This window comes from Streptomyces atratus (assembly GCF_014648655.1).
In the GTDB taxonomy this organism is placed as follows: Bacteria; Actinomycetota; Actinomycetes; order Streptomycetales; family Streptomycetaceae; genus Streptomyces; species Streptomyces atratus.
Map to the genome: position 1 here is coordinate 1 of NZ_BMRN01000010.1, position 57671 is coordinate 57671.

Here is a 57671-nt window from a genome sequence, read left to right on the forward strand (position 1 = left end):
GACCGCGGCGATGCCCGGTGTACAGCGTCGAGGCGTACGGGAAGCCCTTGGTCGTGGAGTACACGTCGTCGTAACGGGCGTACCAGAGAATCTCCGGCAGGTCCGTACGGTTCGTGGCGTTGGCCACGACGGCGGCGCTGGAGTTGCTGAAACCGTAGAAGCCGGACCAGTACCCCTTGGCCTTGACCGTCTTGTCGAACGACCGGATGTAGGCGAGCACCGTGTTCACACAGGAGGTGTTCTTCGGGTCGAAGTACTCCATGTCGAGGTAGACCGGGCTGCCCGGCTTCATGCCGAGGGCGGCCTCCTTCGCCACGGCGTCGTTGGCGTCGGTGACGGCCAGCGAGGTGGCATTGGCGGCGGTCATCTTCTCGGGGTTGGCGCTCGTCTGGCACGGCGGCTGCGCACCGACGTACAGCGGGACCAGCTTCCATCCGGTGGCGCTGACGGACTTCACCCAGGAAGCGGTGAGGTTGGGCTGGGCGCAGCCGCGGTTCTTCCCGCCGACGTACACGGCGGCACCGTGGTAGACGGAGGAGCTGTACCAGCCCTTCATGGTGGTCAGCGACGGTGCGGTGCAGGTGTCGAAGACATGCCCGGTGTAGATCTTCGGCGCGGGCCTGGAGACCGTGGTGGCGGTGGCGGCCTCGGCGGCGAACGCGCCACCGGCGAGAACGGCCACGCCTGCCACGGCCATGGAAACGCGGCGACGCTTCTTGGATATGCGGTGAGAAGGCACAGAGACCTCAACAGTGCTCGAAAGAAGTGAGAGGCCGACGGGGCAGGCGAGTCGTCAGCCGCCCCGGCGGCAGATCACGGTCTCATGCCGGAGTCGGCCTTCGCCCCTGGCTGCGGTCTCCGCGACAATCCATTGCGGAAGCTTGGCGTGTCCATTACCCGGCCTCGTCGCGACCGTCGCCGGCTCCGCCGTCCCGTCAGCCGCCGTGCACCTCCGCCTGGCGGTCGAGGCGGCGGCGCAGCTCCACCGGCAGCGGATGGTGCGGCCCGTACGCCCGCTCCGTGTCGTACAGCAGCCCCTGCAGCTGTACGCGCGCCGCCACATGGTCGCCGACCGCGAGCAGCAGGTGCCCGATGCGGTTGCGGATCTCGAAGGAGCGGGCCGGGTCGTTGCCCATGGCGTGGTGGTTCTCGTAGTACGGGAGAACGGCGCGGTACTCCGCGAGCGCGGCGGCCGGTTCGCCGAGCTGCTCCAGGCACTGGGCCGCGTCGTAGCGGAACTGGAGGGTCTGGACGTCGGACGGGCCGGCCTCCGCCGCGCGGTCGTCGGCGAGGCGGCGCAGTTCGGGCAGGGCGCGGCGGTACTGGCCGTCGTCCATCAGCGTCGCCGCGTACTGCTTGCGCAGGATGCGGACCACGGCGGAGTCCTCACCGTGCTGTTCGGCCGCGACCGGGAGGATGGAGCCGAGGATGTCCACGGCCTGGGTGATGCGGCCCTCGCCGAGCAGCTTCTTGACGTCGTCGACGGCGGCGGCGACATCGGGCCGGGCTGCGGCAGGGGCGGGCGGGGCCGGAGGCGGCGGGGTGGTCGTGCGGTCGGGCCACGGGGCGTGCGGGCGCAGGAAGGGGCGGGTCGGGTCGAGCGGTCCTGTCGGGAGCCCGGTGCCCCGGGTGGGGAGCAGCGGGGCGAGGTGTTCGTACACCTCCTGGGCGCCGGACGGGCGGTGCTGCGGGTCCTTGGCCAGCAGCCGCAGCACCAGCGCTTCGAGCGGTTCGGGGATGTCGGGCCGGATCCGGCGGACCGGGAGCGGTGGCTCGTAGAGGTGGCGGTGCAGCACACCGAGGGCGGTCGACCCCGCGAACGGCACATCGCCGCTGAGCAGTTCATGAAGGAGCACACCGAGTGCGTAAAGATCGGTGTACGGGCCGACAGCACCGCCCATCGCCTGCTCGGGAGCCATGTATGCCGGAGAGCCGATCGGCGAACCGGTGTGGGTGAGACGGGTGGTGTCGGTGTCCAGGACGGAGGCGACGCCCAGGTCGAGGACGGTGACGGTGCCGTCCGGACGCACCATCACATTGCGGGGCTTGAGGTCGCGGTGGACGATCGGCACCGCGTGCACGGCACAGAGGACGGCACAGAGCTGGGCGGCGACCGCCACGGACCACTGCCAGGGGTACGGGTCGTGCTCGGCGAGATGGTCGGCGAGGTCGGCGCCCTCCACGTACTGCATGACGAGGTACAGGTCGTCGCCGTCGCTGCCCGCGTCGTGGACGGTGACCAGGCCCGGGTGGTCGACCTGGGCGGTGACCCGGCACTCGCGGACGAAGCGGCGGCGCAGCTCGCCCGCGGCCTCGCTGCCGATGGGGCCGGTGACCCGGTCGGGGCGGAGCAGCTTCACCGCGACCCGGCGGTCCAGTCGCTGGTCGTAGGCCGTCCAGACCTGACCCATGCCGCCCTGGCCGAGGATGGTCGCCAGCTGGTACCGCCCGCCGATGAGGCGTCCGCTCACCGTCCCTCCTCCTTGCGGAGGTAGTCGCTCAACTCGTCGAGCTCGGCGCGGACCTGGTCGATGCGCTGAGGCTGGGGGTGCGGTTGGGGGTTCGGCTGGGAATGCGGCTGGGGGTGCGGTTGAGGGTGAGCCGAAGGGTGCGGCTGGGGCTGCTGGTACTGCTGCGGTGATACAACGGGCGGCTGCATCGGCTGCCTTGCCTGCATCGGCTGACGCAGCGGCGGCTGCTGTACGGGCATGGGCGTGGGGGCGGGCACACGCGTCGGCACCGTGGGCGCGTATCCGTACCCCGGCGCCGAGGGCGCGTAACCGCCCATGAGGTTGCGCTTCGTGAGCTGTTCGTAGTGACGGATGTCCCCGACCAGGTAGTAGGCGGAAGCGGCCGCCATCGCCAGCAACAGCAGCGGTATGAGGACGTTGTCGATGCCTGTGGGCTCGTCATTGCCGTCCCTGCCGAGGATCGGCAGGAGCACACAGACGAACACGAACCCGGCCCCGGTCAGCCACCAGTCGGACGTCCGGCGACGCACGATCGCGAGGCGGAGCAGCGGGCTCCACAGCAGCAGTCCGAGCGAGCACACCGAGAGCAGGACGAACAGCACACGCATCGAGACGATCCAGGCCCGGCTGGGAACCCGGCGCGGCGGCGTCGGCGGATGACCCGGGGCGTACATGGCTGCTCCTGGAGACCTGGTCGTGAACGTCCGCGCACACGCTCCGTGTACGCAGATCCGAGCGTAAAGGGCGACACCGACAACCGGCCCCGGGTTGTACGGAACCGTTGTGGTTCAGCTCACTTCGGCGCGACCGTGCCGTCCGTCAGTCCGTCGTACATCCCCTGGACCAGTTGTCCGCCGAGCCGGCCGGCCAGCCGGAGCGCGTCCTCGAACTCGGCCAGGGCACGGAACCGTTCCCCGTACCTCTGCTGCTCCGCGAGCGGTAGCCGGGGCAGTTGAAGGCGGCGGGCGTCCAGCCGGGTGGCGGTGGAGGCGTAACTGCTGGCCTGGCGGTTGTTGGCGGTGCCACGCAGGAAACCGGCGAGGAACCAGGGGTCGAGGGCGGTCGGATCAGGGCGCAGCAACTGGAGGTTGCGGCCCAGTGCGGCGCCCGCGGTGGCGTCGTCGACGACGCGGGCGACGGATCCGCCGCCGAGCACGGGAACGACGACATCGCCCGGTTCGACGAGGACCGGCTCCTCGGGGGGCCCGTCGACAGGGAGGCTCCCCGAAGGGGCGGTGGAGGCGAGGACGTCGTGTTCCGTGAGGACAGGGACCGGGCCGGTGCCGGAGCCGCCGGTGCGGAGCTGGAGTGCGCCGGCGCGGGCGAGTTCGCCGACGGTGGTGAGCGGCCAGTGGGCCGGGGCGGAGAGGGTCACGGCCGGAGGGGTGAGGGTGCCGGTGAGACCGAGCGTCTCGGTGAGCCGTTCCCGTACGCGGATCAGTTCGGCCGGTCCGCCCGCGGCCGCCGGGGGCGGCAGATGCCGGGCGGGGGCCAGGTCCACGTCGTCGTCGAGGAGTTCGATGACGGGGACGGCTCGGCTGACGCCCGGGCGGCCCCCGAGCGGGTGGCCGGGGTCGGTCCGGTCCGCCCGGCCGGACCCGCCCGTGCCTGCCCTCTCGTCCCCACCCTCGCCCCTGTCCTCGAACGACTGCCAGGCGTCGAGCACGGCGCTGTGCACCGCCTGCCAGTCGAGCCGGTCGCGTCCGCCTGACGGGGCAGCGGCCGCCGGGCCCGCCGAGGGGGATTCGGCGGGTTCGGCGGCGTCGACGAGCAGCAGTTCGGGCGAGGGATGCAGGCCACTGCCCGGCTTGCGCAGCACCCAGAGGTGGAGCGGGATGCCGTACGGGGGTGCGGCGCCGGCGGGGAGCGCGACGACGGCGCGCAGGGCGCCGCGGCGCAGCAGATCGGCGCGGATCCGGCGGCCGGAACGACGCGACGCGGCGGCCGGGGGCATCAGGAGTACGGCGGTACCGCCCTCGCGCAGATGGGCCAGGGCGTGCTGGACCCAGGCGAGTTCGGACTCGGTACGGGCCGGGAAGCCGTACTCCCAGCGCGGGTCGTAGGCGAGCTCGTCGTGACCCCAGTTGCGCTCGTTGAACGGCGGGTGGCACAGCACGGCATCGGCGGCAAGCCGCGGGAAGGCGTCGGCGCGCAGAGTGTCGCCGGTCCGTACCGCGAGGGCGCACCTGTCGTCGGGGTCGGCGAGCAGGGCGAGCCTCAGTGCGGTGAGCGCGGCAAGGTCGGGGTCGGTCTCCTGCGCGTACAGGGCGGTCGGGCGGCCGACGGCGCGCAGCAGGGCGCCGGTGCCCGCGGCGGGGTCGAGGACCGTGCGGACGGGCTGTTTCCCGGTCTCCACCAGGGCTGCCATCAGTTCGGCGAGTCCGGGCGGGGTGAGCGTGTACTGGCGCGGGTTGGCATCCAGTTGGCGGCCGAGCAGGAACTCGAAGGTCTGCCGGGCCCCGGTCTCGGCAGCGAGTTCCGCGACGCCGCGGAGCAGCGGAATGGACGGAAGCAGTTCCGCGCGGCTGGGGGTGTGAACCGCCCGTCCGGCTTCCGCGGCCGGCCCGAAGCAGGCGGCGAGCACGTCGTTGAGGGCGAGGGACAGCACACCGGCCATCCGCTCGTCCGACACGGCGGTGATCTCGGGCCAGACGGTGGGGCTCTTCCGCAGGAGCAGCAGGGCGCAGCCCGCGTGGACCAAGGCGGGGACCGCGCCGGCCGGGTGTCCTGCGAGTTGCTGCCAGACCCGTTCACGGAGTGGGACCTCGGCGAGTTTCCCCTGGTCGCGCAGCCACTGCTCAACCTCTGGCAGCGCAAAGGACGGGCTCGTCTCAGTGCCGCCGACGGGCTTGGGGAAGTCGGCATGGCGACGGCGCCAGTTGCTGACGGCGGCTCGCCCCACACCCGCGAGCCGGGCGATCCCGGCCGCGGTCACCTCTGTCGCGTTCTCCGGCACTGGCTGTCTCCCTGGTCCTGATCCTGGCGGTCCCGGCGGTCCTGGCGGCCCTGGCGCTCGTCCCCGTACTTGTTTGTCAGCGAGCATACCGAGCGCGTTCACGCGAAATCGATTCACAGCGTGCATCAACCCATTCTGCGTGAATCGTGTTGACTCGGTTCACAAGCTCTGCTCTTATTGACCCGTCGCTACACGAGAGCGACGCACGGAACCGCTCACCACCCAACTCTGCATTTGCCGGAGGGCACAGCCATGTCCCAGTTCACGCAGCCGCCGCAGTCCCCGCAGCCCCAGCAGCCGTACGCCCCCGCCCAGACGCCGGGCGTGCACCCGGCCCGAAACGGACTGGGCATCGCCGCTCTCGTCCTGGGTGTCATCGGCGCCGTCTCGGGCCTGATCCCGTTCCTGTTCTGGCTGGCGGGCATCCTCGGCATCATCGCCCTGATCCTGGGCCTGGCCGGCCGGGGCCGGGCCAAGCGCGGCGAGGCCACCAACAAGGGCATGACGACCTTCGGCGCCGTCCTCGGTCTGATCTCGCTGATCCTCGCGGTGGTGGGCGCGGTAATCACGTTCAAGGCCGTGGACGATGCGGTGAACGACCTCAACAAAACGGTGTCGGACACCGCAGCCTCCGCGAAGCCGAAGCCCGGCAGCGACTCCGCGAAGGACAGGGACGCGGCGCCGAAGAAGAAGGACACGGGCAAGGCGCTGGAGGCCGGTGACTCGGCCGTGTACGACGACGATCTGACGGTCACGGTCGGCGACGCCACCTCGTACACCCCGGACGCGTACGCCGCCGGGCACACCAAGGGCAACAAGGCCTACCGGGTCGCCGTCGCCATCGAGAACGCGGGCAAGGAGAAGTTCGACTCCGCACTCGTCAACGTCACGGCCCGCGCCGGCCAGGACGGTGTGGACGCCGAGCAGATCTTCGACGGCAAGGTCGGCGAGGGCTTCAGCGGCACGGTCCTGCCGGGCAAGAAGGTCACGGTCCAGTTCGCCTTCGACACCCCTGCGGACGCCAAGAACCTGACCGTCGAGGTCAACCCCGGGTTTACGTACGACGCCACCCAGTGGGACCTGAAGCTCTGACCTTCCCCCTCGACCGGAGCCGACCACCATGCGCCCACTCGCCCGCACCGCGGCAGCCGCTCTCTGTACCGTGACAGCGCTCGGCCCCACAGCGGCCTGTGACACGTTCTTCGACGATGCCCGAAGCGCCGCTCCCTATGCGCGGCTGACCGGCCCCGAGATCGTCAACAAGGCCCTCGCGGCGACCCGGGGCGCCAAGTCGGTACGTATGACGGTGGAGACGACCTCCCCCGAGGGCCCGGTCGAGGCGTTCGTCGCCACGGACGTCAGGGGCGAGTGCACGGTCACGCTGTCCATGGGCGTGGCGGGCACGATGGAGCTGGTGCGGACGGGCGGCACGGTCTACACCCTGTCCGACGCCGCGATGCTGCGCTCGGCCCCCGCCTCGCAGGCCAGGAAGCTCACGGGCCGCTGGGTGAAGCCGGCCACCGGCGACCGGCACGCGAAGCTGGCCGAGCGCTACTGCGACCGGAAGGAGTTCCTCGACCTCCTCGCGTCGAAGAGCGGAACGGCCCGCAAGGGGAAGCCGGCGACGCTCGACTCCGTACCCACCCTGACCGTCACCGGCAGGACGGACGACGGGACATGGACGGCGAGCATCGCCACAGAGGGCAAGCCCTACCTCCTGAGGACACGCCTGACGGACGGCGCACGCGGCAACGGCCGCCCCCTCACCGTCGAGTTCTCCGAGTTCGACAAGCCGTTCACGGCGAAGAAGCCGAAGATCTCACCCGCCTGACCCGCCCGACACCAAGGAACCCGCCCTCACCCGGGCGGGTTCCGTCTGCGCGTTCACACCCGGTGCCGCACCCACACATTGGGCTCCACGTACACCGCGTAACCCCGCTGCACCGAACAGCGCACCGGAGTCAGCGCACCCGGCACCTCCACATCGCCCGCCTCGTCGAACGGCAGCCCGGTCCACTTCCGCCACTGTTCGAGTGACCCGGTCACCCGCATCGACTCCGCCGCGATTCCCACGATCTCGCCGCCCGCCCGCACATGGACGCGCAACCAGGGGTCGTGCGGCAGCCCGTCTTCCCGGGTCCGGTACGCGTACTCCTCGATCGGTGCCCGCATCTCCAGGTGTTTGGCGTTCGGCCGTACCGGCGCGACAACCTCACCGAATCCGAGCCGCCCGGCGTTCTCCCGCATCGCGGTGAGCATCCGGCCGGAGATCCCCCGCCCCCGGCGGTCCCCGGCCACGGCGATCTCGATCGCGCTGACCGTGTCCGGCACCCGCCCGTCCCGCAGATCCGCGAAGGCCCACAGCAACACCTGGTCCCAACCGGCGTCGGGCAGCTCCCCGCGCGGAACATCCACCGCCGTCAGTGCGAACGGCACGCTGAACCCCCGTGCGACGACCGTGCCGTCCGGCTCCGTCGCCACGAGCGAGTACTCCGGCAGCTCGGCGGCGATCCGCCCGAAGTACTGCCGCCCAACAGGGTCGTGCTGTATGAACTCCGGCCAGGCATCAGGCATCAGGAGTGCCGCGTCGGCAAGCTCGGGCCGCCGGGCGAGTGTGGTTATGGTCAGGTCCATCCCGTACACACTAATGCGGTGACGGCAGGGGCGGCCGGATCCGTCCGGCACCGTCAGAGGCTGGGACGCGACCGGGGACCCTGGGCTCCACGACACACGATCACCCGCCGCACTGCTCCAGCATGGTCCGCTTGTCCGCGGTCGTCACCGGCAGTTCGTACTTCAGGGACACCTGCGCGAACCGCACCGCGTACGAGCAGCGGACCGGCTTGTACGGCGGCAGCCAGGAGGCGGGGCCCGAGTCCCGCTTGGCGTTGTTGGCCGGGCCGTCGACCGGGATGAGGTTGAGCGGGTCGTTGGCGATCTGCTGCCGCTTGGCCTCGTTCCAGCGTGCGGCGCCCATCTGCCAGTCGTACGAGAGAGGCATGACGTGGTCGATCTGCACCTTGGCGGCCTGCTGCTTGCGCCAGTCGATCGTCGAGCCGGTGTACGGGTCCTTGAGGGTCATCGACACGACCACACAGTCCGAACCGGACCGGAACTTCACGTCCTTGCCGTCCCTGGCGAGGAGGTCGTTACGGGTGTCGCAGCCGTTCCTCGCGAGCGGTATCCCGTCGACCGAGTCCTTCCACGCGTAGCCGAACTTGTCGCGCGCGTACCCGGTCTTCGGCCCCCGCCCCTTCGTCGCCACCTTCTCGATGATCTTCCGCCCGGCCGCCCTGTCCGCCTCGGAGGTGAGCGGTGCGAGCCCCGGCTTCATACCGTCGGCGTTGTCGAGCGGACTGGCACCGAATCCGGTGACGGTCTGTCCGCCACCCTCCCCCTCGGAGGACGAGGGCTCGGGGTCGCAGCCGGCCAGGGACAGCACAGCCGCCACGCTGAGGGCGGGCAGCATCACTCGGTACGCACGGGGAGATATCACTCGAAGCCGTCCTGACGGGGAGAAAGCCGAACCAGGGAATCGTACGGATGTCTTCCCCGCTGACGGACATTCATGAGCGCGCGCCCGGCCGGATGCGGCCGGAATCACACCGTCCGACCCCGCCGGCCGGTCGGCCGCATCGGCAGTCTCCCCAACAGGTCGCGGGAACGCGGCGGTCCCGGCCGGCTCCGAACCGGCGAACCGCTGGAGGTTCGCGACAGCGGGCCGGGGCAGCCGGTGTTCCGGCGCCCCGACCACGATGCCTGCTCGGGGCGCGGGTTACACCTCGTGAACGAACTCGCCGACGGCTTCGGAGTCGATGACCACATCGTCGGCAAGACCGTGTGGCTCGTGTTCAAGACGCCCGTCGCCGCCCTCACCCCGTAAAGGGGCCTGGCCCCGCCGGACATCCGACGGGGCCGATCCGCGCAACGTTCCAGGAACTACGACCCCAGGATCGTAGTGAGGAACTCCCCCGTCCACGCCAGCAGTTCGCGGCCGACGACCGGCTTGCCGCCGATCCTGCCGGTGGTGGGGCGGGGTACCAGGATCTGGTGGACGGCCGGCTTGATGATCGTCTTCGGGTAGAGGCGCTTCAGGCGGAGCTCCTGCGATTCGCGCAGCTCGACCGGGGCGAACCGGATGTTCGAGCCCTGGAGCACGATCTCGCCGACGCCGCAGGCGCGGGCCAGCATGCGCAGGCCGGCGACCAGGAGGAGGTTCTCGACCGGCTCGGGGAGCTTGCCGTAGCGGTCGGTGAGTTCCTCGCGGACCGCCCTGATGTCGTCCTCCGTGTTGGCGGAGGCGATGGCGCGGTACGCCTGGAGGCGCAGCCGCTCTCCGGGGGCGTAGTCGTGGGGAACATGTGCGTCGACCGGGAGCTCGATCTTGACCTCCAGGGGAGGCTCCTCCTCCACGCCGCCTTCGAGGGAGGCCCGGTAGTCGGCGACCGCCTCGCCCACCATGCGTACGTACAGGTCGAAGCCGACGCCCGCGATGTGGCCGGACTGCTCGCCGCCCAGGAGGTTTCCGGCGCCGCGGATCTCCAGGTCCTTCATCGCCACGTACATGCCCGCGCCCATCTCGGTGTGCTGGGCGATCGTGGCCAGGCGCTCGTGGGCCGTCTCGGTGAGCGGCTTCTCCGGGGGGTAGAGGAAGTACGCGTAGCCGCGTTCGCGGCCCCGGCCGACGCGGCCGCGCAGCTGGTGGAGCTGGGAGAGGCCGAAGTTGTCGCCGCGCTCCACGATCAGGGTGTTGGCGTTGGAGATGTCGATGCCGGACTCGACGATCGTCGTGGAGACCAGGACGTCGAACTTCTTCTCCCAGAAGTCCACCACCACCTGTTCCAGGGCCTGTTCGGACATCTGACCGTGGGCGGTCGCGATCCTCGCCTCGGGGACGATCTCGCGCAGGCGCGCGGCGGCGCGGTCGATCGACTCGACGCGGTTGTGGATGTAGAACGCCTGGCCCTCGCGGAGCAGTTCACGGCGGATCGCCGCGCCGATCTGCTTCTCCTCGTACGGGCCGACGAAGGTGAGGACCGGGTGGCGCTCCTCGGGGGGCGTGGTGATCGTCGACATCTCGCGGATGCCCGTCACGGCCATTTCGAGCGTACGGGGGATGGGTGTCGCGGACATGGTGAGGACGTCCACGTTGGCGCGGAGCTTCTTCAGCTGCTCCTTGTGCTCGACGCCGAAGCGCTGCTCCTCGTCGACGATGACCAGGCCCAGGTCCTTGAACCTCGTCTCGTTGGAGAAGAGGCGGTGGGTACCGATGACCAGGTCGACGGAGCCCTCACGGAGTCCTTCCAGGGTCGACTTGGACTCGGACTCGGACTGGAAGCGGCTCAGCGCCCGTACGCTGACCGGGAATTGGGAGTAGCGCTCGGTGAACGTTCCGTAGTGCTGCTGGACCAGGAGGGTCGTGGGCACGAGGACGGCGACCTGCTTGCCGTCCTGGACCGCCTTGAAGGCCGCCCGTACCGCGATCTCCGTCTTGCCGTAGCCGACGTCGCCGCAGATCAGCCGGTCCATCGGGACGGACTTCTCCATGTCCTCCTTGACCTCGGCGATGGTGGTGAGCTGGTCGGGCGTCTCCGCGTACGGGAAGGCGTCCTCCAGTTCGCGCTGCCACGGGGTGTCGGGGCCGAAGACATGGCCGGGGGCCGCCATCCGGGCCGAGTACAGCTTGATCAGGTCGGCGGCGATCTCCTTGACGGCCTTCTTGGCGCGCGCCTTGGTCTTCGTCCAGTCGGCGCCGCCGAGCCGGTGCAGGGTGGGCGCCTCGCCGCCGACGTACTTGGTGACCTGTTCCAGCTGGTCGGTCGGGATGTAGAGGCGGTCGCCGGGCTGGCCGCGCTTGGCGGGGGCGTACTCGACGAGGAGGTACTCGCGGGTGGCGCCCTGCACGGTGCGCTGCACCATCTCGATGTAGCGGCCCACGCCGTGCTGTTCGTGGACGATGTAGTCGCCGGTCTCCAGCGTCAGCGGGTCGATCGTCTTGCGGCGGCGGGCCGGCATCCGGCCCAGGTCCTTGGTGGCGGTGCGCTGGCCGGTCAGATCCGTCTCGGTGAGGACGGCGAGTTTGAGCGCCGGGTCGACGAAGCCCTGGTCGATCGCGCCGCAGGAGACGTGGACCAGCGACGGGGAGATCTCCGCCAGGTCGGGGTCCAGGCGGGCCGCGATGCCCTCGCCGCTCAGCACCTCGACGGTACGGGAGGCGAGCCCCTGGCCCTCGGTGACGTACACCGTGCGCCAGCCGTCGGCGATCCAGCCCTTGGTGTCGGCGAGCGCGCGGGCGGTGTCGCCGCGGTACGACTCCGGGGCGTGCATCGTGAGCTTGAGGGTGTCCTCGTCGAGCTCGTCGTCCGCGGCGAACGGGGAGACCGACCACCACATCATCTCCAGCTCGCGGGCCCGGTCACGGACGTCCGCGATGCCCCGCAGGGAGGCCGCGCCGACATCGATCGGGGCCTCGCCTCCGCCCGCGGTGGCCGCCCAGGACGCCTGGAGGAACTCCTGGCTGGTGGCGACCAGGTCCGCCGCCCTGGTGCGGACCCGCTCCGGGTCGCAGACCAGCGCCATCGAGCCCTTGGGCAGCACGTCGAGCAGCAGCTCCATGTCGTCGACGAGAACCGGGGCGAGGGACTCCATGCCCTCCACCGCGATCCCCTCGGCGATCTTGCCGAGCAGTTCGCCCAGCTCCGGGTGGAGTTCGGCGAGGGCGGCGGCCCGCTCCCGCACCTCGTCGGTGAGCAGCAACTCGCGGCAGGGCGGTGCCCACAGCCCGTGCTGGGCGATCTCCAGCGACCGCTGGTCGGCGATCTTGAAGTAGCGGATCTCCTCGACGTCGTCGCCCCAGAACTCCACTCGAAGGGGGTGCTCCTCGGTCGGCGGGAAGACGTCCAGGATGCCGCCGCGCACGGCGAACTCGCCGCGCTTCTCGACCAGTTCGACCCTGGAGTACGCGGCTGCCGCGAGCGCGTCGACCGTCTTGCCGAGGTCGGCGCTCTGTCCGATGCGCAGCGCTACGGGTTCCAGGTCGCCGAGCCCCTTGACCTGCGGCTGGAGCACGGAGCGGACCGGCGCGACGACGACCTTGACCGGGCCGGTCTCCGGGTCGTCCGCCCTCGGGTGCGCCAGGCGGCGCAGCACGGCGAGGCGGCGGCCCACGGTGTCGGAGCGGGGCGAGAGCCGCTCGTGCGGCAGGGTCTCCCAGGACGGGAACTCGGCGATCGTGTCCGGCGGCAGCAGGGTGCGCAGCGCGGCCGCCAGGTCCTCGGCCTCCCGGCCGGTCGCGGTGACGGCGAGCACGGTCCGCCCGGCCTCACGGGCCAGCGCGGCCACGGCGAAGGGGCGGGCAGCGGGCGGACCGACAAGGTCGACGTGCATCCGGTGGCCGTCGGTGGCGGCCTTCACCGCTTCGGAGAGTGCCGGGTCACGTACGACGACATCCAGCAGGCCGTGCAGGCTCATGAAGGGCTTCCGTCCGGGTAACGAGGGCGAGGTCTGACAGCCGGCTGCTGCCAGGGGGCAACGCGAAGGGCAACACGAAGGACCCGACACGTCTCACGGGCCGGGGGTTCCAGCGTACGACTCCGCTGTGACAGCCGCGCCCGCAATCCGGCTCCGCGGGTCGGATCCGGCCCGGTCCGTGCGCCGGGCACGCGCCGGGACGGCGGCCCTGCCCCGCGCGCCCACGGTCCGCGCCCCGGGCCGTACGGACACGGATCCGGCCCCGGAGTGTTTGGAGGAACACCCCGGGGCCGGATCCGTCATCCTACGTCGGTCGTCACCCTCGCTAATCCGTGGCGATCGCGTTCAGGACGTTCATCCTGCCCGCCCGGAACGCCGGGACCAGGGCCGCGAACAGGCCGACGAAGGCCGAGGCGACGAAAACCGTGAGGATCGTCGGCCACGGGATCTCCAGGACACCGAGACCCTCCAGTGCCAGCAGCTTCTGGGCCGCTGTGCCCCAGCCCATGCCGAGGCCGAGGCCGAGCAGGGCACCGAAGACCGCGATGACCACGGACTCCAGGCGGATCATCCGGCGCAGCTGGCGGCGGGAGAGGCCGATGGCACGCATCAGGCCGATCTCACGGGTCCGCTCGACCACCGACAGGGCCAGGGTGTTCACCACACCGAGCACCGCGACGATGATCGCGAGCGCCAACAGGCCGTAGACGATGTTCAGCAGCTGGCCGATCTGGTCCTTCAGCTGCTGCTTGAAGTCGGCCTGGTTCTTCACCTCGTACTGCGGGTACTTGACGAGAGCGTCCTTGAGGGCGGCGTACGCCTCCTTCTCCTTGCCGTCCTCGGCCTTCGCGAACATCATCATGTTCTCCGGCAGGCTGTCGGCGGGGACGTACTGCGCGGCGGTCGCGATGTTGATGTACATCGCGCCCTTGTCGATGTTCACGTCGTCCGAGGTGATCGCGGCAAGCCTCAGCTTCGCGGTCTCGCCGCCCTTGAACGCGACGGTGAGCCGGTCGCCGACCTTGAGGTGGTGCTTGGTGGCGTACGTGTCGCCGACGGACATGGCGTCCTTGTCGTACGCGTCGGCCAGCTTCCCGGCGACCGTCTCGCGCCGGACATCCTCCTGGTAGGTGGGATCGACTGCGGCCAGGGCCTTGTTCTCGGTGGTGCCGTCGGGGGCCGTGAGCCCGGCGCCGACGACCTTGTAGCCGGTGAGGTGTTCGATGTCCGGCACGGACTCCAGGGACTTCACCGCCTGGTCCACGAGGAGCGTCGGGTTGCCGCCGGCCGGCTCGACGATGAAGTCGGCGCCGACCGACTTGTCGAGTTCCTCGGTGGCCGAGGCGACCATGGAGGAACCGACGACGGAGAGGCAGGCCACCAGGGCCAGGCCGATCATCAGGGCGGCGCCGGTCGCTCCGGTGCGGCGCGGGTTGCGCAGGGCGTTGCGCTCCGCGAGCCGTCCGACGGGGCCGAACATCCGCAGCATGAGCGCGCTCAGCACCCGGACCACGAAGCCGGCCAGCAGCGGGCCGATCACGATGAAGCCGATCAGGGTGAGGACCACGCCCACACCGAGGAAGAGCGAACCCTCGCTCGACTTGTCGGCCCGGGTCGCGGCGAGGAGCGCGGCGCCACCGGCGAGGGTGAGGACCAGCCCGATCGCGGCCCGGACCCGGCCCGCGCGGCCGTCCGCCGGGGTTCCGGCGTCGCGCAGGGCGGCCATCGGTGAGATCTTCCCGGCCCGGCGGGCCGGGATGTACGCGGCGACGACCGTGACGACGATGCCGAGCGCGAGGCCGACCACCGGGGTCGTCCAGGCGACCGTGAGGTCCTTGGTGGACAGGTCCATGCCCATGGCACCCATGAGCTTCATCAGGCCCACGGCGAGGCCGACACCGGCGCCGACGCCGAGGACGGAGCCGACGATGCCGAGGAACAGCGCCTCGATCAGCACGGACCGGTTGACCTGCTTGCGGCTGGAGCCGATGGCCCGCATCAGGCCGATCTCGCGGGTGCGCTGGGCGACCAGCATCGAGAAGGTGTTGACGATCAGGAAGATGCCGACGAGGAAGGCGATCCCGGCGAAGCCGAGCATCGCGTACTTCATGACGTCGAGGAAGGAGCCCATCGAGTCCTTGTTGGCGTCCGCGGCCTCCTTCTGCGTCTGGAGCTTGTACGCGGAGGTGTCGCCGAGCGCCGTGGCGACGTTCCGCTTCAACTGTGCGTCGGTGACGCCGGATTCGGCGGTGACGGAGATGAGGCTGAAGACGTCGGGCCTGCCGAGCAGCTTCGTCTGCGCGGTGACGGTGTCGAAGTAGACGATCGCCGCACCGGGGTTGGTGACCTTGAAGGTGGCGATGCCGCTGATCTTCGCGTTGATGTCGCCGGTGGCGGCGATGGTGCGCAGCTCGTCACCGATCTTCAGGTCGTGCTTGTCGGCGGTGTCGGCGTCGACCATCACCTCGGTCGGGCCGCGCGGTGCGTGGCCGGAGGTGATCTCCATCGAACGCAGTTCGTTCTTCGTCCAGTTGCCCGCGATCGTCGGGGCGCCCGTCGTCGAGCCCATGTTCTTGTTGTGGCTGTCGACGACGGTGACGGACATGCTGTTGACCGCGCCCTCGGCGTCCTTCACACCGGTGGCCTTGCCGACCTGCTCGACGGCGGAGGCGGGCAGCGTCACGGGCTTGCCGTTCCCCGGGAGCCGGTCGTTGTCCTCGGGACTTCTGGGGCTGACGGTGACATCGGCCGACGTCGCGGCGAAGAGTTTGTCGAACGTGGTGTTCATGGTGTCGGTGAAGACGAGCGTGCCGCACACGAACGCCACCGACAGCAGGACCGCGACGGCGGAGAGCGCCATTCGTCCCTTGTGCGCGAAGAAGTTGCGCCTCGATGTCTTCCAGACGGTCATGACGTCCGCCCGCGCGAGTCGAAGTCCTTCATGCGGTCGAGGACCTGGTCGGCCGTCGGGCTCAGCATCTCGTCGACGATGCGTCCGTCGGCCAGGTACAGCACCCGGTCCGCGTAGGAGGCGGCGACGGGGTCGTGGGTGACCATGACGATGGTCTGGCCCAGCTCGTCGACCGACCTGCGCAGGAAGCTCAGCACCTCGGCACCGGCCCGCGAGTCCAGGTTCCCGGTGGGCTCGTCACCGAAGATGATCTCCGGCCGGGCGGCGAGCGCCCTGGCCACCGCGACGCGCTGCTGCTGGCCGCCGGAGAGCTCGGTGGGCCGGTGCTTCAGCCGCTCGGCGAGACCGACCGTCTCCACGACCTGCCGCAGCCAGGCCGCGTCGGGCTTGCGGCCCGCGATGTCCATCGGCAGCGTGATGTTCTCCAGGGCGTTCAGCGTCGGGAGCAGGTTGAACGCCTGGAAGATGAAGCCGATCCGGTCCCGGCGGAGCTGGGTGAGCTTCTTGTCCTTGAGCCCGGTGATCTCGGTCTCGTCGAGATGGATCTGACCCGAGGTCACGGTGTCCAGGCCGGCCAGGCAGTGCATCAGGGTCGACTTGCCGGAGCCGGACGGTCCCATGATCGCCGTGAACTGCCCGCGGGCGATGTCCACATCGACATGGTCGAGCGCGACGACCCGGGTCTCCCCCGCCCCGTACGCCTTGACGACCTGTCGCGCTCGCGCAGCGACGGCCGTACGCCCTCCAGTGCCCCCGTGCCTGGGAATGGTTACAGCCGTTGTCACGGTTTTTCTCCTATGTCGGTCAGCTGTTGGTCAGCATTTTTCGGTCAACGTTCGGGATGTCGCGGGTGTACCTGTGAAGTCTGGTGTTCCGAGGGGGGCCGGCGCCCTGGTGCACAGCGCAGTCTTCGGGTGGGGTTTCCCCCACCCCGCCCCCTGCGGTCAGCCGCATTCGCGGTGGGAATCAGCCGCTTTCCGCGGTGTAGGAACACGTTAAGGAACGGGCCCCCGCCGTCACGTCCTCCGCCGGGAGGAACCACCCCTGGGCAAAACTGAGGAGCGCCCCCTAGGGGTCTCGGCCCCCGGGTGGGGACCCGTCTCAGGGACTGGACCCATGGGTGCACGCGCCGGGGTCCGCAGAGGTCTTCGGACACATCCCCCGACAGCGGCACTCTCCCCGCCGGGATCCACGGGTGAGACAGTGTCCCGAGAAAATACGTGCAGAGGGAAGGAATCTTGGTGAGCAGCGCGGGCGGCAATACCGAAGCGGCGTCCGGGCCCGGGGTCGGCCCGGCCCCCTCCCCCGCGGCGCCGCGCGGACGCGGCCCGGTGGTTGCCGCCCTGATGCTCGGCATGGCCCTGGCGGCCATCGACGGCACCATCGTCTCGACCGCCGTTCCGCAGATCGTCGGCGACCTCGGCGGCTTCTCCGTCTTCTCGTGGCTGTTCTCCGGCTATCTGCTGGCCGTGACGGTATCCCTGCCGGTGTACGGGAAGCTCTCCGACACCTTCGGCCGCAAGCCGGTCCTGATCGCCGGCATCGTCCTGTTCCTGTTCGGTTCGGTGCTCTGCGCCGCCGCCTGGAACATGGCCGCGCTGATCGCCTTCCGGGTCGTCCAGGGCCTGGGCGGCGGCGCCCTGCAAGGCACCGTGCAGACCATCGCCGCGGACCTGTATCCGCTCAAGGAACGCCCGAAGATCCAGGCCAAGCTGTCGACCGTATGGGCCACGTCGGCGGTCGCGGGGCCGGTGATCGGCGGGCTGTTCGCGGTGTACGCCGACTGGCGCTGGATCTTCCTGATCAACCTGCCGGTCGGGGCCCTCGCGCTCTGGCTCGTCGTACGCCACCTCCACGAGCCGGCCCGCACCCGCCGGGCGGCCGGCGCGCCCCGCCCCCGCATCGACTGGGCGGGCGCCCTCGCCGTCTTCGCCACCGGCACCCTGCTGCTGACCGCGCTCGTCCAGGGCGGGGTCGCCTGGCCCTGGTTCTCCGCCCCGTCCCTCGGGCTGCTGGCCGGCAGCGTCGTGCTCGGCGCGCTGACCGTCGTCATCGAGCGGCGGGCCGCCGAGCCGGTCATTCCCGGCTGGGTCTGGCGACGGCGGACCATCGCCTCGGTCAATCTGGCGCTGGGGGCGATGGGGCTGCTGATGGTCGCCCCCACGGTCTTCCTGCCGACGTACGCCCAGTCGGTGCTGGGTCTCGGCCCGATCGCCGCCGGTTTCGTGCTGTCCGTGATGACCCTGAGCTGGCCGGTGTCGGCGGCCTTCTCCAACCGCGTCTACAACCGCATCGGCTTCCGCCGCACCGCGATCATCGGCATGAGCTGCGCCCTGCTGATACTGCTCGCCTTCCCGCTGCTGCCGTATCCGGGCGAGCCCTGGCAGCCCGCCCTGATCATGCTGCTGCTCGGTGCGGCGCTCGGGCTGTTCCAGCTGCCGCTGATCGTCGGGGTCCAGTCGACGGTCGGCTGGGCCGAGCGCGGCACGACGACCGCCTCCGTACTCTTCTGCCGCCAGGTCGGCCAGAGCGTCGGCGCCGCGCTCTTCGGGGCCGTCGCCAACGGGATCCTCGCCTCCCGGCTGGCCGCCGCCCCGGTCCCCGGGCTGCCGGGCGACCTGGACGCGATCTCGCACGCCCTGGACGACCCGGGCAGGCTCTCGGCCGCGGCGACGGACCATCTGCGGCGGGCCGTCGACGCCGCCGTCGACCACGTCTACCTGGGTGCCGCCGGGGCTGCGGCGCTCGCCCTGCTGGTGCTGGTCTTCGTGGCCCCGCGCCGTTTCCCGGTGCTGACCGAGGAGCCCGGGAACGACGCCCCGGCGCCGTAGACGTCCGCATCGCGCTGCGGGACAAAGGGGCCCCATTCGGCAAGACCTCATGCAACTGAGCCATTACTGTGGGTAGTTCCGGCCAACCCCTCCCCAACTGCCGTACCCGCGAGTAATGTTCGCGCTTCCGACAGCACAGCCGCACTCCTGCCTTGCCGTCCAACCCAGGACCCGAGCCACGCAAGGAGCAGCACCCAGATGTCGTACGGAAGTCCGCCCCCGTCCCCGTACTCCTCCTGGCCCGGACGGCTGCCGAAGCCGTCCCGGCGGCATCAGCCCCCGCCTCCGCATGACCCCGAACACCTGCCGCCCTGGCAGAGTTCAAAGCCCTCACCGCCCCCGGAACGGCCGAGCGCTCCCACCACCCCCGTGCCCGCCCCGGGCCGTCACGGCGATCTGCGCCGGCTGCGCACCGCGTACCGGCTGCTGCGGCGCATCACGACCCTGACCGCACTCGGCTACTTCGGCGTCTTCCTGCTGCTCTCCGGATTCGCCAAGGACCTGATGGACCGTCCCCTGTTCGGCGGTCTCAACATCGGCCTGGCGCTGGGGCTCTGTCAGCTCCCCGTGACACTGCTCGCCGTCGTCATGTACGAGCGGACCGCCCGGAGCACGGTCGATCCGCTCGCCGCACGGCTCCGAAGAACAGGAGCGGCCCAGTGAACGGATTCGAGAATTCCGCACAGTCGATGTCCCTGGTGGCCTTCCTCGCCGTGGCCACCGTGGCCCTGCTGCTCTGTGTGATGACCGGTCCGGACCGCGACGACCTCGACGAGTTCTACGCCGGCCCCCGCTCGCTCTCGCCCCTGCGCAGCGGCCTCGCACTCGCGGGCGACTATCTCTCCGCGGCCACGGTTCTCGGCACCACCGGCATCATCGCCCTCACCGGCTACGACGGGATGATCCTCGCCCTGAGCATCACCCTCTCGCTCGTCCTGCTGATGTTCCTGCTGGCCGAACCGCTGCGCAACGCGGGCGGGTTCACCATGGGCGACCTGCTCGTGCGCCGCGCCCCCGGCCGCGCGGTCCGTATCACCGCCTGCGCGGCCACCATCGCCGCGCTCGTTCCGATGATGGTCGTCCAGCTCGCGAGCAGCGGCGATCTGCTCTCCTTCATCCTGGGGTTCGACAGCTCCGGATTCCGCACCGGCGCCATCATCGGGCTCGGCATCCTGATGATCGGTTACGCGGCGATCGGTGGCATGAAGGGCACCGCGCTGATCCAGATCGTGAAGACCGTGGTCCTCTTCGTCGCCGCGTTCACCATCTCCGTACTGATCATGAACCGCTTCGACTGGGACACCAGCGCCCTGCTCTCGGCCGCCCGGGCAGGCAGCGGCGAGGGGGCCGCGTATCTGCGCTCGGGGCTCCAGTTCGACGGCAGCGGACTCGACATGGTCAGCTCCGAACTGACCGTGGTGCTCGGCGCCGCCTGTCTGCCACACGTCACCATGCACATGACGATCGCCCGCTCCACGCAGGCCGTCCGCCGCTCGCTGTCCTGGGCGGTCGCCGTGGTCGCCGGGATCTGTCTCCTGCTCGTCGTGATCGGTTTCGGTGCGGGGGCGCTCGTCGGCCACGACCGCATCACCGCCGCCGGGGCGTCCGGAAACAGTTCGATCCTCCAGATCAGCGGTGTGGTGGCGGGCGGTGGCCGGCTGGGCGCGCTGGTCGTCACGACGATGACGACGGCGATCTTCCTGACTTTGCTCGCCTCGGTCGCCGGAATGATCCTGGCCTGCGCGAACTCCCTCGCGCACGATCTCTTCGCGCACGGTCTGCACGGGGTGCGCGACCCGGACAGGAAGCCGCTGCCGGGCCTGTCCGAAATGCGTACGGCACAGGCCGCGGCAGTCGTCGTCGGGCTGCTCGCCACCACACTCGCCGTCGTGGCCAGGCACTGGAACGTACAGGCGCTGGCGACGCTCTCGTTCTGTGTCGGTGCGTCGGCGCTGGCCCCGGCGCTCGTCTACAGCATGTTCTGGCGACGCTTCACCCGTACCGGACTGCTCAGCACCCTGATCGTCGGCACCGTCACCGTCATGGTGCTGATCACCGGCACCAATCTCGTCTCGGGCTCACCGTCCTCGGTCTTCCCCGAGTACGACTTCAACTGGTTCCCGTTCACCACGACCGGGCTCGTCTCCATCCCGGCCGGTTTCCTGGCGGGATGGCTGGGAACGGTGCTCGAGCGGCGCACGGCAGCCGAAGAACGCCGACAGTACGAGGCCGAGGAACCACGAATCCTGGCGGGCGCACCGCAGAAAACGGCGGCCCGCCCCTGAAGAACCTCCGTGTCCGAGGGCGAAGGCCCCGGCGGTCGGTCTCAGTCCTCCGCCGGGGTCACCCGCCCGGTGAGCGCCGCGAGTGAGTTCCGCACGTGCGCCATGTGCGCCTGGACCTCCTCGCGGCCCTCCTCGTGCTCCCGCAGGATCCGCTCCGTCTCCCGGACCACCCGCTCCTCACGGACCCTGGCCGCCGCGATCAGCTCAGCACCCTGCGCCTCGGCGTCCTCCTGGCCGTGCCGTGCGGCCTCCTCGGTCCGAGCCAGCGCCCGCCGCGCCTCGGCCAGTCGGACCTCCGCCTGCTCGGTCAGCTCGTCGTGGTGCGCGGCCTGCGCGGCCTCGGCCTCCGCCACCTCACGTTCGGCCGTCTTCCACCGCTCGGAGTGCTCCTGTTCCTGATGCGCGAGGACGCTCGCGGTACGGCGACGCGTCTCGGCCATCGCGGACTCCGCCTGCTCCCGCACCTCCGCGGCCTCCTTGCGGGCCTCGGCGACGGCCTCCTCGGCGGTTCCCCCGGCCGCGATCAGCATGTTGTCGGCGTACTTCTCGGCCGCTGCCCGCATCGCCTCACAGTCCGCGCGCGCCGACTCGCGGAGCCTGCGGCCCGCCTCGTCCGCCGCGTCCCGCAGCGCCTGCGCCTCCTCCTGGGCGGCGCCCCGTACGTCCCGGGCCTCGCTCTCGGCGAGCGCCAGGATCTGCCGGGCGCGCTCACCGAGCGATTCGTAGGTCTGCGGGGCGAGACCGGCGACGACCTCGTTCAGCCGGACCGCCTCGGCCGAGAGCTGCTCCACCTGCACGGTCAGCCGCGACACCTGCTCCCGTGCCACGTCCCGCTCCGCCGACAACTCGGCCATGGTGCGGTCCACCTGCTCAGGACGGTAACCACGTCCGCGTACGCCGACGAAGCCGAGCGCGGACACCGGTGCAGAACTCATCCTTGAAGCCTCTTTCCGACTCTCCGAACCACCAGCAATACGTCAAGGATGCGGCAATTGACACAGAAGTCGGAATCGTTTCACTGCTTTCCGGACGGAAGCGACGGGCATCACAGGCGGTACAGAGCGCGGCGCCCGGCCCCCATCTCGGGGGAGCCGGGCGCCGTCCGCGGAAGCCTGCCGGGTCAGATCAGCCCGTCCCACATCTGTTCGAGGAGTACCGACCACCAGCTCTCCGGCGACGCCAGCGCCGCCGCGTCCAGCGCGACCAGCTGGGCCTGGAAGTCGACCGTCCAGCGGCCCGCCTGCTCCGGGTTGAGCCCGAAGCGCAGCCGCCACATCCGGCCGAGCAGCGCCATCGAGCGCTGGAACTCCGGCAGCCCGGTATTCACGAACTGCGGCGCCACGGACTGACTGTGCCCGCCCGCGGGGGAACCCGCCTCGACCGGCACCGCCACGATGTTCGCGGTGCCGTACTGGACGCAGATCGCCCGCCCGAAGTCGGACCCCATGACGAGGTACGACCCCGCGTCCGGGGCGGCCTGCACCTGCCGCTGCGCGGCCAGCTCGGCCAGCGTCGGCACCACCGGCTGGCCCGGCTGCGCCCAGAAGAACGGCCCGAAGTCGGCGGGCAGCCCCGCCCACACCAGCGTCCGTGCCACGGCCTCGGGCACTCCCTGACGGGACACCGCGCGCTGGTCGAAGCGGAGGATGCCCTGCGGACCGAAGGCCTGCACCATCTCCTGGGCGATGGCCTCCGGCGGCACCGGCGGCGCGGGCGGCATCTGCGGCAACGGAGCCCGAACCGGCGCGGGACGAGCCGGCCCGTCCGCGACCTGGTGCAGCTCACCCTGATGGGTGAGCAGATGCTGCATGCCCTGCTGGCGGCTGGCGTGATCGGTGCCGTACGGGGCGACGCTGGTGATCCGCACCTGCGGCCAGGTCTCACGGATCATCCGCGCGCAGTAGCCGCCGGGCAGCTCGCACGACTCCAGCTCGGTGTGCAGCTCGATGACCTGCTGCGGAGGCACGTTCATGGCCCGCAGCTCGTGCAGCATCTGCCACTCGGGGTGCGGAGTGCCGGGCGCCGAGCGGCGGATCAGCTGCTGTTCGCTGCCGTCGGGCGCGCGGTAGCGCAGCACGGCCTGGTAACCGGGGCCGACGGTCGGCTGACCGGTCGGCGCCTGCGGATATCCGTACGCCGGGGGCGGCGGGGTGTGCGGATTCGGCGGTACGGGACCGGGGGCGCCACCCTGCGGCATTCCCGGCGGACCGGGCGGACCGGGAGGCTGCGGCGCGGACGGCCCGACCTGGCCGGGGCCCGCGAGCATCGTCGCGGCGTGGTGCACACCGCCACCCGGCGGAGGCGTCGAACCAGGAGGAGCGGGAGGCGCCGGGGGCCCGGGCGGGCCGGGCGGCTGCGGGGCTCCAGGCACCCCGGGCGGACCCGGAGGCTGCGGCGCACCCGGACCACCCATGCTCGGGTCCGCCAGCATCGTCGCCGCATGATGCACACCGCCACCCGGCGGAGGCGTCGAACCAGGAGGAGCGGGAGGCGCCGGGGGCCCGGGCGGGCCGGGCGGCTGCGGCGCTCCAGGCACCCCGGGCGGACCCTGCTGGGGGACGAGCTGCGTCGGCAGGTACCCGCCCGCCGGAGCGCCGGGCGCACCCGGTCCCGAGGGCGGTGGCACGGGCGCACCCGGCCTGGCGCCCGGGGTGCCGGGGGCACCGGGCGGCGGCGGGGTCGTCGAACCGCCTCCGCGCGCACCGCGCGGCGGCACGACGGCCTTGCTGGTGGCCGCATCCGCGATGTCACCGGCGCCGGGGCCGGGAACGCTCGGGGCACTCGGCGCATTCGGGGCAGGTGTTCCGGGTGCGGGTGTGCCGACCCCCTGCTGGTCCAGGCCGGGGGCGATCGCCGTCGGGGGCAGCCGGCTGCCACCGGACATCAGGGCGGTCGGCGCATCGGCCGGTACGACCGGCGGCGGGGTGCCGTCGTCGTCGGAGCCCGAGAGCGGCGGTGCGAACACCGTGGCCGGCAGGGGCACCGCACCGTCGTCGGAGCCCGCGTTGGTGTCGGTCCCGGCCCAGGGGGTCGACCCGACGGGCACGTTCGGCGGGGATACCGGAACGCCGTCGTTGGCGGTGGGCTCGTACGCGACCGGCCCGCCCGGCGAACCCTGAGCAGCCGCGGGCGCGGGAGCAGCAGGGGCGATGGGGGGCGGAGGGGCCGAAGGAGCCCCGTCCCCGCCCCGGTCCGCCCGACGGTCCGGTATGCCCAGCTTGTCGGCCGCCTCCTGGAGCCACTCCGGGGGGCTCAACAGGAAGGATGTCTGGTTCAGATCGATACGCTGCGGCGGCTCCGGAGCAGCCGGTGCCGCATCCTGTGCGCCGTACTCCTCCTCGTACCGCCGGATCACCTCGCCCACCGGCAGCCCCGGCCACAGGGTGGCCTCACCACTGTCCCTGGCAATCACCAGCCGCTGCCGGCCGCCGTCCGAGACGGGACCCTCGGCACGGTCCTCGCCCCACGCCACGAAGCCCAGTTCGAACTCCCGTACCCGCACCTCGCGGTGCTGGTACGCGGGCACATCGCCGTTGATCCACTCGTCCGCGCGCTCCTGCGCCTGCGCAAAGGTCACCATCGCGCTCACCCCTCCACCGGGACGGCCCGCGCGAAGCCACCGTCCACCATCAGGTTCGCCACGGTCTCCAGCTCCGGCGGATTGCCCGCCAGACGCTGCAGGAAGGCGTCGAAGTCGCCACCGCACGGCAGCAGCAGCCGGTCCACCCGCTCCTGCACGTTCCAGCCGTCCTGGTCCCGGGCGTCGTCGTACGCGCAGAACCAGACCGAACCGACACCGTTGCCCTTCACCTTCACCGCGAGGATGCCGCCCTGGACGAAGCCGACGCCCAGGTAGTCCTTGGTGAGGTGGTCCCGCAGGCACTTGTTGACGTACACCAGGTCATTCACGGCGGCCTCCTCGCGCACCGTGAAGAACGGCTGGTCGACCAGGAGACCGAGCTCCGCGTCGAGCGCCGCACCGACCGGGGCCGAGCCGCCCGCCGCCTTGAGGAAGGAACGGTAGGCACCGGGCAGCCGGTAGCCGAGGTCCTCCTCGACGCCCAGGATCTGCTGCTCGCTCACCGCGACGGCGCCCTTGGGCAGCCGGAAGTGCGCGGGCCGGGTCTCCTGCAGCGGGCGGGTGCCGCGCTTGTTCTGGTCGACCGCGGTGGCGGCGAGGCCGCCGTGATGCCTGAGCAGCGCCTTGACCTCGACCGGGATCAGCTCCATGCGCCGACCGCCGGGTACGTGGTGCCAGGTCCAGCCGTGCGGGGTGGCGACGGCGGGAATCGTGTCCCACAGCTCATGGCCGCTCGCCGCCAGCGCCGCGTTGGCCGAGACGTAGTCGGTGAGCCGCAGTTCGTCGACGCCGAAACCCTGCGGGGGCTCGGCGATCTCGGCGGCGGCGCGCGCGTACGGCGCGAAGTCCGGGCTGCCGTTCTCGTCCATGCGCACACCTCTGGGGTGGCGGGACGCCCGGACCGGGTCCGGGAAATGCACGAGCTGCCCGGCGTAGGCCGCGTTCGGTGGCGCGGCTTGCTGCCCGAGCCGACCTGTCGTCATGGCGGTTGCCCCCTGCTGCGTCTGACTGGTGAGGACCGACCTGCCCAAGGGGGCGGTCCGGGCACAGCCTATGCGGTGGCGCAAGAGCGGGTCTCGCCCCTACGCCACCCCTCTCCTCTTCCGTCACGAACCGTCACAGCGACGTGACTGACGAGCGATGCTCCCACCACTGCCGGGTGACACGGAGACGCGTTTCCCCGCCCCAGCTTCCCCACCAGCCGGGACATTTGGCAGGCTGTCACCGAACTCGGGGGCGTGCACATCGCGCAGCTACCGCTGCGGGCACGGGAGGGAAAGCACCATGCACAGCGCACAACCAGTCACATCCGGGGATCCACGCCTCAGCTGGAGCAACACCGGAACCAGCCTCACACCCCGGCTGCACCACCGCCGCGACGGCATCCTGCCCGCGGTGGCCGCAGCACTGTCCGTACGCGGTGAGACGCTCACCTGCACGGCGGGCAAGGGCGACCAGCCGCCCGTACTGCACCCGCTGGTCCAGGACTTCCTCGACACCCTCACCAGCGGCCAGCGTGAACGCTTCACCGGCCGCTGCCCCGAGGCGATACTGCTCTCCCGCCAGCTCACCGCGGCCGAAGCCGGCCGTTCCAAGCGGGCCCAGCGCAAGCCGCTGACCAACGGCGAGGCCCGCCGCGCCCTGAAGCACTCGCGGCTCACCGCACGGCGCATCCGTGAGGACGGCGACCCGATGCACGGCAGTTACGCGCCGCCGTGCCGCTCCTGCGAGGCGATGCTCGCCCACTTCGGCGTACGACCCGTCGACCTCACGACCACCGGGGCGGCGACCACCGCCGAGAAGGGCTGACCGCGCGCCGATGCACGACCGAACCGACCTACCCGAACAGACGGGCCCAGCGGACCGCGACCGCCACTCCTCGACCCGCTTTCCCGTCGCCGTCGACGCCGCCCTGCGCGCCGCGGGCTGGCAGCCCGGCCGCTGGGACATCCGGCAGGCCGAGGAGTGGGCCGACGCGCTGCGCTCGCACGCGTCGCCCGCCGGTCATCAGCACGCGGTCTTCCCGGCAGCCGTGGAGGCATGGGCGGAGTTCGGCGGACTGCGCATCACGGCTTCCGCGCCGGGCCGACAGATCGCGCCGGCCTCGGTGCGCATCGATCCGCTGAGCGGACTGCATCTCGCCCGCACTCTCGGCGACCTCGGCCGGGCACTGGAGACCGAGGTCAGCCCGCTGGGCGAGGAGGGGGACGGGCAGGCCGTCCTCGCGATCGACACACAGGGGCGGGTGTACAGCATCGATCACACCGGGGACTGGTACCTCGGCCCGGACATCGACCAGGCGCTGGCAACGCTGGTCGGCGGCATCCAGCCGGAGCGCCTCGTCTCGGGCTGAGCGGCCTGATGCCGACGCAGCCCGCCTGGCGATCCAGGACGGAGCGAGGCCGCAGGGCGGATCAGGCCGCCCCTTGTCCGGCAACCCACCCTCCCGGTTCCGTCCTCGAACGCCGGACGGGCCAAAATCGCCCGCCTGGCGATCCAGGACGAAGCGAGGCCGCAGGAGGCGGATCAGGCCGCCCCCCGGTCCGGCAGTACCGCCGACACCCGGAAGCCGCCCGCATCCGTCGGGCCGGAGACGAAGACGCCGCCGAGGCCCAGCACCCGCTCCCGCATGCCGACCAGCCCGTTGCCCCCGCTCGGCAGCCCCGCGTCCGCCGTGGCGGCGTCCGACGGGCCGTTCTCCACCTGCATCGCGACTTCCGAGCCCCGGTGCGCAAGCCGCACCCACGCCTTCGCACCCGCCGCGTGCTTGTGCACGTTCGTCAGGGCCTCCTGCACCACCCGGTACGCCGTCTGCTCGACCTCGGGCGCGTACGGGCGGGCCTCGCCGTCCACCGAGAGTTCCACGGTCATGCCGGCCGCCCTGGATTCCCCGACCAGGGTCTCCACCTCGCGCAGCCGCGGCCCGTCCTCCGTGGCGGCGGCCGCCGCGGCCGCCGCCGCCCGGCCGACCGAGGCGAGCGGCGGCTTCGCGGACCGGGCCGCCACGGGCTCCCCGCTCCGCAGCACCCCGAGCATCTCGCGGAGCTCGGTCAGCGCCTGGCGGCCCATGTCGCCGACCAGGGCGGCGTTCCGTACCGCTTTCGCCGGGTCCTTCGGCGCGACGGCCTGGAGCGCGGCGGCGTGCACGACCATCAGGCTGACCCGGTGGGCGACCACGTCGTGCATCTCGCGGGCGATCCGGTGGCGCTCCTCCGTACGTGCCCACTCGGCCCGCTCCTCGGCCCGGTCGGCGAGCAGCGACAGCTCCCTCTCCAGCGAGTCCGCCCGCTCCCGAAGGCTCTCCATCAGCCGCCGCCTGGCCCCTATGTAGAGGCCGAACAGCACAGGCGGTGCGGTGAGCCCGAGCGACATGAAGAGGGATATCAGCGGTACGTACCAGTCGTCGCGCCCGAAGTCGGTCTGCTGGGAGACGCTCTGCCGCAGCCGCACGTACGTGACGATGAACGTCCCCATGAAGGACATCCCCATCAGCACCGCGGTGATTCTTCGCGGCACGTCGGAGGCGGCCAGCGTGTAGAGGCCGACCAGGCCCATCAGGAAGCCCATCTCAGCGGGCGTCGTCGCGATCGACACCAGCACCACGGCGATAGGCCAGCGCCGCCGCACCACCAGCACGGCCCCCGCGAGCAGCCCGAACACGACGCCGACCGGCACCGGCAGCCCGGTGTCCCCGGCGAACTCCACCCCTTCCAGTGCGCATTCCAGCGCCGACAGGAGCGCGAGCCCCACGTCCAGGGCGACACCGCGCCGCCGCTCCCACCACCAATAGCCGCGGGTGGTCGTACCCGTGGCTTCCCGGTATGCCCCCGTTGCGGTCATGCCGTCCAGCCTACGGGCGGGCGCACCTCATTTTCGGGCGACCTGGACAGCACCTGGTGCGTTCGAACGCGGGACAAAACGATCGACGGTCGCCGGAAATGGCGAATCCAGCACACTTTGAACCCGGACGTTCACATTCCGGACGACGCTCACCGTATGACGGAAACCACAGGCAGGTACGCCGATTTCGAGGGCCTCCGCGAGCAGGCGATCGCCCTGCGCCGCGAGGGCCTCAGTCGCCGGCAGATCCGGGACCGGCTCCACGTCCACAACAACGACATCCTCAACCGGCTCCTGGTGGGCGAGCCCGCCCCGGAGTGGACGAAGCGCCCGAACGCCATGGACGACCTTCGACAACAGGCCAGGGAGCTACGACTCCGGGGCATGACGTACGACCAGATCCAAGTGCAACTCGGCTGCTCCAAGAGTTCGATCTCACTATGGGTGCGGGACCTGCCGAAGCCCGCTCGAAGCCGCGCCCCCGTCGAGCAGGCGCGCCTCGCCGGGCGGCTCCGTTGGGACCATGAACTGGCCATGCGGGACGTCGAGCGACAACAGACGAAGGCAGACGCAAAGGGCGAGGTCGGCATCATGACGAACCGAGAGCTCTTCGTCGCCGGAGTCGTTCTGTACTGGGCAGAGGGAACCAAGGACAAGACTTACGACCGACGAGAAACTGTCACGTTCGTCAACAGCGACCCCGACGTGATCCACGTCTACCTTGCCTGGCTTTCGCTTCTCGGCATCGAGCCGGAGCGCCTGCGCTACCGGCTCATGATCCACGAAACGGCGGACGTGGAGGCGGCCAAGCAGTTCTGGGCGGATCTGGTCGGCGTCGATACGTCGGTCTTCCAGAAGACAACACTCAAGAAGCACAACCCCAAAACCGTCCGAAAGAACGTGGGAGACACCTACCGGGGTTGCCTGGTCGTCCGAGTCTCGCAAGGAGCTGACTTGTACCGTCGCATCGAAGGCTGGTGGTACGGCATAGTAGGGGCTGCAAAGCGAGCCGATCAAGAAAATCGGACATAGCAGCCATCCCGGGTCGTCTAAGGGCAAGACGCCAGATTTTGGTTCTGGTCATGGAGGTTCGAATCCTTCCCCGGGAGCCCATGGGTGCGGGCCCCGACCACCACGGTCGGGGCCCGCACCCATGTCGGCCCGCGGGTGCCCCGGTATCCTTCGGGTGTCCACCACCCGAAGCCGAAGGGCATTTCCGTGAGCTCCGACCGCCCGGCAGCCGTCGTCGTCCTCGCAGCGGGTGAGGGCACCCGCATGAAGTCGAAGACCCCAAAGGTTCTGCACGAGATCTCCGGGCGCTCGCTCGTCGGACATGTCGTCGCCTCCTCCCGCGAGCTGGACCCAGAACACCTCGTCGTGGTCGTCGGCCACGAGAGCGAGCAGGTCAGCGCGCATCTCACCGCCGTCGACGACCGGTTGCGGACCGCCTACCAGGCCCAGCAGAAGGGCACCGGAAACGCGGTGCGCGTCGGTCTCGACGAGCTCGGCGGGACCGTCGAGGGCACCGTGATCGTCGTCTGCGGCGACACCCCGCTGCTCTCCGGCGAGACACTCACCGCGCTCGCCGCCACCCACACGGCCGACTCCAACGCCGTCACCGTGCTGACGGCCGAGGTCCCGGACTCCACCGGTTACGGCCGGATCGTCCGCGACCCGGCCAGCGGTGCGGTCACCGAGATCGTCGAGCACAAGGACGCCACCGACGCCCAGCGCGCGATCCGGGAGATCAACTCCGGGGTGTTCGCCTTCGACGGCCGGCTGCTCACGGACGCCCTCGGCAAGGTCCGTACCGACAACAGCCAGGGCGAGGAGTACCTCACCGATGTGCTCTCCATCCTGCGCGAGGCCGGACACCGGGTCGGCGCCCACGTCGCCGACGACCACCGCGAGATCCTCGGCATCAACAACCGGGTCCAGCTGGCCGAGGCCCGGCGGCTGCTGAACCAGCGGCTGCTGGAGCGGGCCATGCTCGCCGGTGTGACCGTCGTGGACCCGGCGTCCACACTGATCGACGCCACCGTCACCTACGAGCGGGACGCGATCGTGCACCCGGGCACCCAGCTGCTCGGCAGCACCCATCTCGCCGAGGACGCCGAGGTCGGCCCCAACAGCCGGCTCACGGACACCGTTGTGCACGCGGGCGCACGCGTGGACAACACGGTCGCGGACCGGGCCGAGGTCGGCGAGGGCGCGACGGTCGGCCCGTACGCCTATCTGCGGCCCGGCACCAGGCTCGGCCCGAAGGCCAAGGCCGGCACTTATGTGGAGATGAAGAACGCCACGATCGGCGAGGGCACCAAGGTCCCGCACCTGAGCTATGTCGGCGACGCGACGATCGGCGATCACACCAACATCGGTGCCGCCAGCGTCTTCGTGAACTACGACGGCGTGGCCAAGCACCACACGACGATCGGCTCACACTGCCGTACCGGGTCGGACAATATGTTTGTGGCGCCTGTCACGGTCGGGGACGGCGTCTACACCGCCGCCGGTTCGGTCATCACCAAGGACGTACCGTCCGGTTCGCTGGCTGTCGCCCGCGGCCAGCAAAGGAATATCGAGGGTTGGGTGGCCCGCAAGCGTCCGGGAAGTGCCGCCGCGCAGGCGGCTCAGGCCGCCACCCAGGAGCACGACGGCGAAAGCTGACCGGAAACAGGTACGTCTCGTACGGCGTACCGTGATAGATGCTCACCCCATTTCGGCTGGCTCGTTGCACATCGGGACACATGCGTGCAGCGCCAGGAACACGTCTGAGGAGACTGTGCTGTGACCGGGATCAAGACGACCGGCGAGAAGAAACTGATGCTCTTCTCCGGCCGCGCCCACCCCGAGCTGGCCGAGGAGGTTGCGCACCAACTGGGTGTCGGCCTCGTGCCGACGAAGGCCTTCGATTTCGCCAACGGTGAGATCTACGTCCGCTTCCAGGAGTCCGCACGCGGCGCCGACTGCTTCCTGATCCAGAGCCACACGGCTCCGATCAACAAGTGGATCATGGAACAGCTGATCATGCTGGACGCGCTGAAGCGCGCCTCGGCCCGCTCCATCACGGTGATCGTGCCGTTCTACGGCTACGCCCGCCAGGACAAGAAGCACCGTGGCCGCGAGCCGATCTCGGCCCGCCTGGTCGCCGACCTGATGAAGGCCGCGGGTGCCGACCGCATCCTCACGGTCGACCTGCACACCGACCAGATCCAGGGCTTCTTCGACGGCCCGGTCGACCACCTCTTCGCGCTGCCGATCCTGGCCGACTACGTCGGTGCCAAGGTCGACCGCTCGAAGCTGACGATCGTCTCCCCGGACGCCGGCCGCGTGCGCGTCGCCGACCGCTGGTGCGACCGCCTGGACGCCCCGCTGGCGATCGTCCACAAGCGCCGCGACAAGGACGTCGCCAACCAGGTGACCGTCCACGAGGTCGTCGGCAACGTCAAGGGCCGGGTCTGTGTCCTGGTCGACGACATGATCGACACCGGTGGCACCATCTGCGCCGCCGCCGACGCCCTGTTCGCGCACGGCGCCGAGGACGTCATAGTGACGGCCACGCACGGTGTGCTCTCCGGTCCGGCCGCGGACCGTCTGAAGAACTCCAAGGTCAGCGAGTTCGTCTTCACGGACACCCTGCCGACCCCGGGTGAGCTGGAGCTCGACAAGATCACGGTGCTCTCGATCGCCCCGACGATCGCCCGCGCGGTGCGCGAGGTCTTCGAGGACGGCTCGGTCACCAGCCTCTTCGAAGAGCAGTAAGCAGCACAGCACGGAAGATCCACTTTGGGGTGCGGCCTCCCCGCCGGGTAGACTCAGCGAGTTGCTCGGCGAGGGAGGCCGTACTCATGTGTACGGCGGTCCGTTATCGACGCGCTCTTCGTAGCAGGCCTGTCGTGGGCCGGGTGACCGTCCAAGTTTCGTCACCATACGAGGAGTGCAGTCATGGCTGAGGTCAAGCTCGCCGCCCAGGTCCGTACCGAGTTCGGCAAGGGCGCTGCCCGTCGCACCCGCCGCGCCAACCTGGTTCCCGCGGTCGTCTACGGCCACGGTGCCGAGCCGGTTCACATCAACCTGCCGGGCCACGACCTGATGATGGCGCTCAAGACCGCCAACGTCCTGATCGGTCTGGAGATCGACGGCAAGGACGCCCTGGTCATCCCCAAGGCCGTGCAGCGCAACCCGCTCAAGGGCGACATCGAGCACGTCGACCTGCTGACCGTCAAGCGCGGCGAGAAGGTCAACGTCGAGATCGCCGTGCACGTCGAGGGCGAGCTGGCCCCGGGCGGCAACCTCCTGGAGTACGTGCAGAACACCCTGCTCGTCGAGGCCGAGGCCACCCACATCCCCGAGTCCGTCACGGTCTCCGTCGCGGGCCTGGACGCCGGCGACTCGATCCTCGCCAAGGACATCCCGCTGCCCAAGGGCTCCGTGCTGGCCGGTGACGAGGACGCCGTCGTGCTCCAGATCGTCGCCGCGCAGGCCGAGGAGCCGGCCGCCGAGGCCGAGGGCACCGAGGCCTGAGCCTCGCCTTCCCTGCTTCACTGACGGGGCGGCGGTTCCTTCTTCGAAGGCCGCCGCCCCGTTTCCCTGTAACCGGGCCATCCGGAACCATCCGTACGCGAGGAGACCGAGCGCAGATGTCCGACGCCACCGAACCCTGGCTCATCGTGGGCCTCGGCAACCCCGGTCCCGAGTACGCGGCGAACCGGCACAACGTCGGTTTCATGGTCGCCGACCTCCTCGCCGAGCGGATCGGCGGGAAGTTCAAGCGTGCGCAGAAGGCCCAGGCCCAGGTCGTCGAGGGCCGCATGGGCCCGCCGGGACCGGAGAACCGCCGGGTGATCCTGGCCAAGCCGATGTCGTACATGAACCTCTCCGGCGGCCCCGTCACCGCGCTGCGCGACTTCTACAAGGTGCCGACCGACCACATCGTGGCGATCCACGACGAGCTGGACATCGACTACGGGACACTCCGGCTGAAGCTGGGCGGCGGCGACAACGGGCACAACGGGCTCAAGTCGATGACCAAGTCGATGGGCGCCGACTACCACCGGGTCCGGTTCGGGATCGGCCGGCCGCCGGGCCGGATGCAGGTCGCGGACTTCGTGCTGAAGGACTTCTCGTCCACCGAGCGCAAGGAGCTCGCCTACCTCGTGGACCGGGCCGCCGACTCGGTGGAGTGCCTGCTCGCGGAGGGTCTGGAGCGCGCGCAGAGCGCGTACAACTCCTGACATCCGCAGCAACGGTCGCGGTGCGTACAACTCTGACATTCCCGCCGGTACCCCAGCGTTTTTCGGCCATAAGTTGACCGCGAGCGTTGCTCTGCCCAAGGATCGCTCCCCATGAAGCGGAGCTCCTCCCACCGCGCCCTGGTCTACGCCCGCAGCGCCGCCATGGGCTGTATCGTCCTGCTGCTGCTCGTCGCGGGCGTGCTGTCCTCCTGGAGTTCGGCGCACCACATCGTTCTGGCCAAGGGCCGTGAGCACGGCACGATGACCGTCACGGGCTGCGGCGCCGATGTCTGCACCGGACCGTTCGCGCCGTCCGGTCAGGCCGCCGCGCGCCCCCGGGTGACGATCGAGAAGTCCGTCGCGGCGCGGAGGGGCGACAGCTTCCCCGTCGTCGTGAAGCCCGGCACGGACGATGTCGTACGCACCGGAACGCCCGGCTTCCTGCATGCCTGGGTGCCGCTGGGCGGTGCGCTGTTGCTGGCCGCCCTGGTCATCGGCGGCGGTCTGCGGCTGCCCCGGATCGCCTGGGGCACCGGGGTCGCGGGCGCGACCCTGCTGGTGGCGACGTTCATCGCCCTCTGAGCAGGGCCGCACCCGCGTCCGGGGGGGGCTCAGCCGGTGTTGCGCAGACCCGCGGCGACACCGTTCACGGTGAGCAGCAAGGCCCTGGCGAGCAGCGGGTCCGCTTCCTCGCCACGTGCCGCCGCCTCGCGCTGGCGGGCCAGCAGCGAGACCTGGAGATAGGAGATCGGGTCCAGGTAGGCGTCCCGGATGGCGAAGGTCTGCTGGAGCACCGGGCTGGTGCCGAGCAGTTCGGTGCCGCCGGTGACCCTCAGGACCTCCTGGACGGTGAGCGCGTGCTCGGCCTCGATGTCGGCGAAGACGTGCTTCAGCTCGTCCGGGACGAGTGTGTCGACATAGTGGCGGGCGATCCGCAGATCGGTCTTGGCGAGCGTCATCTCCACGTTCGAGATGAAGTTCCGGAAGAAGTGCCACTGCTCGTGCATCTCGTCCAGAACGGTGTCCAGACCGGCCTCGCGCAGCGCCTTGAGCCCGGAGCCGACGCCGTACCAGCCGGGCACGATCTGCCGTGACTGGGTCCAGCCGAAGACCCACGGGATGGCCCGCAGCCCGTCCAGGCCGGCGCCGGAGTCCGGGCGCCGCGACGGGCGCGACCCGAGGTGCAGCTCGGCGAGCTGGTCGACCGGGGTGGAGGCGAAGAAGTACGCGGGCAGGTCCGGGTCCTCGACCAGCTTGCGGTACGCGGCGTGCGCGGCGTCGGAGACGGTGTCCATCGCCGCGTCCCAGCGGGCCAGGGCCTCGTCGGACTGGCGGGGCGCGGTGTGCAGCGCGGAGGCCTGGAGGGTGGCCGCGACGGTCAGCTCCAGGTTCTCCCGGGCGAGCGCCGGGATGAGGTACTTGTCGGAGATGACCTCGCCCTGCTCGGTGACCTTGATCTCGCCTTCGAGGGTGCCCCAGGGCTGCGCGAGGATCGCGTCGTGGGAGGGGCCGCCGCCGCGGCCGACGGTGCCGCCGCGGCCGTGGAAGAGCCGCAGCCGTACGCCGTAGCGGTGGGCGACGTCACGCAGTCGGCGCTGCGCCCGGTGGATCTCCCACTGCGAGGTGGTGATGCCGCCGAACTTGGAGGAGTCGGAGTACCCGAGCATGACCTCCTGCACATCGCCACGCAGCGAGACGAGGCGGCGGTAGGACGGGTCGGCGAGCATTTCGTCGAGGATGACGTCTGCGGCGCGCAGCTCGTCGGTGGTTTCCAGGAGCGGCACGATGCCGATCTCGGCCCAGCCGCTGTGCAGGTCGAGCAGTCCGGCCTCGCGGGCCAGGACTGCGGCCGCGAAGACGTCGTCGGCGCCCTGGCACATCGAGATGATGTACGACTCGATGACCTCGGGGCCGAACCGTTCGAAGGCTTCCTTGATGGTGTGGAAGACGCCGAGGGTCTTCTCGCCCGCGGCGTCCAGCGGGGCCGGGGTCGGGGCGAGCGGGCGGCGCGAGCGCAGCTCCTTGGCGAGCAGCTTCTGCCGGTAGTCGCGCGGCATGTCGGCGTAGCGCCAGGACTCCTCGCCGAGCCGGTCGAAGAGCTGGCCGAGGGCGTGGTGGTGGGCGTCCGCGTGCTCGCGTACGTCCATGGTGGCGAGCTGGAGACCGAACGCGGCGAGCGTGCGGATCGTGCGGTCCATCCGCCCGTCGGCGAACAGGCCGCCGCGGTGCTCGCGCAGCGAGGTCTGGATGAGTTCCAGGTCGGCGATGAGCTCGGCGGTGCCGAGGTAGTCGCAGCCGGGGCGGTGCGGAGTGCCGCCGGCGAGGCGCTCGCGGGTGTTGACGAGCTTCTGCCGGATGCAGGTGGCCTTGAGGCGGTACGGCTCCTCGGCGTTCAGCCGCTTGTAGCGCGGGCTGATCTCGGGGAGGCGCTCCAGGTCGGCCTGGAGCGAGGTCAGCAGCTCGTCGGTGGCGCCGGTGTAGCGGATGGAGTTGGAGAGCTGGGCGCGCAGGTGGTCGACGAGTTCCAGGGCGTCGGTGATGCCGTGCTCGTGCTGGAGGATCAGCACCTCCCGGGTGACGGCGGGTGTCACGTTGGGGTTGCCGTCGCGGTCGCCGCCGATCCACGTACCGAAGGTGAGGGGGCGGGTGCCCGCGGGCAGCTCGACGCCGACCCGCTCCAGCTCGGCCGCCAGGTCTTCGAGTACGTCCCCGACGGCGCCCGTGTGCAGCTCGTCGAGGTAGTAGATGGCGTTACGGGCCTCGTCGGCCGGCTCGGGCCGGACCACGCGCAGCTCGTCGGTCTGCCAGATGAGGTCGATGTTCTCGGCGAGCCGCAGATCCTGGCGGCGTCGGTCGGCGTCGATGACGGGCGTCTCCAGCAGCTCGGCGATGCGGCGGAGCTTGTTCAGCACGGAGCGCCGCGCGGCCTCGGTCGGGTGCGCGGTGAAGACGGGCCGTACGTTGAGGTTCTTGACGGTCTCGCGCAGGTGGACCGGGTCCGCGTCCTTCAGCCGGTCGGCGGTACGGGCGAGGAGACCGCCCTCGGCGGCCCGCCGGTCACGCATCTCGTGGGCGCGGTGGACCTGCTCGGTGACGTTGGCGAGGTGGAAGTAGGTGGAGAAGGCGCGCACGAGCTGCGCGGCGGTCTCCAGGTCCGTGTCGCCGAGGAGTTCGGCCGCGGCCTCTCCGTCGCTGCGGGTCAGGGCGCGGACCCGCTCGACGAGGTCGAGGAGCTCCTGGCCCTCCTGGCGTACGAGGGTCTCGCCCAGCAGATCACCGAGGCGGCGGATGTCGGCGCGCAGCTCGGGGCTGGCGGCGGGGGTCTGGTCGGCACTGCTCACGGTGTGCGGCTCCTTGCAGTGGTTGAGCACGGGGATCTCCGGGGCCTGGTGCTGACGACACCCCGGGAAGCAGAGTGCGGACCGCGCTGTCCGACCCCACCAGGATAGGTGTCCACGCCGTCGGCACCGCTCGGGCCCCGACCGGGTTTCCCGTTCACGGGCGGCCCGTCGCGCTCTCGTGCAGCGGGCCTCCGCGCTGCCATACTTACGTAGCCGTAGGTTACGGATGCGTAGCCAGAGCTGTCCGTCGTATTCCTCATCCCCAGGGGACTCCCCATGAACACCAGCCCCGCTGTGATCGACGACACCCAGCCATCGGCGGCCGACTGTCAGGTCCTGCCCTCCGCCACGCTCGGCGGGGACAACAAACGGTCGGTCGAACAGATCGCCCTTCTGCTGTTCATCGTGGTGCCGTTCGTGGCGCTGGTCGCCGCAGTGCCGCTGGCCTGGGGCCGAGGCGTGAGCGGGCTCGATCTGGGTCTGCTCGTGGCGATGTACTTCGTCGGCTGCCACGGCATCACGATCGGCTTCCACCGCTATTTCACCCATGGCTCCTTCAAGGCGAAGCGCCCGCTCCGCATCGCTCTGGCCGTCGCGGGTTCGCTGGCCGTGGAGGGCCCGCTGGTGCGCTGGGTGGCCGACCACCGCAAGCACCACCGCTTCTCCGACGCGGAGGGCGACCCGCACTCGCCGTGGCGTTTCGGCGAGAGCCTCCCCGCTCTGATGAAGGGCTTGTGGTGGGCGCACATCGGCTGGATGTTCGACGAGGAGCAGACCTCGCAGCAGAAGTACGCCCCCGACCTGGTCAAGGACCCGGCGACCCGCGGGATCTCCCGCCACTTCCTGACTCTCACGATCGTGTCGCTGGCGTTCCCGCCGCTGGTCGGCGGTCTGGTGACGATGTCGTGGTGGGGCGCGGCGACCGCCTTCTTCTGGGGTTCTCTCGTACGGGTGGCCCTGCTGCACCACGTCACCTGGTCGATCAACTCCATCTGCCACGCGGTCGGCAAGCGTCCCTTCAAGTCCCGTGACCGGTCCGGCAACGTGTGGTGGCTCGCGGTCCTGTCCTGCGGCGAGTCCTGGCACAACCTGCACCACGCGGACCCGACGAGCGCGCGCCACGGCGTGATGAAGGGCCAGATCGATTCGAGCGCCCGGTTGATCCGCTGGTTCGAGAAACTGGGCTGGGCGTACGACGTGCGCTGGCCGGACTCCGCCCGGATCGACTCCCGCCGTATCGACTCCCGGCGCGAGTCCGCGCACGCCGACGCGGCATGATTGACGACGTGGCGACCGACGGCAGCACGAGCAACGAGAAGAACCGTCCCTCCTCCACCCGGCGTACCCGCCGCGTGAGGATGACCGGCAAGGAACGCCGCGAGCAGTTGCTGGACATCGGCCGCACCCTCTTCGCCGACAAGGGTTTCGAGGGCACCTCGGTCGAGGAGATCGCGGCCCGGGCCGGCGTCTCCAAGCCGGTCGTCTACGAGCACTTCGGCGGCAAGGAGGGCCTGTACGCCGTCGTGGTCGACCGCGAGATGCGCCAGCTGCTCGACATGGTCACCGGCGCCCTGACCGCGGGCCACCCCCGCGAACTCCTGGAGCAGGCGGCGTTCGCCCTGCTCGACTACATCGAGACGTACACGGACGGCTTCCGCATCCTGGTCCGTGACTCCCCCGTCGCCCAGTCGACGGGCACCTTCGCCTCCCTCATCAGCGACATCGCCACCCAGGTGGAAGACATCCTGGGCCTGGAGTTCAAGGCCCGCGGCTTCGACCCGAAGCTGGCCCCGCTGTACGCCCAGGCACTGGTCGGCATGGTCGCCCTGACCGGCCAGTGGTGGGTCAACGCCCGCAAGCCGAAGAAGGCGGAGGTCGCGGCCCATCTGGTGAACCTGGCCTGGCACGGCCTGGAGAACCTCGAGGCGAAGCCGCGGCTGGTGGGGCACCGCAAGAGCTGAGGTGCGGCGCGCAAGGGCCGGCCCGAGCGGTCGGCCGGATCGGGCCGCCGATGGAGTGGACCGCACCAGCTGGTTCGACCCACTCCGCGTTGCCCCGGAGGCGGTCGCGTCAGACAGTCCGGTCCAGCCCACTGCCCTTGGCTCCGCCAAGAAACGCAGCAAACGCGTCGCCGGGTGTAGCCGGCACAGGGCTGTGCGCGACCTTCGAATCCCGGATACCGGTCATGCCTGCCACGAAGGCCACCTCGACGCAGTCCCTGTCACCCGAGCTGTAAGTGCTCGTGGCCCAGCGCGATCCGCGCGAGTCGGCCGGCGCTCTCACGTCAGCTCCTCGCCCTGCACACCGATCACGAACGCGGTGAACGCTTCCGCAGTCACAGGGAGCACGGGCCCCTGCGTTGCTTTCGAGTCCCGGACCGCGACCCACAACCTGGCGAATGCGACCTCCACACACTCGTTGTCAGCTGCGCTATAGCTGCTCTTCGTCCAGTCCGCAGCAGCGAACCGAGCATCGGTTGGTGCGTTTTTCATCGGATCAGCTCCTGTCATGCTGCGGCCAGCAGTTCGACGCTGTTCGACGTATCGGCCGCTTGGGATCGCAAGTAGTCAAACATCAGCTTGTAGCTCTGCACTTCGGTGGGGGCGTCGAGATACAAGCCGCGCTTGTGTAGTTCGAGGTAGACCACGTTCATGCTGTTGAGCGGATTCTTCTCGTCGTCCCGTCCAAGGATCAGGAAGTGTCCGCCGGACCCTGCGGCGTGAGCGCCCGCGGCAAACTTGAGCACCTGGATGTCCACGTTGGGACGCTGGGCCATGGCGCTCAGGTGATCGATCTGCGCGGACATCACGTCCGGACCCCGACAGGGCGGCGGAGAACAGCGTCGTCAGGGCAGTGCGACCGCGGCGGACGCGCCCCCGCCGGACCAGGAGGACGGACGTGGGCTGCTGATCGTCGACGCGCTGGCCACCGGGTGGGGCCAGCGGCACGCATGTGGCGGTCTCCTCGTCTGGGCCGAGGTCGACACCGGACCGGCGTCACACCATCTGATGACGCCGCTCGATTCCGGCCGACACCACGAGGTAACAGGTTCAGAATCCCATCCGTGGGAGAGCACATGACTACCGAGCAGGGCGGATACACGGTGGGCGATCTGTTCACCTTGCCCGAGCTTCCGCCGCACACCGAGCTACTCGACGGGAGTCTGGTGTTCGCCAGTCCGCAGCAGATCTTCCACAGCACGATGGTCGATCTCCTGGTGACCGGCATACGGCGCGCGACGCCCCCGAAACTGAAAGTCCGCCGTGACATGACCGTGGTCCTCGACCGGCACAACGGCCCAGAACCCGATATCTCGATCATTCGCGCCGAGATCGAGCTGGGCCCGGACGAGACTCTCTACCGGGCCGCCGACGTCCTTCTCGCCGTCGAGGTCGTCTCCCCTGACTCCGAGGCCCGCGACCGCGATACCAAGCCGCAGAAGTACGCCGCCGCCGGTATCCCGAACTTCTGGCTGGTCGAGATGGCCGGCACCGACCGGCACGCGGTGGTGCGGGTCTACGAGCTGGACCCGGTGTCCAAGACGTACGCCCTGACCGGAATCCACCACGACCGCCTCAAGACGGGTGTCCCGTTCCCGATCGACATCGACATCACGCGGGACGCGCTCGATCAGCTCTGAGTCCAGGGCGCAGCCCGCTGCGTCCGGCGACCAAACTGGAACGGCTCATCATCCGCGACCCCCTCTGCATTGAGGACGCCTCCTATGTGCGGACCGGCTCGCCCCCGTGCCATGACCGCGCTGAGGAACCTCGCCGTCGGCGCCCACCGCCTTGCCGACCGCAACAGCCTTGCCGACTAAATTCGCTGGGGCGGCCGCAGCCTGGACCGCCCCTGCGACATCCTCGAACTCCCACATGGTTCTTGAAATGGCCGCACCTGCCAGCCTGTCCGGGCCGACCGTCGACGGAACCGGTCGTCCCCGCTGGGACGGCACGTTGGATCCCGGTCTGCCCGGAATATGCGCGGGTGGGCCGAGGGGGCTGATCGATTTCCGCGATGCCAACCGAGCGATGCCCTCCGAGCGAGGGGCGCCGAGCACGCGGGCCGGGTCTGGGATCGATGGCAGGAGGTAGCCTCCCATCATCCGGCTGCGGACGACGAGTCAGTGTTCTTCTACCGTCGCCTCGCCGCCGCAGGAACCAGGGCCTCGTACGAAACGTCACAGGAGGCCGCCGACTACCATGCCCAGCCGGCCGTCCGCGCCTGGGCCGAGGTCGCGCCGACAATGGCCCGGCCAGATATCGCGGACCACTTCTCCTTCGGCTGGAACGCGGTCGGTATCGGCCAACGCAGCCGCGAGGAATACGTCGCGACATACGAGTTCAGCCTCTTGCCTTCACGCAACGTGCTGACTCCAGGTGGATGGTGGTACGAACTGGACGAAGCACCCTTGCACGGCGCGTGTCACAGTCGCGCCGAGTGCGTCCACGAGCCAGACGTCGGCGAGGGGCGCCGGGGTGTCCAGTCCTATCTCCTTGCACTGCCCGCAGACACGCTGCTCGTCAACGTACGCTGCCACGTCTGACCTCGCAGAACGCCCTACTGGACCCGTCCCACCCATTTCTCGGGCACGAGCGGTACCGGCATCAGATAGCAGGCGAACGCAAGTTGGACCATGAGTTCGAACACCAGAGGTTCGGCCGTGCTGGCGGCCAGACACGGCCAGATGAACACCAGCATCGGAGCCACCAGTGCCCCCCGAAACCGGCCCGGCACCATTTTTCTGTGCCCCAAGCCCGCCAGGACCGCGAGAAGGATCGTCGGAAGGCCGACGAGGGCGAGCATGCCAAGGCTGATCCCAACGATCTGCACGATGGAGTCTTCCCACGGAACCAAAAGCGCGATAATCACCCACGCTGCGGTGTGCAGGAGCACGTACGTCAGGACGCATCGACCTATTCGCCCCCATATCCGCCGGGCACCAGGAACAGCAGATCTTTCTGCTATCTGCACTTTTTTACCCCTTCACGCTTCGCCCGCCCGTCCCAGACCTGTTGATCTTTCCAGGCCGCATGGCTACGGGGCCAAGGCCAAAGGGGCTGGCCACACCGCAGTACTGCACCCGCCCTCGCACAGCTGATTGTTGATCGTCCGCGAGCGCACGCGCACGCCATCGCTCCACAAGCACCGGCCCGGTTCTCCCTACCCCGCGGAATCCTCGTACGCGAGCGCGGCCCGCCGCTATGTACGGGCGGCATCGCAGCCCTCGGGCCTGCCGCCGGACACTCCGGTACGACTGAGCCCTGTCGCTCGTCAGGCGACCCGCTCCAGGAACTCCAGCCGGTTCCCCACCGGATCGTGGCTGAAGAAGCGCCGGTGCCCCGGCAGTTCGCCGTCCCAGCGCACCTCGGCGCCGTGCTTCTCCAGCCGCGCCGCGAACGCCTCGATGTCCGTGACGCGCAGGCCCGGGTGGGCCTTCCTCGCCGGGCGGAAGCCGGGCTCGATACCCAGGTGGAGCTGGACCGGACCGGCCTGGAACCAGCAGCCGCCGCGGACCGCGAGGGCGGGGGGTTTGGCGATTTCCGTCATGCCGAGGGTGTCCACGTAGTACGTGCGCAGCGCGTCCTGTGAGCCTTCGGGGGCGGCCAGTTGGACGTGGTCGACGGCGGCGATCACCGCGTCTCCTTGCGGGCCACGGCGAAGATGCGGCGAAACGGGAACACCGTGCCGTGCGGGCCCTTGGGGTAGGCGGTGCGGAGCCGGTCGCGGTATTCGGCGAGGAACGCTTCGCGGGCCTCGGGGTCGTCGGCGAGGGCCGTCAGGACGGGGCGCAGGCCGGTGCCCTTCACCCAGTCGAGTACCGGGTCCTCGCCGGGCAGCAGATGCAGATACGTGGTCTCCCAGACGTCAGCCGTGATGCCGGGGGCCGTCAGCGCGTCGAGGTAGGCGGCAGGGCTGAGCACCGCGTCGGCGTGGCGCAGCTCGCCGGCCAGACGGTCGCGCCAGCGCGGGGACCCGGCGAGTTCCCGCATCAGGACATGGCTGGGCTGGTCGAAGTTGCCGGGGACCTGAAAGGCGAAGGTGCCGCCGGGGGTGATCGCGTCCAGCCAGGCCGGAAAGCGGGCGGTGTGGCCGGGGACCCACTGGAGCAGGGCGTTGGAGAAGATCAGGTCGTGATGCTCGGCGGGGGTCCAGGTCGTGGCGTCGGCCTCGGCGAAGTCGAGGTGGGGGCCGGCGTGGGCGCGGGCCCGTTCGAGCATCTGCGAGGAGTTGTCGTAGCCGGTGATCCGGGCCCCGGGCCAGCGGTCGGCGAGCAGGACGGTGACGTTGCCCGCTCCGCAGCCGAGGTCGGCGATACGGGGCGCGGGGGCGGCCGGGAGGTCGGGGATGCGGGCGAGGAGGTCGAGGGAGGGGCGGGTGCGGTGGTCGGCGTGGCGCAGGTACTGCTGCGGGTCCCAGGTGGGTGTGGTCATGGGTTCAGGATCACGTCAGAGATATCTTGATGTCAAGACACTTGAATTCAAGAGACTTCATGTCGACAGACCCTCTACACTGATCCACGTGACTCCACCCACGCGTAGACGCGCGGGCTTCCTGCGTAATTGGCTAGGCCGCATCGCAGAGGGCCAGCCCGGCCCTGTTGAGAACGTTCAGTGCGCCGACGTGGTCCGCGTGGGCCGTGAACCCGCACGCCGAGCACTTGAACCTCGCTTGGGTGACACGGTTCTCCTTCGCGACGTGCCCGCAGTCGGGGCAGGTGCGGGAGGTGTTGCGGGGGTCCACCGGGATCATGATCCGACCGGCGCTTTCAGCCTTGTTCGTGAGGATCGCGAGGAACACCCCCCAACCCGTGTCGAGGATTCTGCGGTTGAGTCCGGCCTTGGCGGCCCGCTGGTTCGGAAGGAACACACCGGGCCGGTCCGGGGCGGGCTTCGGCTTGGGGGCGCGGGTCATGCTCGCGACGTTGAGGCGCTCGTGGGCGATCACGTCGTGATCGCGGACCAGTGCGCGCGCGGTCTTCTGGGCGTGGTCGACGCGCTGACGGCGGATCTTCGCATGCAGCTTCGCCACCCTGCGGACAGCGGCCCGGTGCGCCTTCGTGCGGCGCCGGGTGCGCTTGGGGAACGTCGCCAGGTGCCGCTGCGCTGCGGCGAGTTCCCCGGCAGCGGCTCCGAGGAAGCGAGGGTTGGGGATGTGCTCGCCGTCGCTGGTGGTGAGGAAGTGCGTCACACCCATGTCGATGCCGACCATCACACCTGTGGACGGGAGGGGCTCGGCGGGCACCTCGTCGCAGGAGAGGACCACGTACCACCGGTTGCCCTCGCGCTTGACACCGATCGTCTTCACCCGGCCCTGCACGGGCCGGTACTGGTGCACACGCACATGCCCGATTCCTTGCAGGCGGACACGGGTGACAGGGTCGTGCGGGGTGGGGTCCCAGCGGCATCCGTCGCCGTCCTTCGGGAACACCACCGTGTCGAAGTGGCCGACGCCCTTGAACCGTGGGTATCCCGGGGTCTGCCCGGCCTTGACGCGGCGGAAGAACGCGGCGAACGCCTTGTCCAGGCGACGCAAGGTCGCCTGCTGCGAGGAGAACGACCAACGCCCCTGACGTTCCGGATCGAACGCCCGGATCTCCTTGAGCTGTGCCGACTGGGCACCGTATTTGACCGAAGTCTTCGAGCTGTGCCGGTAGGCGTCCCGACGCTCCTGCAACGCCGCGTTGTAGAGCGAGCAGTGATCCCGCAGCATCTCGCCCAGGGCAACCGCCTGCCGGGCTGTCGGGCGCATCAGGAACCTGTACGCGCGGATCACGCCTTGCGCCTCCGCTCCACGCGCAGGGCCTCAGCCAGAAGGATGCACGCAGCGGCGTTGATCGAGATGCCCGTCTCGTCGGCGTACTCCTCGACCTGCCGCTTCAAGTCCGGGGGCACGCGCAGATTGAGCGACTCCCGGCGATCACCTCTAGCCACAACCAAAACGCTACCAGAAGTGACGGTGAGTCAGGGTTGGAATCAGACGCTGCGCTGCTCCGCAACGCGGTCGCGGATTCGATTCCCCCACCGGCCGGGGCCGGTGGTCCCCTCGAAAGGATTCTGATGGAGGACGAGGTCGACCGACTGGTCGCTGCATGGCGCCGCGAGCGCCCCGACCTCGACGTGGAACCACTCGAGGTGCTCAGCCGCGTATCCCGCCTGGCACGCCATCTGGACCGGGCCCGCCGGATCGCCTTCTCCGAGCACAATCTGGAGCCGTGGGAGTTCGATGTACTGACATCGCTGCGCCGCGCGGGTGACCCTTATCAGCTGTCCCCCGGCCAGCTGCTCACCCAGACCCTGGTCACCTCGGGCACGATGACCAACCGTATCGACCGGCTGACCAAGAAGAACCTCGTCGAGCGGCTCCCCGACCCCAGCGACCGCCGCGGCGTACTGGTCCGGCTCACCGCCGAGGGGCGCGACAGGGCCGACGAGTCGCTGGCCGGCCTGCTCGCCCAGGAACGCGCCATCCTGGCCGAGCTCTCCGCCCACCAGCGCGGTGAACTGGCCAGCCTGCTACGCCAGTTGACCGCTCCGTTCGACAACGTCCCCGGCTAGGACCCGGGTCGGCTCCAGATCGACCGGTCCGACCCCCGCCCGCCGGGCCAGCGCGACCGCGGCCAGCGTGGAGTGCACGCCGAGCTTCCCCAGCACGTTCTGCATGTGCGTACGCACCGTGTGCGGGGAGAGGTAGAGCCGCTCCGCCACTGCCTTGCGGCCCAGGCCCGCCACCATGCAGCGCAGCACCTCGCGCTCGCGCGGGGTCAGTGACTCGACCAGCTCCTCGCTCTCGGTGCGGTGCTTGCGCGCCGCCGTCAGCTCCCGCAGCACGCCCGTGAGCAGGGCCGGGGGCAGATGTGTCTCGTCCCGCAGCACCCCCCGGATGACCGTGAGCAGCCGTTGCAGCGAGCAGTCCTTGGCGACCCAGCCCGAGGCCCCGGCCTGCAGCGCCAGCGCGGCCCGGAGCGGGTCGTCCTTCTCGGCGAGCACCACCGTATGCACGGAAGGCTGACCCGAACGGACCCCGGCGACCAGCGAGATGCCGTCCACCGGGCCGTTCTCCCCGCTGCGGGGGACCGGGACGGGTGCCCGGCGGCCCCTCGCCGCGGCCAGGATGCCCAGTTCGGCATCGACCAGCATCACGTCATAGCCTCGCCCCTCGGCGGCCGCCCGTTCCAGACATCGCAGCGCGGCGGGGCCACTGCCCGCCGCCGCCACATCGACGTCCGGCTCGGCCGCGAGCGCCGCTGCGAGCGACTCGGCGAAAATGCGGTGGTCGTCCACCACGAGAACCCGGATACGAACCACAGGCACCCCCAAGCTGCCTCTGTTGCTGGGCCACCCCCGGCCCGCCGAAGGGACGGAACGGCGCGGGTACGGCCGCCCGGATCGGGGAGATGGACCGCAGTCCCACGACCGCCGCCGTGTTTCGACCGCAACCCGCCCCGGGCGCCGTACCCGACTGTCTCGTACCCCTGAATCAGCACCGGCCCCCACCGGTGCTGTGCATCAGGGTACGGCCGGGGCGCCGGGGCGGAAGGCAATTCGCAGAACTGACAGGCTCTGCTCCGTAGGCTGTGTTACATGTTCCGTCTTGAGACAGAAGTGGACAAAGGGCGGCGCACCCTGCTCAGCCGGCGACTGCGCGACGACAACACAGCCGGCTCCCCTGAGCTCCGCGTGCTGCGCACCGACCCCGCCGGGCAGGAACTCCCCCTGGAAGTGTGGGCGCTGGACGAGCTGGGCGCCATCGCCGGTGGTCTGACCGGCCGCACCTGGGCGCACTGGCTTCATGTGGACCAGCTCTGGGTCGGCGCCCGCCATCGCGGCTGCGGCCTCGGCTCACGGCTGCTCGCCGAGGCGGAACGGGTGGCCGGGGCCGATCGGGCCTGCACCCGCTCCCGGCTGGAGACCTGGGGTTTCCAGGCTCCGGACTTCTACCGGAAGCGGGGCTACGAGGTGAGCGGGCGGGTCGAGAACTACCCGCCCGGAGTCACCGAATTCATCCTGACCAAGGATCTCAGCTGAGACGTCGGGCACCCGTCGAAGGAACGGCGGGGAAGATCCGCGGCGCCGCGTACCCCGCCGAAGCGAACGCCTCCAGCACGGACTTGGCGACCGTGTCCGCCTGCACCTCGTCCACCAGCACGATCGCCGAGCCGCCGAAGCCACCGCCGGTCATCCGCGCACCGAGCGCCCCGGCCCCGCCCGCCGCCGACACCACCAGGTCCAACTCCGGGCAGGAGACCCGCAGATCGTCGCGGAGCGAGACGTGCCCCGCGTCGAGGACCGGGCCCGCGGCCCGCACATCGCCCGCGTCGAGCAGCGCGATGACCTGCTCCACCCGCTCGTTGTCGCTGACCACATGGCGTACGTAACGCACCACGGACTCGTCGACCCCGGCCTCGGCCAGGGTGTCCAGGGCCGCGCCGAGACCCTCGTACGGCAGCTCGCGCAGCGTTCGCAGGCCGAGCGCGGCGGCCCCCGCCTCGCAGCCGGCCCGCCGCTCGGCGTACGCGCCGTCGCCGAGCTCGTGCTTGACCCGGGTGTCCACGACCAGCAGCCGCAGCCCGTGGGCGGCCAGGTCGAAGGGGACCTGGCGCTGGGTGAGGTCGCGGGTGTCGAGGTACAGCGCGTGGCCCTCGGTGCAGCAGGCGGACGCCATCTGGTCCATGACCCCGCACGGCACGCCGACGAACACGTTCTCGGCGCGCTGGCCGATGACCGCCAGCTCCGAGGCGGAGAGCCCCAGTTCGAAGAGGTCGTTCAGAGCCAGCGCGGTGACGACTTCGAGGGCCGCGGAGGAGGAGAGCCCGGCTCCGGTGGGAACGGTGGAGGTCAGCTGTATGTCCGCCCCGGTGACCGGGTGACCGGCCTCGCGCAGCGCCCAGACGACTCCGGCCGGGTACGCCGCCCAGCCGTGCCCCTGGTGCGGGGCCAGCTCGTCGACCCGGAGCCGGACGACACCACCCGGTACGTCGGTCGAGTGGAGTCGCAGCTCGCCGTCGGTGCGGCGGGCGACGGCGGCCCGCGCGGTGTGCGGCAGCGCGAGCGGCATCACGAAACCGTCGTTGAAGTCGGTGTACTCGCCGATCAGATTCACTCGGCCGGGTGCCGCCCAGACCCCTTCGGGGGCACTCCCGTACAGCTCGGTGAAGGCGGCGGTCAGCTCACTGTTCTCGGTCATGGGGTGGTGAGCTCCTCTCGGCGGGCGAACGTCCAGGCGTCGGAGACGATTCCGGTCAGGTCCGCGCGCGACGGCGTCCAGCCGAGGCGCTCCCTGGCGGTGGCGGCGGAGGCGACCAGCACAGCCGGGTCACCGGCGCGGCGCGGGGCCGCGGTTTCGGGGACCGGGTGGCCGGTGACCTCACGGACGGTCTCGATGACCTCGCGCACCGAGAAGCCGTTGCCGTTGCCGAGGTTGCAGATCAGGTGCTCACCCTCGGTGGCCGCGTCCAGGGCCAGCAGGTGGGCCTCGGCGAGATCGGCGACATGGATGTAGTCGCGGACGCAGGTGCCGTCGGGGGTCGGGTAGTCGTCGCCGTACACGGAGATCGACTCGCGCTGTCCGAGGGCGACCTGGAGGACCAGCGGAATGAGGTGCGACTCGGGACTGTGCCGCTCCCCGCAACTGCCGTACGCCCCGGCCACGTTGAAGTAGCGCAGCGAGACGGCGGCCAGTCCGTGCGCGGCCGCCTCACCGGTGATCATGTGGTCGACGGCGAGCTTGGTGGCGCCGTAGGGGTTGGTGGGCGCGGTCGCGTCGGACTCCGTGATGGGAGTGGTGACCGGTTCGCCATAGGTCGCGGCGGTGGAGGAGAAGACCAGGGTCCGCACCCCGGCGTCCCGCATCGCGGCGAGCAGCGCCACTGAGCCCCCGACGTTGTTCACCCAGTACTTCTCCGGGTCCACGACGGACTCGCCGACCTGCGAGTACGCGGCGAAGTGCAGCACCCCGTCGTAGGAGGGGTCCAGCCACTTCGCCGCGTCCTGGATGCGGCCCTCGATGAACTCGGCCCCGGCCGGGACGCCCTCCCGGAACCCGGTCGAGAGGTCGTCGAGGACGGTGACCGCGTGACCGGCCTCCAGCAGATGCTGGGCGACCACGCTGCCGACATAACCCGCGCCACCCGTGACCAGGTACTTCTTCTGGGGCTTGCTCACTCGCTCGCTACCTCTCGCAGTCGCTGGGCCGCGGCCTCCGGCGGCACGTCGTTGATGAACACGTTCATGCCGGATTCGGAACCCGCGAGGAACTTCAGCTTGCCGGAGGTGCGTCGGATGGTGAAAAGCTCCAGATGGAGCCCGAAGTCCTGCCGTCCCGGGACACCGAACGGTGCCTGGTGCCAGGCCGAGATGTACGGGGTCGGCGGCTCGCCGGGGCCGAAGATCCGGTCGAATCGCCTCAAGAGTTCCAGATAGATCTGTGGGAACTCCGCGCGCGCGGCCTCGTCGAGTTCCCTCAGATCGGGGACGCGACGGCGGGGGTGGAGGTGGACCTCGTACGGCCAGTGCGCCGCGTACGGCACGAAGGCGACCCAGTGCTCGCCACCGATGACGATCCGCGAGCCGTCCTTCTCCTCGCGGGCCACGACGTCGTCGAAGAGGTTGCGGCCGGTCTCGGCGCGGTGGGCCTCCATCGAACGGAGCATCAGCTCGGTGCGCGGGGTGACGAAGGGATAGCCGTAGATCTGTCCGTGCGGATGGCCGAGCGTGACGCCGATCTCGGCGCCCCGGTTCTCGAAGCAGAACACCTGCTTGACCTGCGGCAGCTCGGCGAGTTCGGCGGTGCGGTCGGTCCATGCCTCCAGGACCAGGGCGGCCTGGTCCTCGGTGAGGTCCGCGAACGACGCGTCGTGGTCCGCGGTGAAGCAGACGACCTCGCAGCGGCCGGAGTCACCGGCGAGCGAGGGGAAGCGGTTCTCGAAGACGGCGACGTCGTAGTCCGCCTCGGGGATCTCGCTCAGCCGGCCGTCCCGCGAGGGGCAGAGCGGGCACTCGTCGGCCGGCGGGTGGTAGATGCGGCCCTGGCGGTGCGAGGCGATGGCGACGCTGTCGCCGAGGAACGGGTCACGGCGGATCTCGGACGAGGTCGAGACGGCGTCGAGGGGCCGCCGGTCGACGGCGTCGCGCACGACGTCGTCACGACTGTCGTAGTAGAGCAGCTCCCGGCCGTCGGCAAGCGTCGTAACCGTCTTCTTCACCAGGTTCCTCCAAACATAACCAAACACAATGAACCACAAATCAACAGACGCGTCAATGACGCCGACGGGGCGTGTGCGGGCAGGATCTCTAGCACCTCCTGCCTGGATTTACCGGCCAGACGATCGCAATCAAACAAAGAACCCCAGGAAAAGTGTTCAGTTTTTGAACACAAGAGCGTAGTTTCCTTCGAGTTCAGTTCGCGCAGCGAAGGAAGCAGGCCTCGATGAAGTCCGGTGTCCGGGGTCCGGGGCCGAACTGGCCGGACTGGTCTACGGGACCGAGTCCCCGGACGCCGAGGAGGCGTCGGCCGAGGGCGACAGCGCCTGGCACCGCAAGCCGGCCCTGCTGGGCTGGGGGCGCGATCGTCCTCGCCGCCCCGCGCTGCGCCCCGTACTCGTTCTGATCAAAGGGACCCACCATGCCCGACCTGCACAAGGAAGTCTCCGAACCGGAGCAGAAGTCCGCGACCGCGCCCTGACTCTTCGACATCCGGCGGATCACCGGCGGCCTCTTCGTGATCCACGGCGGGATCGTCACCGGACCGGGACTCCGCTTCCTACGTCCGGCGAACCCACAGATCACAGCCGCCTGGACAGTCGCACTCAAGCCGTAACTTCACGGCCTTGACCTATGGCCCGCACGTTCGCCTCCGGTGCTCACCGCTTTGTCCGACTCCACCCGGCGGCTACCGGGCACTCCGCGCCCGGTAGCGCGACGCTGCGGCGCTCCGCGCCACCCACCAAGGACACGATTCCTCCCGGGACGCACGCCCCAGGGTTCCTCGCGGGAATCCGCTGAAACTGCGCCCGGCGCAGGTTCCGTCCGACGGCCCGGACCCGGCGGACGGCTGACGTACCGCATTCAGCAGGGGCCCGGCGGCGTCACCCGATGCCGCCGGGCCCCTGCTTGTCCAGCGGCACGGCCCGGTCCAGCAGCCCCGTGCGGGCCGCGAGCGCCGCGGCCTCCAGCCGGGAGCCGACGCCCAGCTTCATCAGCACCCGCTGCACATGGGTACGCGCGGTGCTCGACGCGATCCGCATCCCGGCCGCGATCAGCCGTGTGTCCTCGCCCTCGGCGACCCGGATCAGGACCTCGACCTCGCGCGGGGTGAGCATCTGCAGCAGCCGCTGCCCCTCGTCGTCCGGCGCCGCGGCCGGATTGAGCAGCTCGGCGAAGGCGCCCTGGAGCAGTTGCGGCGCCACCGCGGCCTCTCCGGCTCGCGCCTTGACCATCGCCCGTTCGACGCCCTCCATGCGCTCGTCGTGCCGGACATATCCCGCGGCGCCCGCCGCGAAGGCCGCCGCGATCCCGCGCGGGCTGGGCACGGGCCCGAGCACCACCACGGCCACCTGAGGGCGCTCGCGCCGGATCCGTACGATCGGGTCGAATGCGCCGGGTTCGGCAGGTGCCGCGGTGCCGAACAGACAGACCTCCGGAGCCCTGCTGACCACCAGCTCCGCCGCTCCCGATGTCGGCGCTGCCGCCGCGAGCACCCGGTGGCCCCGCAGTTTCAACGCCGAGGCGAGCGCCTCGGCGAGCAGTCGGTGATCATCGACCACCATGAGCCGCACGCCCATCGAGCACACCCCCATAGCACCGGCGCCAGGCCCCCCGGCCCGCCCTGACCCGGCAAGTTACACGCTTGTTCGACGTTCCGGACCCGTTACCCGGCAGAAGGCCCCCGGAGTGTCGGATTATGTGCCATTCAGGTCTGCTCTACAGGCGGAAAACGATCGGCCCTGCCGGTCGAATGATCGACCGGCAGGGCCGGGTCACAGGTACTGCGTACGGATCAACTGGTGCCGAAGGCCACAGCCAGGTATTCCTTGCCGTTCAAGGAGCTTCCGTTCATCGCGCTGATCATCGTCTGGGAGATGTACAGCCGGCCGGCGGAGTAGAGCATTTCGGTGTAGTCCCCAAAGAAGCTGCTCTCGGCCTCGCGGACGGACCTCTCGCTCGGGTTCTCCATCAGCACGGTCTGCTTGAAGGTGGCGCCGTCGATGGAGATGATCTGGCCGCCCTTGTCGTACGGGGGCGTCTTGTACGCGATGATGTTGCCGCCGTCCATGCGGAGGGGAAACACCGTGTAGCGGTCGCCCGCATCGGCCCGGTCACTGGTCGGCTTGCCCGTGGTGAGGTCGAAGGAGACGATCTCGTTGGTGTCGCCGTACTCGCCGGTGCCCTCGTGGTCCTCGGTCGGCACGTAGATGCGGTTGTTGCCGACGGCCAGCCTCTGGCAGCTCTCGACCTCGGTGGAGGTACAACGCGCGGCGTACTTCTCGCCGTCCGCCGCGATCCTGGTGAGCAGTTTGCCTGTGGAGGCGTCGATCGAGAAGAAGTCCGAGATACCGCTGCCGTCACCGGCGGTGTCGCCGACATCGGCCGCGACGACCAGCGGCTTGGTGGAGACGATGCTCGCGTAGTCGACACCGGGCGGCATCTTGTAGGAGGAGAGCGGGGCGCCGGTGGTCGGGTTCAGCGCCTGGATGACGAGCTGCGGGTCGTCGTACGTACCGCACGTGCGGACGACGGCGAGCGCCTCGCCACCGGCGTAGCCCGCGTCGTAGCAGCCGTCGGCGGAGACCTTGGGCTTCCAGCGCTCGGCGCCGGTGTTCAGGTCGAACGCCGCGCCGCCCTCGGTGCCGGCCGCGGCGACCGTGGTGCCGCTGAGCGTGATTTCCTTGTACCTGAGCGGCGCGTCACCGCTGGTGGCGGCGGTCACCGACTTGCTCCACATCAGCTTGCCGGTGTTCAGGTCGATCGCGCCGACCTGGTTGCACGGCTGGTACTTCTCGGCCTTGGTCGGCTTGGCCTCCTCGAAGGCAATGGCCGTCTTGTAGTCCTTGGACATGTGCCGGGAGGCGGCGCAGACCTGGCCCGCCAGCGGGATGGACCACAGCTTGGTGCCCTTGGCCGCGTCATAGCCGACGATCTCGTTCAAGCCGGTCTTCACATACGCCTTGTCGGTCATCCAGGAACCGTCGACCTTGGTGACGTCATTGACCTTCGGCTCCGGCAGTTGGAAGGCGGCCTTGGACTTGGGGTCCGCCGGTGCCTTCTCCTTGCCGCCGCCACCGACAGCGCCGCCCTGGCCGCCGTCCTTGCCCTCGGTGGTGCCACCGCTGGACTGGGACGCCTTGTCCTTCTTGCCGTCGTCACCGCCGCTGGAGGAGAACCAGATGCCCGCGCCGACTATCAGCACGACGGCGACCGATGCGGCGACGATGATCTGCATCTGGGTGGTGAACTTCTTGCCCCCGTTCCCGTTCTGCTGCGGCGGGTACGGCTGCTGCATCGGGGTGGTCTGGTAGCCGTACCCCTGCTGCGGCGGCTGGCCGGGCGGCAGGCCCTGCGGGAATCCGTAACCCTGCTGCGGCTGGCCGGGCACGGGCGCCTGCGGATAGCCGTAACCGGGCTGCGGGGGCTGGCCCTGCGGGTAGCCGTAGCCCGGCTGCGGCGGCTGGCCCTGCGGGTAGCCGTAACCGGGGCCCGGCTGCTGCGGCGGGCCCGCGGGCGGCGGGGTCTGCGGGGCACCGAATCCGCCCGCCGGCGGGGTGGCCGGCTGTTTGCCGAACGGGTCGGCGGGCGGCGGGTTCGGTGCGCCGAACCCGCCCGGCGGGGGGTCCTGCGGGGCACCGAATCCGCCCTGGGGCGGCTCGTTGGACGGCTGGGGGGGCTGCGTCATGGCGTACGTACCTCTGGGGAAAGGGAGTTGGTCATTCGGGGCCGTCGAAAGCCTTGGTGAGCCGTCAGTCGCCGAAGGCCATCATGGTCTTCGTCTCCAGCTCTTCCTTGTCGTTCCGCGCGCTGACCCGTCCGCTCGCGATGAAGGAACGGCCGTCCGCGTAGACGACCTTCGACTCGTAGAAGGTGCTCTCGATCTCGGCCGTCGACGCGGGGTGCTTCAGCAGCATCCGCGGGGTGCCGCCGGTCGGTGCGAGGGTGGCGATCCCGCCGCCCTTGTTGTAACCGGCCTCCACGTAGAGCAGCACATTGCCGCCCTCCATGCGCAGCGGCTTCACCATGCTGTCGGCCGGTGCCGCGGCCTTCCACTTGGACTTGCCGGTGTTCAGGTCGAATGCCACGACCTTGTTCGTACGGGCGGTGCCGCTGGAGTCCGGCGAGGTCGACATGTAGAACGTGTTGGCATCGGCGGCGACACCGGTGCAACCGTCCAGGGACTTGCCGAAGATGGCGAAGGTGCTGCCGCAGTCCGGCGAGAACTTGTCGCCCTTGTCACTGACGACTCCGGAGCGGAACGAGCCGTTCTCCTTCAGCGCGAGGATGCTCCACTCCTTGTCCTTCTTCAGGGAGACCACCAGCGGGCTCACCGAGTAGACCCGGTCGATCTCCCATCCGCGCTTGATCCGGTACGTCCACCTGGGCTTCCCCGTGACCGGGTCGAGCTTCTGGATCTGATGCTGCGGATTGTCGATGTCGTCGGTGCGGCAACTGGAGGCTGCGATCAGCCTGGGCCCGCCGGCGAAGGCGAACGGCTGGCAGTCGCCCGGCTGCTTGCCGAACAGTTCCTTGCCGTCGCTGACCCGGTAGGCGTTGGAGTTGCCGGTGCGCCCGACCGTCACGGTGTCGCCACTGATGGCCAACGATATGTCCGACATCATGTCCCAGATGCCGTTCTGCTTGATCGACTTCTTCCAGCCGGCCTTGCCGGTGTTGAGGTCGATCATCTGGAGGTCCGCGCAGTCCGCCTTGTCGGTGGTGCCGTTCTCGACCCCGATGACGATCTTGCCGTCGGTGGTGGGCTGCGAGGGCGCCGCACACAGGTCGGCGGGCAGCTTCAGCGTCCACTTCTGCTTGCCGTCGGCCACGGAGTATCCGGAGACCGCGCGGTACATGCCCTTGACGACGGTGTCGCCCACGACCCAGGGGCCGTGCACGTCCGAGCCGTTGCGCGGCAGTTCGGCGTCGTTCTTCTGCAGCCAGAGAACCTTCGCCTCGCCCTCCTTGCGACCGGCGTTGAGGTCGTCCTCGGCCTCGCGGCCGTCTCCGTTGCCGTCACCCTCGTTGACGGAGGGCGAGCCGCTCGGCCTGGCGTCGCCGCTCTTCTGCGCGACAGGCTTCTTGTCGTCGCTCCCGCGCGTGGCGATGAAGATGCCGCCGCCGATCACCAGGAGCGCGACGGCCGCGGCGCCGACTATCAACGCGGGCTTGCGTTTGGAGGAGTTGCCGCCGCCCTGACCGGGGGCCGGTGCGCCGGGGTACTGCTGCTGCGGGTAGCCGTAACCGGGCTGCGTCGGCTGACCGTACGGACCGGGCTGCTGCCCGTACGGACCCGGCTGCTGGTTGTACGGACCGGGCTGCTGGGCATACGGGCCCGGCTGCTGCTGGTTGTACGGACCGGGCTGCTGGGGGTAGCCGTAACCGGGGGCCTGGCCCGGCGCCTGACCGGGCGTCTGCGGGGAGCCGTAGCCGGGCGGCGGACCCTGGGGCGGCTGAGGACTCCCCTGCGGCGGCTCCTGCGGTGCGCCGAATCCCCCCTGCGGCGGTTGCTGGCTGGGCGGCTGGGTCATCAGCACGTCCCCCTTCGTGCGGTCCGGTGCCCGATCCGGTCTCCCCCGCGATTCCGCAGGGCTCGAAAGGGTCCGACAAGACCCCCGAACTCCACGGAAAGGAGCGAATCGGGCATGGATCCCGCAGTGTTACGACAGTCGAGCGGGGCTTCTTTGTACCACCCGCAACACCCCGCCCACCGGGGCGGTCCACCCCCTGTTCCCAAGGGAGAACCGGCCCGTGATGCCCCCGTTACGCCTCGGGCCGTCAGCTGCCGAAGCCCACGATCGACCTCATCGACTTCTCCGCCTCGTCGTCGATCCCGCTGATCCTCGCCTGCACAAGGAAAGAGCGCCCGTTCGCATAGGCGACCCGGGAAAGGGAGAAGTCTCTTTCGACCGCGGAGGCCGCCGCCGGGTGCCGCAGCACCATCTGCGGCGTACCACCCGTCGGCGGGAGGGATGCGATACCGCCGCCCTTGTTCTTCTCCGCCGCCACATACATCAGCAGCCTGCCGCCCTCCACCCGCATCGGCATCATGGTCTGACCGGCCGGCGCCGCGGCCTTCCACTTGGTCCGACCGGTGTTCAGGTCGAAGGCCACGACCTTGTTGGCGGGACGGCGAGCCGCCGGGTCGGGCTTCGTCGCCAGGTAGACCGCCCGGTCGTCGGCCGTCACGCCGAGGCAGTTGTCAAGACTCTTGCCATCGGTGAGGAGGTCCTCGTCGCACTCCGTCACGTAGTCCTCGGTGCCACCAGCCAGTTGGGAGCGGTAGGTGCCGTTCTCGTTGAGCACGAGGATGGCCCACTTGTCGTCCTGCTTCAGCGAGACGACCGGTGGGCTCGCCGAGTAGAACTGCGCGACCTGCCAGCCCTTCTTGACCTTGTACGTCCACTGGACCTTGCCGGTGACCGGATCGACCCGCTGCACCTGCTGTTCCTTGTGGTCGTCGGCCGCCGTCTGACAGCTGGTGGCGGCGATCCCTTCGGGGCCGCTCGCGAAGCCGAACGGCTGGCAGTTCCCCGGCAGTTCGCCCCAGAGCACCTTGCCGTCACTGACCCGGAAGGCATCCGTCCTGGTGGTGCGCCCCACGGTCACGGTGTCGCCGTTGATCGCCATCGCGACGTGGGAGAGCCCGTCCCAGGCGCCCTGGCGTTTGTAGGTCTTGTGCCAGCCGGCCTTGCCGGTCGTGAGGTCGACCATCTGGAGCGCGTCGCAGAACGCCTGGTCCCCGTGGCCGGACTTGATCCCGAGGACGATCTTGCCGTCGGCGGTGGCCTGCGAGGGCGCCGCGCACAGATTCGACGGCATGCGAAGGCTCCACTTCTGGTGGCCGTCGGTGACCGAATAGCCGGAGAGCGTGTGCAACATGGCCTTGACGATGGTGTCGCCGACGATCCAGGGGCCGTACACGTCCGAGCCGTTGAGCGGCAGATCGACGCCGCCCTCCTGGAGCCAGAGAACCTTCGCCTCGCCCGGCCCGCGCTTGGCGTTGAGCGCGTCGGCCTCCGCGCGGAGGTCGTGCGTGCCCTGGTCCTGGTCCTTGGCCTTGCCCTTGCCGTCGCCCCCGCCGCCGGTGGAGTCCGGCCCGGGGTCGCCGCTCGCCTCTGCCGTGGGCTTCGACCCGTCGTCGCCCCCGCTCGTGACGAACCAGATGCCACCGCCGGCCAGCAGCACCACCGCGAGCGCGGCAGCGATGACCGCACCGCGCCGCCCCCGGAAGAACCCTCCACCGCCGGGCTCCGGCTGTGACTGCGGGCCGAATCCGGGCTGTGGGGGCGCGTTGTACGGTCCCGGCTGCGGGGGCGCGCCGTACGGACCGGGCTGCGGGACGCCGTACGGCCCCGGCTGTGCGGGCGCGCCGTACGGGCCTGCGGCCTGACCGGGTGTGCCGTACGGGCCCGGGGCCTGGCCGGGCGGCGGCGGCGCGGAGCCGTACCCGGGTGGTGACGGGGGCGGCTGAACCGGCGTCGGCGGCGGATCGTACGGAGCCCCGAAGCCCCCCTGTGGCGGTTGCTGGCCGGGCGGCTGGGTCA

The 57671-nt window shown here is 70.2% G+C and carries 49 protein-coding genes and 1 tRNA gene (1 of these 50 running past the window's edge); 20 read left to right on the forward strand and 30 right to left on the reverse strand.

The features are described from left to right. The 4 genes from IEZ15_RS18545 to IEZ15_RS18560 all read right to left on the reverse strand — a co-directional run. Positions 1–697: glycoside hydrolase domain-containing protein (locus tag IEZ15_RS18545; protein WP_229845962.1), on the reverse strand; the 697-nt coding region annotated here is incomplete at its 3' end. A gap of 238 nt (positions 698–935) precedes the next feature. Next, positions 936–2471, reverse strand: coding sequence for a serine/threonine-protein kinase (locus tag IEZ15_RS18550; protein WP_189278193.1), 1536 nt, complete (start codon positions 2469–2471; stop codon positions 936–938). Beyond that, positions 2468–3145 carry a hypothetical protein gene (locus tag IEZ15_RS18555; RefSeq protein WP_189278195.1) on the reverse strand — a complete coding sequence of 226 codons (678 nt, stop codon included), beginning with the start codon at positions 3143–3145 and terminating at the stop codon, positions 2468–2470. Before IEZ15_RS18555 ends, IEZ15_RS18550 begins: the two co-directional genes overlap by 4 nt. Before the next feature lie 119 nt (positions 3146–3264). After that, positions 3265–5427 carry an N-6 DNA methylase gene (locus tag IEZ15_RS18560; RefSeq protein ID WP_189278197.1) on the reverse strand — a complete coding sequence of 721 codons (2163 nt, stop codon included), beginning with the start codon at positions 5425–5427 and terminating at the stop codon, positions 3265–3267. A gap of 252 nt (positions 5428–5679) precedes the next feature. On the opposite strand from IEZ15_RS18560, the gene IEZ15_RS18565 reads away from it, so the two are divergent. Both IEZ15_RS18565 and IEZ15_RS18570 read left to right on the forward strand, forming a co-directional pair. Beyond that, entirely contained in the window at positions 5680–6519 is an 840-nt protein-coding gene (locus IEZ15_RS18565) for a DUF4190 domain-containing protein (RefSeq protein ID WP_189278198.1), read from the forward strand. Positions 6520–6547: 28 nt separating this feature from the next. Continuing rightward, on the forward strand, positions 6548–7258 hold the full coding sequence (locus IEZ15_RS18570; protein ID WP_189278200.1) for a LolA-like protein: 711 nt from the start codon (positions 6548–6550) through the stop codon (positions 7256–7258). Positions 7259–7311: 53 nt separating this feature from the next. Here IEZ15_RS18570 and IEZ15_RS18575 read toward each other — a convergent pair whose 3' ends face one another. The 5 genes from IEZ15_RS18575 to IEZ15_RS18595 form a co-directional block, all read right to left on the reverse strand. Continuing rightward, positions 7312–8061: an N-acetyltransferase gene (locus IEZ15_RS18575; RefSeq protein WP_189278203.1), complete on the reverse strand. Its 750-nt coding sequence runs from the start codon at positions 8059–8061 to the stop codon at positions 7312–7314. A gap of 100 nt (positions 8062–8161) precedes the next feature. Beyond that, positions 8162–8896, reverse strand: coding sequence for an HNH endonuclease family protein (locus tag IEZ15_RS18580; RefSeq protein WP_189278519.1), 735 nt, complete (start codon positions 8894–8896; stop codon positions 8162–8164). Between the two features lie 470 nt (positions 8897–9366). Next, positions 9367–12897 (reverse strand): transcription-repair coupling factor, encoded by a 3531-nt coding sequence (gene mfd / locus IEZ15_RS18585; RefSeq protein WP_189278205.1) that lies wholly within the window; start codon positions 12895–12897, stop codon positions 9367–9369. A gap of 325 nt (positions 12898–13222) precedes the next feature. Further along, entirely contained in the window at positions 13223–15808 is a 2586-nt protein-coding gene (locus tag IEZ15_RS18590; RefSeq protein ID WP_189278207.1) for an ABC transporter permease, read from the reverse strand. After that, complete coding sequence (locus tag IEZ15_RS18595) at positions 15805–16593, reverse strand: ABC transporter ATP-binding protein (protein ID WP_114244937.1); 789 nt, start codon at positions 16591–16593, stop codon at positions 15805–15807. Before IEZ15_RS18595 ends, IEZ15_RS18590 begins: the two co-directional genes overlap by 4 nt. Positions 16594–17049: 456 nt before the next feature. Here IEZ15_RS18595 and IEZ15_RS18600 point away from each other — a divergent pair, with 456 nt between their 5' ends. From IEZ15_RS18600 to IEZ15_RS18610, 3 genes are all read left to right on the forward strand, one after another. Further along, on the forward strand, positions 17050–18639 hold the full coding sequence (locus IEZ15_RS18600; protein WP_506354321.1) for an MFS transporter: 1590 nt from the start codon (positions 17050–17052) through the stop codon (positions 18637–18639). Positions 18640–18837: 198 nt separating this feature from the next. After that, the gene (locus IEZ15_RS18605) at positions 18838–19302 is read left to right on the forward strand and encodes a DUF485 domain-containing protein (protein ID WP_114244938.1); all 465 of its coding nucleotides are present in this window, start codon (positions 18838–18840) and stop codon (positions 19300–19302) included. Between the two features lie 26 nt (positions 19303–19328). After that, positions 19329–20924 (forward strand): sodium/solute symporter, encoded by a 1596-nt coding sequence (locus IEZ15_RS18610; RefSeq protein WP_189278522.1) that lies wholly within the window; start codon positions 19329–19331, stop codon positions 20922–20924. 41 nt (positions 20925–20965) lie between these two features. Here the strand turns inward: IEZ15_RS18610 and IEZ15_RS18615 are convergent, their stop codons facing one another. From IEZ15_RS18615 to IEZ15_RS18625, 3 genes are all read right to left on the reverse strand, one after another. Continuing rightward, positions 20966–21859: a coiled-coil domain-containing protein gene (locus tag IEZ15_RS18615; protein ID WP_189278209.1), complete on the reverse strand. Its 894-nt coding sequence runs from the start codon at positions 21857–21859 to the stop codon at positions 20966–20968. A 185-nt stretch (positions 21860–22044) separates the two neighbouring features. After that, the gene (locus IEZ15_RS18620) at positions 22045–24504 is read right to left on the reverse strand and encodes an SUKH-4 family immunity protein (RefSeq protein WP_189278211.1); all 2460 of its coding nucleotides are present in this window, start codon (positions 24502–24504) and stop codon (positions 22045–22047) included. 5 nt (positions 24505–24509) lie between these two features. After that, entirely contained in the window at positions 24510–25487 is a 978-nt protein-coding gene (locus IEZ15_RS18625; RefSeq protein WP_114244941.1) for an SMI1/KNR4 family protein, read from the reverse strand. Between the two features lie 301 nt (positions 25488–25788). Between IEZ15_RS18625 and IEZ15_RS18630 the strand changes: the two genes are divergently transcribed. Both IEZ15_RS18630 and IEZ15_RS18635 read left to right on the forward strand, forming a co-directional pair. Next, the gene (locus IEZ15_RS18630) at positions 25789–26313 is read left to right on the forward strand and encodes a YwqJ-related putative deaminase (RefSeq protein ID WP_189278213.1); all 525 of its coding nucleotides are present in this window, start codon (positions 25789–25791) and stop codon (positions 26311–26313) included. 10 nt (positions 26314–26323) lie between these two features. After that, positions 26324–26857, forward strand: coding sequence for an SUKH-3 domain-containing protein (locus tag IEZ15_RS18635; RefSeq protein ID WP_114244943.1), 534 nt, complete (start codon positions 26324–26326; stop codon positions 26855–26857). A 173-nt stretch (positions 26858–27030) separates the two neighbouring features. Here the strand turns inward: IEZ15_RS18635 and IEZ15_RS18640 are convergent, their stop codons facing one another. Further along, positions 27031–28344, reverse strand: coding sequence for a sensor histidine kinase (locus tag IEZ15_RS18640; protein WP_114244944.1), 1314 nt, complete (start codon positions 28342–28344; stop codon positions 27031–27033). A 156-nt stretch (positions 28345–28500) separates the two neighbouring features. Between IEZ15_RS18640 and IEZ15_RS18645 the strand changes: the two genes are divergently transcribed. From IEZ15_RS18645 to IEZ15_RS18675, 7 genes are all read left to right on the forward strand, one after another. Beyond that, positions 28501–29376 (forward strand): hypothetical protein, encoded by an 876-nt coding sequence (locus tag IEZ15_RS18645; RefSeq protein WP_189278215.1) that lies wholly within the window; start codon positions 28501–28503, stop codon positions 29374–29376. A gap of 6 nt (positions 29377–29382) precedes the next feature. Next, positions 29383–29453, forward strand: a tRNA-Gln gene (locus IEZ15_RS18650). 109 nt (positions 29454–29562) lie between these two features. Further along, positions 29563–31011: a bifunctional UDP-N-acetylglucosamine diphosphorylase/glucosamine-1-phosphate N-acetyltransferase GlmU gene (glmU, locus tag IEZ15_RS18655; RefSeq protein WP_189278217.1), complete on the forward strand. Its 1449-nt coding sequence runs from the start codon at positions 29563–29565 to the stop codon at positions 31009–31011. Between the two features lie 120 nt (positions 31012–31131). Continuing rightward, positions 31132–32106 carry a ribose-phosphate diphosphokinase gene (locus IEZ15_RS18660; protein WP_072487453.1) on the forward strand — a complete coding sequence of 325 codons (975 nt, stop codon included), beginning with the start codon at positions 31132–31134 and terminating at the stop codon, positions 32104–32106. Positions 32107–32289: 183 nt separating this feature from the next. Then, a complete protein-coding gene (locus tag IEZ15_RS18665) occupies positions 32290–32868 on the forward strand; it encodes a 50S ribosomal protein L25/general stress protein Ctc (RefSeq protein ID WP_189278220.1) in 579 nt (192 codons plus the stop codon). A gap of 116 nt (positions 32869–32984) precedes the next feature. After that, positions 32985–33578 (forward strand): aminoacyl-tRNA hydrolase, encoded by a 594-nt coding sequence (gene pth / locus IEZ15_RS18670; protein ID WP_114244947.1) that lies wholly within the window; start codon positions 32985–32987, stop codon positions 33576–33578. A gap of 111 nt (positions 33579–33689) precedes the next feature. After that, positions 33690–34160, forward strand: a complete 471-nt coding sequence (locus IEZ15_RS18675) for a hypothetical protein (RefSeq protein WP_114244948.1) — start codon at positions 33690–33692, stop codon at positions 34158–34160. Between the two features lie 29 nt (positions 34161–34189). Here the strand turns inward: IEZ15_RS18675 and ppc are convergent, their stop codons facing one another. Continuing rightward, positions 34190–36919 carry a phosphoenolpyruvate carboxylase gene (gene ppc / locus IEZ15_RS18680; RefSeq protein WP_189278222.1) on the reverse strand — a complete coding sequence of 910 codons (2730 nt, stop codon included), beginning with the start codon at positions 36917–36919 and terminating at the stop codon, positions 34190–34192. 276 nt (positions 36920–37195) lie between these two features. Here ppc and IEZ15_RS18685 point away from each other — a divergent pair, with 276 nt between their 5' ends. Then, complete coding sequence (locus IEZ15_RS18685) at positions 37196–38197, forward strand: acyl-CoA desaturase (RefSeq protein ID WP_189278224.1); 1002 nt, start codon at positions 37196–37198, stop codon at positions 38195–38197. Beyond that, on the forward strand, positions 38194–38880 hold the full coding sequence (locus tag IEZ15_RS18690) for a TetR/AcrR family transcriptional regulator (protein WP_114244950.1): 687 nt from the start codon (positions 38194–38196) through the stop codon (positions 38878–38880). Before IEZ15_RS18685 ends, IEZ15_RS18690 begins: the two co-directional genes overlap by 4 nt. 109 nt (positions 38881–38989) lie before the next feature. Here IEZ15_RS18690 and IEZ15_RS46415 read toward each other — a convergent pair whose 3' ends face one another. From IEZ15_RS46415 to IEZ15_RS18705, 3 genes are read right to left on the reverse strand one after another with little or no spacing between them, the layout of a single operon-like run. Beyond that, the gene (locus IEZ15_RS46415) at positions 38990–39202 is read right to left on the reverse strand and encodes a DUF397 domain-containing protein (protein WP_189278226.1); all 213 of its coding nucleotides are present in this window, start codon (positions 39200–39202) and stop codon (positions 38990–38992) included. Continuing rightward, positions 39199–39411: a DUF397 domain-containing protein gene (locus tag IEZ15_RS18700; protein WP_189278228.1), complete on the reverse strand. Its 213-nt coding sequence runs from the start codon at positions 39409–39411 to the stop codon at positions 39199–39201. The genes IEZ15_RS46415 and IEZ15_RS18700 overlap by 4 nt, the downstream gene beginning before the upstream one ends. 14 nt (positions 39412–39425) lie before the next feature. Further along, the gene (locus IEZ15_RS18705; RefSeq protein ID WP_189278230.1) at positions 39426–39725 is read right to left on the reverse strand and encodes a Scr1 family TA system antitoxin-like transcriptional regulator; all 300 of its coding nucleotides are present in this window, start codon (positions 39723–39725) and stop codon (positions 39426–39428) included. Positions 39726–39995: 270 nt separating this feature from the next. Between IEZ15_RS18705 and IEZ15_RS18710 the strand changes: the two genes are divergently transcribed. Together IEZ15_RS18710 and IEZ15_RS18715 are read left to right on the forward strand one after the other, a co-directional pair. Beyond that, positions 39996–40559, forward strand: coding sequence for a Uma2 family endonuclease (locus IEZ15_RS18710; protein ID WP_189278232.1), 564 nt, complete (start codon positions 39996–39998; stop codon positions 40557–40559). A 486-nt stretch (positions 40560–41045) separates the two neighbouring features. Then, positions 41046–41465 (forward strand): hypothetical protein, encoded by a 420-nt coding sequence (locus IEZ15_RS18715; protein ID WP_229845963.1) that lies wholly within the window; start codon positions 41046–41048, stop codon positions 41463–41465. Positions 41466–41479: 14 nt separating this feature from the next. Here IEZ15_RS18715 and IEZ15_RS18720 read toward each other — a convergent pair whose 3' ends face one another. The 5 genes from IEZ15_RS18720 to IEZ15_RS18740 form a co-directional block, all read right to left on the reverse strand. After that, entirely contained in the window at positions 41480–41815 is a 336-nt protein-coding gene (locus IEZ15_RS18720; protein ID WP_189278234.1) for a hypothetical protein, read from the reverse strand. 378 nt (positions 41816–42193) lie between these two features. Further along, the gene (locus IEZ15_RS18725; protein WP_189278236.1) at positions 42194–42556 is read right to left on the reverse strand and encodes a VOC family protein; all 363 of its coding nucleotides are present in this window, start codon (positions 42554–42556) and stop codon (positions 42194–42196) included. Continuing rightward, positions 42553–43353 carry a trans-aconitate 2-methyltransferase gene (locus IEZ15_RS18730; protein ID WP_189278239.1) on the reverse strand — a complete coding sequence of 267 codons (801 nt, stop codon included), beginning with the start codon at positions 43351–43353 and terminating at the stop codon, positions 42553–42555. The genes IEZ15_RS18725 and IEZ15_RS18730 overlap by 4 nt, the downstream gene beginning before the upstream one ends. 133 nt (positions 43354–43486) lie before the next feature. Then, positions 43487–44695, reverse strand: a complete 1209-nt coding sequence (locus IEZ15_RS18735; RefSeq protein ID WP_189278241.1) for an RNA-guided endonuclease InsQ/TnpB family protein — start codon at positions 44693–44695, stop codon at positions 43487–43489. Further along, positions 44692–44853 carry a toxin-antitoxin system HicB family antitoxin gene (locus IEZ15_RS18740; protein WP_189278243.1) on the reverse strand — a complete coding sequence of 54 codons (162 nt, stop codon included), beginning with the start codon at positions 44851–44853 and terminating at the stop codon, positions 44692–44694. The genes IEZ15_RS18735 and IEZ15_RS18740 overlap by 4 nt, the downstream gene beginning before the upstream one ends. 126 nt (positions 44854–44979) lie before the next feature. Between IEZ15_RS18740 and IEZ15_RS18745 the strand changes: the two genes are divergently transcribed. Further along, a complete protein-coding gene (locus tag IEZ15_RS18745) occupies positions 44980–45477 on the forward strand; it encodes a MarR family winged helix-turn-helix transcriptional regulator (RefSeq protein ID WP_189278524.1) in 498 nt (165 codons plus the stop codon). Here IEZ15_RS18745 and IEZ15_RS18750 read toward each other — a convergent pair. Continuing rightward, complete coding sequence (locus IEZ15_RS18750) at positions 45436–46227, reverse strand: response regulator transcription factor (protein ID WP_114244958.1); 792 nt, start codon at positions 46225–46227, stop codon at positions 45436–45438. The genes IEZ15_RS18745 and IEZ15_RS18750 overlap by 42 nt on opposite strands. Before the next feature lie 276 nt (positions 46228–46503). Between IEZ15_RS18750 and IEZ15_RS18755 the strand changes: the two genes are divergently transcribed. Then, entirely contained in the window at positions 46504–46947 is a 444-nt protein-coding gene (locus IEZ15_RS18755) for a GNAT family N-acetyltransferase (protein ID WP_189278245.1), read from the forward strand. Here IEZ15_RS18755 and galK read toward each other — a convergent pair. The 7 genes from galK to IEZ15_RS18790 form a co-directional block, all read right to left on the reverse strand. After that, on the reverse strand, positions 46940–48106 hold the full coding sequence (gene galK / locus IEZ15_RS18760) for a galactokinase (RefSeq protein ID WP_189278246.1): 1167 nt from the start codon (positions 48104–48106) through the stop codon (positions 46940–46942). The two genes, IEZ15_RS18755 and galK, sit on opposite strands and share 8 nt — an antisense overlap. Further along, positions 48103–49083 (reverse strand): UDP-glucose 4-epimerase GalE, encoded by a 981-nt coding sequence (gene galE / locus IEZ15_RS18765; RefSeq protein WP_189278247.1) that lies wholly within the window; start codon positions 49081–49083, stop codon positions 48103–48105. Before galE ends, galK begins: the two co-directional genes overlap by 4 nt. Next, positions 49080–50123, reverse strand: coding sequence for a galactose-1-phosphate uridylyltransferase (gene galT / locus IEZ15_RS18770; protein WP_189278248.1), 1044 nt, complete (start codon positions 50121–50123; stop codon positions 49080–49082). Before galT ends, galE begins: the two co-directional genes overlap by 4 nt. Positions 50124–51005: 882 nt before the next feature. Then, positions 51006–51701, reverse strand: a complete 696-nt coding sequence (locus IEZ15_RS18775) for a helix-turn-helix transcriptional regulator (RefSeq protein WP_189278249.1) — start codon at positions 51699–51701, stop codon at positions 51006–51008. Positions 51702–51916: 215 nt separating this feature from the next. Beyond that, positions 51917–53809, reverse strand: coding sequence for an outer membrane protein assembly factor BamB family protein (locus IEZ15_RS18780; RefSeq protein ID WP_189278251.1), 1893 nt, complete (start codon positions 53807–53809; stop codon positions 51917–51919). Positions 53810–53873: 64 nt separating this feature from the next. Further along, positions 53874–55655 carry an outer membrane protein assembly factor BamB family protein gene (locus tag IEZ15_RS18785; protein ID WP_189278253.1) on the reverse strand — a complete coding sequence of 594 codons (1782 nt, stop codon included), beginning with the start codon at positions 55653–55655 and terminating at the stop codon, positions 53874–53876. 247 nt (positions 55656–55902) lie between these two features. Further along, positions 55903–57671, reverse strand: the 3' portion of a protein-coding gene (locus IEZ15_RS18790; RefSeq protein WP_189278255.1) for an outer membrane protein assembly factor BamB family protein. Its footprint extends 1 nt past the window's final position; only the last 1769 of its 1770 coding nucleotides appear in the window; the start codon is cut by the window's right edge — 2 of its three bases fall inside, at positions 57670–57671; it ends in the stop codon at positions 55903–55905.

What these genes read in the sequence shown, in the direction of transcription:
- IEZ15_RS18555 (WP_189278195.1), bottom strand. Translation starts at nt 3,145, where the DNA reads ATGTACGCCCCGGGTCATCCGCCGACGCCGCCGCGCCGGGTTCCCAGC.
- IEZ15_RS18565 (WP_189278198.1), top strand. Translation starts at nt 5,680, where the DNA reads ATGTCCCAGTTCACGCAGCCGCCGCAGTCCCCGCAGCCCCAGCAGCCG.
- IEZ15_RS18570 (WP_189278200.1), top strand. Translation starts at nt 6,548, where the DNA reads ATGCGCCCACTCGCCCGCACCGCGGCAGCCGCTCTCTGTACCGTGACA.
- IEZ15_RS18575 (WP_189278203.1), bottom strand. Translation starts at nt 8,061, where the DNA reads ATGGACCTGACCATAACCACACTCGCCCGGCGGCCCGAGCTTGCCGAC.
- IEZ15_RS18580 (WP_189278519.1), bottom strand. Translation starts at nt 8,896, where the DNA reads ATGCTGCCCGCCCTCAGCGTGGCGGCTGTGCTGTCCCTGGCCGGCTGC.
- mfd (WP_189278205.1), bottom strand. Translation starts at nt 12,897, where the DNA reads ATGAGCCTGCACGGCCTGCTGGATGTCGTCGTACGTGACCCGGCACTC.
- IEZ15_RS18590 (WP_189278207.1), bottom strand. Translation starts at nt 15,808, where the DNA reads ATGACCGTCTGGAAGACATCGAGGCGCAACTTCTTCGCGCACAAGGGA.
- IEZ15_RS18605 (WP_114244938.1), top strand. Translation starts at nt 18,838, where the DNA reads ATGTCGTACGGAAGTCCGCCCCCGTCCCCGTACTCCTCCTGGCCCGGA.
- IEZ15_RS18610 (WP_189278522.1), top strand. Translation starts at nt 19,329, where the DNA reads ATGTCCCTGGTGGCCTTCCTCGCCGTGGCCACCGTGGCCCTGCTGCTC.
- IEZ15_RS18615 (WP_189278209.1), bottom strand. Translation starts at nt 21,859, where the DNA reads ATGAGTTCTGCACCGGTGTCCGCGCTCGGCTTCGTCGGCGTACGCGGA.
- IEZ15_RS18620 (WP_189278211.1), bottom strand. Translation starts at nt 24,504, where the DNA reads ATGGTGACCTTTGCGCAGGCGCAGGAGCGCGCGGACGAGTGGATCAAC.
- IEZ15_RS18625 (WP_114244941.1), bottom strand. Translation starts at nt 25,487, where the DNA reads ATGACGACAGGTCGGCTCGGGCAGCAAGCCGCGCCACCGAACGCGGCC.
- IEZ15_RS18630 (WP_189278213.1), top strand. Translation starts at nt 25,789, where the DNA reads ATGCACAGCGCACAACCAGTCACATCCGGGGATCCACGCCTCAGCTGG.
- IEZ15_RS18635 (WP_114244943.1), top strand. Translation starts at nt 26,324, where the DNA reads ATGCACGACCGAACCGACCTACCCGAACAGACGGGCCCAGCGGACCGC.
- IEZ15_RS18640 (WP_114244944.1), bottom strand. Translation starts at nt 28,344, where the DNA reads ATGACCGCAACGGGGGCATACCGGGAAGCCACGGGTACGACCACCCGC.
- IEZ15_RS18645 (WP_189278215.1), top strand. Translation starts at nt 28,501, where the DNA reads ATGACGGAAACCACAGGCAGGTACGCCGATTTCGAGGGCCTCCGCGAG.
- IEZ15_RS18665 (WP_189278220.1), top strand. Translation starts at nt 32,290, where the DNA reads ATGGCTGAGGTCAAGCTCGCCGCCCAGGTCCGTACCGAGTTCGGCAAG.
- pth (WP_114244947.1), top strand. Translation starts at nt 32,985, where the DNA reads ATGTCCGACGCCACCGAACCCTGGCTCATCGTGGGCCTCGGCAACCCC.
- IEZ15_RS18675 (WP_114244948.1), top strand. Translation starts at nt 33,690, where the DNA reads ATGAAGCGGAGCTCCTCCCACCGCGCCCTGGTCTACGCCCGCAGCGCC.
- IEZ15_RS18685 (WP_189278224.1), top strand. Translation starts at nt 37,196, where the DNA reads ATGAACACCAGCCCCGCTGTGATCGACGACACCCAGCCATCGGCGGCC.
- IEZ15_RS18690 (WP_114244950.1), top strand. Translation starts at nt 38,194, where the DNA reads ATGATTGACGACGTGGCGACCGACGGCAGCACGAGCAACGAGAAGAAC.
- IEZ15_RS18700 (WP_189278228.1), bottom strand. Translation starts at nt 39,411, where the DNA reads ATGAAAAACGCACCAACCGATGCTCGGTTCGCTGCTGCGGACTGGACG.
- IEZ15_RS18705 (WP_189278230.1), bottom strand. Translation starts at nt 39,725, where the DNA reads ATGTCCGCGCAGATCGATCACCTGAGCGCCATGGCCCAGCGTCCCAAC.
- IEZ15_RS18710 (WP_189278232.1), top strand. Translation starts at nt 39,996, where the DNA reads ATGACTACCGAGCAGGGCGGATACACGGTGGGCGATCTGTTCACCTTG.
- IEZ15_RS18730 (WP_189278239.1), bottom strand. Translation starts at nt 43,353, where the DNA reads ATGACCACACCCACCTGGGACCCGCAGCAGTACCTGCGCCACGCCGAC.
- IEZ15_RS18745 (WP_189278524.1), top strand. Translation starts at nt 44,980, where the DNA reads ATGGAGGACGAGGTCGACCGACTGGTCGCTGCATGGCGCCGCGAGCGC.
- IEZ15_RS18755 (WP_189278245.1), top strand. Translation starts at nt 46,504, where the DNA reads ATGTTCCGTCTTGAGACAGAAGTGGACAAAGGGCGGCGCACCCTGCTC.
- galK (WP_189278246.1), bottom strand. Translation starts at nt 48,106, where the DNA reads ATGACCGAGAACAGTGAGCTGACCGCCGCCTTCACCGAGCTGTACGGG.
- IEZ15_RS18775 (WP_189278249.1), bottom strand. Translation starts at nt 51,701, where the DNA reads ATGGGCGTGCGGCTCATGGTGGTCGATGATCACCGACTGCTCGCCGAG.
- IEZ15_RS18780 (WP_189278251.1), bottom strand. Translation starts at nt 53,809, where the DNA reads ATGACGCAGCCCCCCCAGCCGTCCAACGAGCCGCCCCAGGGCGGATTC.
- IEZ15_RS18785 (WP_189278253.1), bottom strand. Translation starts at nt 55,655, where the DNA reads ATGACCCAGCCGCCCAGCCAGCAACCGCCGCAGGGGGGATTCGGCGCA.